The organism is Aquirufa sp. A-Brett2-15D, assembly GCF_054558735.1.
This window is the reverse complement of sequence record NZ_JBSKFT010000002.1, coordinates 1-56878: the sequence shown is the minus strand read 5'-3', so window position 1 is coordinate 56878 and position 56878 is coordinate 1. Positions and strand designations below refer to the sequence as shown.

The following is a 56878-nucleotide window of genomic DNA, read 5'->3' as shown; positions in this document are numbered from 1 at the left end:
ACCCAATAGCGAATATGGAATCTGGTTTAATCTTACCTGAATACCGTTTGCCTACTGAAGCGGAATGGGAATATGCAGCGAAAGCGATGATCGGTACGCAGCAAGAGGATGAAAATCAAGAGAATCAACGTATTTATCCGTGGGATGGGCCTTCGATGCGCCAGCCTTTTGGCAGAACGCGTGGACAAATGTTAGCTAATTATAAGCGTGGTCGGGGTGATTACTCCGGTTTAGCTGGTCGTTCAAACGATGGAGCGATGATCACAGCGGAGGTTTATGCCTATCCAGCGAATGATTTTGGTTTATATAACATGGCTGGAAACGTGAACGAATGGACGATGGATACCTACCGCCCATTAACCCTAGACGATGTGAGTGATTTAAATCCAGCGCGTCGCAGCGAAGCACAAGATCCGGCTAAATTTTATGATAAAGGAAATTCCCTAATTAACGATAATGCCAAAGTCTACAAAGGTGGATCTTGGGCAGATGGACCTTATTGGTTATCACCAGGAACACGTCGTTATTTAGACAAAGGAGACGCCTCTTCTACGATCGGTTTCCGTTGCGCGATGTTTGCTCCAGGCAAACCAACAAAACGATAATATAAATCTCATTTTAAAGCAGCCAGTGCTAGGAAAGATAAATTTCCTGTACTGGCTGCTTTTATTTTAGCCCCTGCCGCTAAAAAAGTAGCCCCTGTCGTCATCGTATCATCCACCAGTAAAATCCTCAATCCATCGAGTTCAGAAGGCCTCGCAACCTCAAATACCTCCTCTAAAGTCGCGTAGCGCTCCGCTCGATTCAATCCAATCAGCGAAGCCACTTGTTTTGTTCGTAGTAAATGCGTGACAGATAAAGGAATTCCTGACTCCTGCGCGATCCCTCTTGCAATACAGGCTGCCTGATTATAGCCGCGATCTTTCATTCTGGACGGATGAAGCGGCATGGGCAAAATCATATCATAGTCCTTACGAGAAAAGGATCTACCCACGCAGCAACCCAGGTATTCCCCTAATTTTTCCTGACCCTTGTATTTTATCTGATGTAATAAATGCTGGACCTTTCCCCCTTCTGCAAATAGGAAATAGGCATGCACTCGATCATATTCAATCAAGCCGTCCAGTTTATGAGAAATCCAATTAGGCTGATCTAGGAATAATCCGGGCTTCGGAAGCTCGAATCGACAGGCCGTACAAAGCCAAATTTCAGAGCGTATTAGTACCTGATCGCAGGCAAAACAACATTTGGGATAAAGTAATTGTAAAAAGCTGTTAATCATCTTGAAAAAACTTTTGTATTTAATTAAGTTTCAGTAATTTTGCACCCCTAAAAGAGAACCTAAAACGAAATCATCGAAAGATGTTGTCCAAGTTCTTGGTAATTAAAAAGAGTCTAAAAAAATAGTTCATAATTAACCTTTTAAAATGGCACGCGATTTAAAATTCACTAGAAACATCGGTATTGCTGCGCACATTGATGCGGGTAAAACCACCACTACGGAACGTATCCTGTATTATGCAGGGGTGTCCCACAAAATCGGTGAGGTACACGATGGTGCGGCAACCATGGACTGGATGGAGCAAGAGCAAGAGCGTGGTATCACGATCACGTCTGCTGCAACTACAGTAGATTGGAAATACCGCGATCAAGATTACCACATCAACATTATCGATACTCCGGGTCACGTTGACTTTACAGTAGAGGTAAACCGTTCTTTACGTGTATTAGATGGTCTAGTATTTTTATTCTCTGCCGTAGATGGTGTAGAGCCTCAATCGGAAACGAACTGGCGCTTAGCAGATAACTACAATGTAGCGCGTATCGGTTTCGTTAACAAAATGGACCGTTCAGGTGCTGATTTCTTAAACGTGTGTAAGCAGGTGAAAGAAATGTTAGGTAGCTATGCCGTGCCACTTCAATTGCCTATCGGTGCTGAAGAAGGATTCGAAGGTGTAGTTGACTTAGTTAACTTCCGTGGAATCATTTGGAACGAAGAAGATAAAGGAATGACGTTCACTGAGATCCCTATCCCAGATGATATGTTAGAAGAGGCGACAGAATACCGCGAAAAGTTATTAGAAGCGGTAGCTGAGTTTGACGATACTTTGATGGAAAAATACTTCGAAGATCCAGCTTCTATCACAGAAGACGAAATTTTAGCCGCTTTACGTGCAGCTACGATCTCGATGAAAATCGTTCCTATGCTTTGTGGTTCATCTTTCAAAAACAAAGGTGTTCAAACGATGTTAGATTACGTGATGGCTATTTTGCCATCTCCAATGGATAAAGAAGGTGTTAAAGGAATTCACCCAGATACGGGTGCTGAAATCTTACGTAAGCCAAGTGAGTCTGAGCCATTTGCGGCTTTGGCATTTAAAATTGCTACGGATCCTTACGTAGGTCGTTTATGTTTCATTCGTGCGTATTCAGGTAAATTAGATTCAGGTTCTTATGTTTTGAACAACCGTTCAGGAAATAAGGAGCGTATCTCACGTATCTTCCAAATGCACGCTAACAAGCAAAACGCGATTGATCGTCTAGGTGCTGGTGATATCGGCGCAGTAGTAGGTTTCAAAGACATTAAGACTGGTGATACACTATCTGATGAGAAACACCCAATCATTTTAGAAGCAATGGACTTCCCAGAGCCAGTTATCGGTTATGCTATCGAGCCTAAGAAAGCGGCTGATGCAGATAACTTCTCTAAAGCGATCACTAAATTGATCGAAGAAGATCCAACTCTTCAAGTAGAATCGAACGAAGAGACTGGTCAAACGATCATCAAAGGTATGGGTGAGCTTCACTTAGAGATCATCATCGACCGTATGCGTCGTGAGTTCAAAGTAGAAGTGAATCAAGGTGCTCCTCAAGTAGCTTACAAAGAGTCTTTAACTAAGACAACAGAACACCGCGAGGTTTACAAGAAACAATCAGGTGGTCGTGGTAAGTTTGCTGATATCGTATTTGAAATCGGACCAAGAGAAGATGACAAACCAGGTTTAGAATTCGTTAACAACATCGTGGGTGGTGTAATTCCTCGTGAATTTATCCCTGCAGTTCAAAAAGGTTTCGAAGAAGCAATGAAAAATGGTGCTTTAGCTGGATATCCAATGGATTCTATGAAAGTGCGTTTATTCCACGGATCTTTCCACGATGTCGATTCAGATTCTCTATCATTTGAATTAGCAGCCCGTATGGGTTATAAAGAATCAGCGAAACAAGCAGGTGCCAAGTTAATGGAGCCTATCATGGCTGTAGACGTTGTTACTCCGGACGAATATACTGGACCTATCACAGGTGACTTAAACCGTCGTCGTGGTATCATGAAAGGTATGGATTCTCGTCAAGGCGCTGTAATCTTAAAGGCAGATGTGCCTCTTTCTGAATTATTCGGTTACGTAACAGATTTACGTACGATGTCTTCAGGACGTGCAACTGCCTCATTAACGTTCTCTCACTACGAATTTGTTCCACAAAGTCTAGCTGAAGAAGTAGTAAAGAAGGCAAAAGGATTATAATATTCTTTGCAGATATAGAAAAGCCCGAGCGATTTGTTCGGGCTTTTTTTATGCCAAAACCTCTCATCCGTCCCACGCTCAATTCATCCTTGCTCACTATCTTTTGTCTAAAAAGAAGAATTGTTTCCTAGAATGGATGTATTTTTGAATCCTAAAATTGATTGCTATGACTAAAATTATCGAGACCCACGCTATTTCCAAACGTTACGTCATGGGCGAAGAAGTAATCGACGCTTTAAAGGACGTAACTATCACCGTAAATAAAGGGGAATATGTGGCTTTTATGGGTCCGTCTGGTTCTGGTAAATCAACCTTAATGAACATTGTAGGCTGCTTAGATACGCCTAGTACGGGAAAATACATCCTGAATGGACAAGATGTATCTGAGATGTCAGAAAATGAATTAGCCTCCGTTAGAAACAAGGAAATAGGTTTTGTTTTCCAAACCTTTAACCTACTTCCCCGCCAATCCGCTTTAGAAAACGTAGCCTTGCCTTTAATCTATGCCGGCTATTCGAAAAAAGAACGTACAGAGATTGCCATGAAAACCTTAAAAGGGGTGGGATTAGATAACCGCGCCTTGCATAAGCCGAACGAGCTGTCAGGTGGCCAAAGACAGCGTGTAGCCGTGGCGCGCGCCCTAGTCAATGAACCATCGATCTTATTAGCCGATGAGCCTACGGGTAATTTGGATACGAAGACATCTTATGAAATTATGGATCTATTCGATCAATTGCATAAAAAAGGCAATACCATCGTCATGGTTACCCACGAAGACGATATTGCCCAGTATGCCCACCGTATCATTCGGTTGCGCGATGGTGTCGTTGAATCCGACACGATTAACCACAACGTCAGAAAGATAGAAAAAATCTAAATCTTAATTCGATCTGTTCCGTAGGGTGCGCGTTGCTCTCTGCGTAACCACATGTTTGCCTCCGCGTCATTAACGAAGTGTTCCTTCTTAGGATCCCATTGCAATTTGCGTGGTATCTTCATCGAAACGTGCGTGATTAAACAGACCGAACAAGCGCGGTGCCCAATCTCGATAGGAGAAATAGGTTCTTTGCGTGATTCGATACAATCTAGCCAGTTGCCGTGTTGGTCTGCTGAGTTATATAGGTGAATCTCCTTTTCGCCAATCACCGATTCTAAAATTTTCGGATCAGAGGCATCAATCGCTTTCGCTCTCACCTTAGAGGTAGGGTCAGAAGGCGTAGCGGCATAATCTCCGCGAGAAACAAAAATCCACCCTTCGGTTCCTTCGTATCTAATTCCATTTTGATACCCACCAGAAGTATACATCGTAATGCCATTAGCATATTCTGCTTTGGACATAAAATCACCGTGCACATTCCACAAACCTGATTTAGGGAATTCCGCGACTGCTTCCACCGAGATAGGACCCGTATATTCGGTGTCCATGCCCCAAGCGGCAGAATCATAGTGATGTTGGCCCCAGCCGGTAATCATACCAGCACCAAATTGCTCCATGCGTAACCAGCCCGGTCGGTCATACCCTACTTGAGGATGGACTCCAATCTCCGTGTAAGGCATTTCAGGGGTGGAACCTAGCCACATATCATAATTGAATCCTTTCGGAATAGGCATAGCTGGAGCTGGAGGTCCGGAAGGATCGCCAGGTAAACCCACCTTCACGGTATGCAATTTTCCAATGCGTCCATTGCGCACTAATTCAGCGGCCTTGCGGAACTGAGAAGAGGAGCGTTGCTGGGTACCCACTTGTAAAATGCGGCCCGTTTTCTTGATGATTTCCGCTAATTGACGCCCCTCGTGAATGGTAAGGGAGGTGGGTTTTTGGAGGTAAATATCTTTGCCAGCTAAGGCCGCTTCCATCGCTGGTTGTGCATGCCAAAAATCCGGGGTACTGATCATCACTGCGTCAATGTCTTTGTTTAAAAGCATCTCTCGGTAATCATCGTACATTTTCACATCGATGTAATTCGCCTGACCCGTTTTCTTCGTATAATATTCTTCCACTAATTGCTTAGTCTCCTCGGTACGGTGGCGATCTAAATCACAAACCGCCATAATCCTGGCCTTTTCGAATTTCCAAGTACTTGGCAAATCATGCGTACGGGCGATCCGGCCGCAGCCTATTTGGGCAATATTAATCTTGTTACTCGGGGCATCTTTGCCCCCTAATACGTTCGCTGGAACAATGGTGGGAAAACCCCAAGTACCTACTGCTCCCAAAGCAAAGTTTTGAACAAATTTCCTTCTTTTCATTATTTCAGGGTTATTTTAGTGGCTTTCGCCTGTGCTTTCAATGCTAGTTCTGTGGCTAAGAAACAATGCTCCTGCGTCATCGCCGTATCTGTACGATTCACCACATCATCCACTACCTTTTGTCCATGAGTTAATTCGACATTTTTGCAATCCACGTACAAGGTTTCCTTATTATTCACCACGTATAAATGACTTCCTTGTCCATGTGGCGAGGCAATATCGGTATTCTTGCGAATTTCCATAAAGCCTTCCGTTCCTAAAATAGTCAGACGGCCATCGCCCCAGGTATTTAATCCATTCGGTGTAAACCAGTCAACCCGGATATAACCAGAGCCTCCATTTCCTTGCAGCATCAAATCTCCAAAATCCTCGAATTGCGGGTATTGTGGATAGGTATAATTCGCGACTTGAGAAGCGACCACCTTTGCGTCTTTGGATTGAGTAAAATGCAAGAATTGATCTACTTGGTGAGATCCGATATCGCAGATGATACCGCCATAATATTGTTTATCAAAGAACCAGGCTGGGCGGGCATTCAAACTGATTCGGTGAGGGCCGGTTCCAATGGTTTGAATCACTTTGCCAATCATTCCTGTGGCCACTAATTCACTCGCTTTCTCCGTCGCTTTGTTCTCGAAACGTTCGCTATAGGAGATGGAGTAGATCCGTTTGGTGGCTTTTTGGACTTTACGAACCTCAGCTAATTGTGCTAAACTCGTAATGCCTGGCTTATCTACCATATAATCCTTTCCGTGCTGCATCGCGCGAATGCCTAATGGCGCGCGCTCTACCGGGATGATGGAACTTACTATTAATTGAATCGAAGAATCCTCCAGAATTTCATTTTCAGAGGCAGCTTGCTTTACGCCTGGGAATTTAGCGGCAAAGTCTTTAGCTAAATCCGCTTCCTTTGCATAAAAAGCAACCATTTCCCCGCCACCTTTAATGATGGAGGACGACATACTATAAATATGGGCGTGGTTAATTCCGATAACTCCGAACTTGATACGAGGAGCGATGATACGTTCCTGCAGAGCGGGCGCAAATGACGAAGTGGCATCTTTAAAAGAAGAGGGCAAAAAGGCCATTCCTCCTAGCATACTAGCGTTGTGCAGGAATTCGCGGCGATTAGGCGCGTTAGATTTCATGTTTTTAGGTTTATTTCACCTACAAAAGTAAAAATCTATCTCAGACTACTGCCCTGAACGCATAAAAAAAAGCTGCTCATTTCTGAACAGCTTCCTTATTATATAAAAAATTTCAAACCTATTTTTTCCTTTCTTTAACACGAGCTGCTTTTCCTTGCTTACCACGCATGTAGTATAGACGTGCACGACGTACTTTACCACGACGTAATACTTCAATTTTGTCCACGTTTGGTGACAAGATTGGGAAAATACGCTCAACACCGATACCGTTAGAAATCTTACGTACGGTGAATGATTCACCAGCACCAGAGTTTTTACGTTGGATTACTAAACCTTGGAAAACCTGAACACGTTCTTTGTTACCTTCACGAATCTTCACGTGTACGTTAACCGTGTCACCAGCTGCGAATTCTGGATGCTCTCCTCTGCGTGCTGCGTTTTCTTGCTCTACGAATTTAATTAATTCACTCATCTGTAAATTGTATTTTGGATGATTATCAGCGCTTAGCGGCCCACTTGTGCATAAGATCGTCTGATTCGGGTTGCAAAGATAGGAAAAATATTTCTTTCCAAAAACAATTGCCTACTTTTTACCTTTAATTGATTGAACAAAATCAACTATGTCAGCACTAAGATCTTTCGCTGTGGCAATCATCTTGACGAAAGCACTACCAATAATTGCCCCAGACGCATGCTGAGAGGCTTTCGCAAAGCTAGCGTGATCCGAAATACCAAAACCAATTAAGCGGGGATTCTGTAAATTCATGGCCGCAATTCGTTCGAAATACACTTCTTGATCAGCCGATATACCGGTTTTTGCGCCAGTCGTACTCGCTGACGAAACCATATAAATGAATCCATTGGAAATCGAATCGATGTGACGAATACGCTCATCCGTCGTTTGCGGGGTAATTAAAAAGATATTAAACAGGCCGTTCGCTTCGAAAATTGCTTTGTACTCTCGCTCGTATTCCGCCATAGGCAAATCCGGAAGAATTAATCCATCAATACCTATCGCGGCACATTTGGCACAGAATGCCTCCACCCCATATTGTAAAACCGGATTGATATAGCCCATTAAAAGAACAGGAACTGTGATCGTTTTGCGCATATCGGCTAATTGCGTAAATAAATGTGCCACACTCATTCCTTGCTCTAAAGCCGCTTGATTTGATTGCTGAATCGTTTCCCCATCTGCTACTGGATCCGAATAAGGCATTCCGATTTCGATAATATCTACGCCTCCCGTTTGCAAAGCAGTTAAGACAGTCATCGTATCCTTGAAATGAGGAAAGCCCGCTGTGGTATAGACATTCAAAATAGGCTCAGACGCCTTGGAAAAAAGGGCAGAAATTCGATTCATCTTAGTCATTTAATTTTAAATGGTTTTGGTAGGTTGCTAAATCCTTATCTCCTCTACCTGAGAGGTTTACCACTACGATCTCATTCGGTTTAGCTTGTAATTTTTCGAATACGGCTAAAGCATGCGCCGTCTCTAAAGCCGGAATAATACCCTCTAACTGGGAGCATTCTACGGCAGCGACTAAAGCCTCCTCATCCGTGATACCAAAATATTTTCCGCGACCCGATTCGAATAAATGCGCGTGCATAGGCCCAATTCCTGGGTAATCTAATCCCGCCGAAATCGAATAGGGTTCGATCACTTGACCATCTTCCGTCTGCATTAACAAACTCTTACTCCCGTGTAATACACCCGATTTTCCTAAGGACGTAGTAGCGGCAGAATGACCTGAATTCACTCCTTTACCTGCTGCCTCAGCGGCAATTAATGCCGTGCGAGGTTCATCCAAGAAGTGGTAAAAAGCCCCTGCTGCATTCGATCCACCACCCACGCAAGCAATCACGTAATCGGGGTAATCTCTACCTTCTTTTTCTAGTAATTGGCTACGAATTTCCTCCGAAATCACGGATTGAAAGCGAGCCACCATGTCTGGATATGGATGTGGACCTACCACCGAACCGATGATATAATGCGTATCTACTGGGTGATTAATCCAATGGCGCATCGCCTCGTTCGTCGCATCTTTTAAGGTTTGTGAACCAGATTTTGCGGCCACCACTTGAGCGCCTAGCATCCGCATACGCGCCACGTTCGGGGCTTGTCTTTCGATGTCGATGGCACCCATGTACACGATACATTCCATGCCCATCAAGGCACAAACCGTTGCTGTCGCCACGCCGTGTTGACCGGCGCCCGTTTCTGCAACGATTTTATTTTTACCTAGGCGCTTAGCTACTAAGATTTGGCCTACCGTATTATTTACTTTATGTGCCCCCGTGTGACACAAATCTTCGCGTTTTAAATAGATATTCGTGTTGTATTTTGCAGACAAACGCTCCGCCTTAAATAAAGGCGTAGGTCGACCCACAAAATCCTTCAACAAGGCATCGTACTCCGCCTGAAAGACCGGATCCGCTATGATATCTAAATAACGGGAACGTAACTCTTCCACGTTCGGGTACAACATTTCAGGAATAAAGGCCCCGCCAAAATTTCCGTAATACCCCTGTTCATCTACTTGAAATGACATATCTATCGTTGTTTTACTAGTTCTTTTACCTTCTCGACATCCTTTAATCCAGGACTTACTTCGAGTTTACTATTAAAGTCCAAAGCATACAAGCCTGGAAAATTCTTCACCTTCTCCACATCTTCCACTTGCAATCCTCCCGCTAAAAAATAAGGGATATTAAGCTTATAATTCACTAAAAGCGACCAGTTAAACTGCTCCCCAGTTCCCCCGATTTGCGTTCCTTTTTTCGTATCAAATAGATAGAAATCCGGTGTGTCCTGTAGGTCTAAATCGGCTGCAGAACCCACACTAATCGCCTTAATCACTTGTAATCCAGCGGAACGCAAGGCGTCTATTTCTTTTTGACCTTCTTCACCATGCAATTGCACAACGGTAAATCCAGCTTTTTTCGATAAGGTAATGATCGTATCCGTAGATTCATTCACAAACACTCCCACCGCTTTCGTTTTCTGGGGTAAAGTAGGAATCACAAAATCCGCGCCTACATAACGGGGCGATTTAGGTGCCCAAATAAATCCCATAAAGTCAGGCCCACAAGCCGCCACTTCTTGAATGTTACTTAAGTCCCGCATGCCACATACTTTCCAGCGCATCATTCCTACCGTATAAATTTGCTTAAGGCTTTTCCCGGATTATCGGTCTTCATAAAGCTTTCGCCTATCAAGAAGCCGCGGTATCCGTAAGCTTTCAATTCAGTAATAATCTCAGGTCCAGAGATACAACTCTCGGATACCTTCACAAATTGACCAGGTATTTTATCTGCCAAAACCATCGAAGCTTCCACGTTTTGCTCAGAGAAATTCTTCAAGTTGCGGTTATTTACTCCGACCACAGAAATAAAATCCCCCAGCGAACGATCTAATTCTTCTTGATCGTGTACTTCGAGCAAGGTCTCCATACCTAAGGAACGCGCTAACGTGCCTAATGTTTTGATTTCAGCGGGACTTAATGCGGCCGCAATTAATAATATCACATCTGCACCCATCGATTTCGCCTCGATGATTTGGTATTCATCGATCATGAAATCCTTACGCAAAATGGGCGTATTCGGATTCGTACGTCTGGCTAAATCGAAATCAGCATAGGTTCCCCCAAAATACACTTCATCTGTCAAGACCGATAAACAAGCCGCTCCCGCCTCCACATAGCCTCTAGTCACCACATCCACTCCCAAGCGATCGTTAATGATGCCTTTCGAGGGTGATTGACGCTTAAATTCAGCAATGACTCCCGTGGAAGCTGGCTGAATCAAGGACATCGACAAGGAGTGACAAGCACGCGCGAAAAATCCTTGTTTTTCGAGCTGAGCGGTCGTGGTGCGCGCTTTGCAAGCGGCCACTTCCTGTCTTTTAGTGGATATAATTTGGTCTAATATGCTCATCTTAATCCATTATAAATTTCTTGAAGGCCTGGAACGCGCGACCGCTTTCTAGGGACTCCTTCGCTAAGGCTATTCCTTCCACTAAAGTTTCAGTCTTTCCTGCCACGAATAAACCCGCTCCAGCATTCGCTAAAACGGCTTGCGTCTGAGCTGGCGTGCCTTCGCGCTGTAATATTTTATATAACATATCTGCAGAAGCCTCCACGGTAGAACCGCCAAATAACGCTGATTGAGCTACCACCTCACAGCCAATATCGCTTGGATTGTAAATGGACTTACCGGAAGAAGTCGTTAAGCGGAAGGCAGAAGTGAGGGAAATTTCGTCATAGCCATCTTCGGCGTAAACAATCCCGTACTGTTTGCCAGAACCTTCGAAATAACCTTCGTACAAGGCAAAGGCCTCTGGTGAATAGACGCCAGAGATTTGCTTGGTGACTTTGGCGGGATTTAATAAAGGTCCCAGTAGGTTAAAGAAGGTCTTCATCCCTAATTCCTTGCGTATAGGACCTACAAAACGCATCGCTGGGTGGAAAAGTGGTGCGTGCAAGAAGCACATCCCAGAAGTTTCCATCTTACGCTTTAGAATTTTAGGATCATTATTAAATTTCAAACCTAAGAACTCTAAAACGGTGGATGATCCTACCGAAGAGGAAACACCGTGGTTCCCGTGTTTGGCGATTTTTTGGCCGGCACCTACAATGATGAAAGAAGACGTCGTCGAAATGTTAAAGGTATCTTTTCCATCCCCTCCTGTTCCGCACACATCCATGGCGTCGAACTCAGATAAATCGACTGTAACCGCTAAATCTAACATCGCCGAAACGAATCCTTTTAATTCATCTACTTGAATCGGATTGAACCAATAGGACGATAAAAATGCAGCGATTTGGCTGGGATTAATCTCCCCTTGCCCAATGCGCAGCATGATTTCTCTCGCTTCATTCTCCGTTAATGCCTCTCCCGCAACCCGACTATTTAATATATTCTTCATTTCTTATTTCATCCAATTTTTGATCATTTGCAATCCATGTTGCGTTAAAAACGCTTCCGGGTGGAATTGCACCCCGCGCACATCGTATTTCGAATGCGCCTCCGCTAAAACAAATCCTTTATCATCTTGCGCCGTGATTTTTAAATCGCTTGGCATGCTCGAAGGAATCACCGTCCACGAATGGTAACGGCATACTTCGAAGCGAGATGGAATATCTAAAAATAGGCGTTCGGTCGGATCTATCACCACACATTCGGTGGTCACTCCGTGCAAAACCTCGCCCATATTATTTAGCTGAGACCCAAAAGCCTCCGCAATCGCCTGATGACCCAGGCAGACGCCTAGAATTTTTTTGGTCGACTTATATTCCTTCAACAAATCCATCATAATCCCTGCTTCCGAAGGAATCCCAGGACCCGGCGACAACAGGATTTGATCGTATTTGCCTACTTCCTCTAGGGAAATTTTATCATTGCGAAACACGTCCACCTCTGCGCCTAATTCCTTTAACAGGTAGACCAAATTGTAAACAAATGAATCGTAATTATCTAGTACTAATACTTTCATGTCCTTAAGCTAAATTTTCTGCCACCTCTAATGCTTTACGCAAAGCGGCAAGTTTAAGTTGAATTTCTTGCATCTCACTTTCCACCACGGACTTAGCAACTACGCCCATGCCCGCTTGGAAAAACAAGGTGTCTCCCTTACTTAAAAACGTACGAATCGCGATGGCATGATTAAAATTGCCCTCGAAATCCATAAAACCGATCGCTCCACCGTAAATAGCTCTGTTAGTAGGCTCTAAACGGTTGATGATCGTCATTGCATTGTGTTTAGGCGCACCACTTAAGGTTCCCGCTGGGAACGTATCGGCCACCATTTGCAAAGGATTAACGCCCTTTTGCAAATGCCCCGTTACTTTAGAAACTAAGTGAATCACATGTGAAAAGAATTGTACCTCTTTAAAGGTCTCCACTTTCACATTATCTGCCGAACGACTTAAGTCATTACGCGCTAAATCCACTAACATCACGTGTTCTGCCGATTCTTTCGGATCTGCGATTAAAGCCTGCGCTAATTCTGCATCCCGCGCATCATCCCCTGAACGTCTAAACGTTCCGGCAATTGGATGAATCTCTGCAACCGATCCTTGAATCTTGATTTGTTTTTCTGGAGATGCCCCAAAAATCCGGTATTCCTCGTAGTCAAAATAGAATAAATAGGGTGATGGATTCACCGAACGAAGCGCCCGATAGACCTGAAAATCATCCCCTTGGAATTTTTGAGCGAAGCGTCTGGAGGGAACTATTTGGAAAACATCCCCTCGTAAACAGTGTTTAATACAGGTATTTACGATTTCGCGCGTTTGATCTTCCGTTAAATTACTCACCTCTTCCCCCTGACGAGCAAAGGACGCTGTCGCATAATGCGGCATGTCTAAAAGAAAGGTAATCGTGTCAAAGGAAGGCTCGGAGCCATCGTAGCTGTGCGCATAGAGGCTCATTTGGTTATTAAAATGATTCACCGCCACCACATAACGGTACACATAATACCGGATGGAAGGGATTTCTGATTCGGGATTTTTCGCCTGAATATCGATATCCTCGAAATAGGTGACCGCATCATAGGAGATATGGCCAAAAAGCCCGTTCGCCATCGGCGAATCGCCTTTTTCTTTGATAAAATCAAAACGATCCGCAAAGCTTTTTAAGGCTGCAACCGCATCGTGGCGATTTGCCAAGGTGAAATTCTCCTGCGTTCCGTCGGGGAAAGTTTGGGTGACTTTCGAATCCGTTAATTCGAAACGAGCAATCGGATCAAAGGCAATATGTGAAAAGCCATGCTCCTTACCATGGTAATCCGCCGATTCGAGGATAACCGAATTCTTATAGTTTTTTCGAATCTTCAAAAAGATCCCGATTGGCGTCAGTGTATCTGCCAAAAGTGTTTTCCGTGAAGTTCTTATTTTTATACTAGACATGTTTCAAAGGGCAAAATTAATAAAAAAAGGCTTACTGTGGAACAGCAAGCCTTTAGTAAACATATCATGTACACACAGCGAAACTGTTCAGGGATTATTATCCTTGCCACCAGTTTTTGTTGTATGTTGCTTTTGTCATTGTGTTGTTATTTGATACAAATGTAGAGTGAAATCCGTAAAATCAAAATTTTAACCGATCAAATCCCATAAATTTCCATATAAATCCTCGAATACGAGCACTTTACCATACTCTTCTTCGCTCGGACCCCGCACAATCGTAATGCCTTGCGCTATCAAATTCGCATGATCTTTATCAAAATCATCCGTATGCAAGAACAGAAACACGCGTCCTCCCGTTTGATTCCCCACCCTTGATTTTTGCTCGTCTGTCGCGGCTTTGGCTAAAAGCAATTGACAAGAACCTTCGCCAGACGGCTGCACTAGTACCCAACGCTTCACATCACTCAAAACCGTATCTTCTACTAGTGTAAAACCTAGTTTCTCCGTATACCAAGCGATGGCTTCGTCATAATCGGCTACTACGAGGGCGAGGTGCATTAAACGGTGGGTCATAGTCTTTAGTCCGAAGGGAACGAGTCCGAAGTCCGGAGGGGTTTAAGTCCGAAGGGAACGAGTCCGAAGTCCGGAGGGGTTTAGTTTAGTTTAGTTTATATTTTAGTTTTCGTCGCGGCCTACGAAGTTAAACGGTGAGATTAGCTTCAATTCTGCCTTAATTGTGTCAGAAACGGCTAGGCCGTCGATAAATGCGTGGAAAACCGACTGGTCGATTTTGCCGTGGTGACGTGTCAAATCTTTCAATGCCTCATAAGGCTTAGGGAAAGCTTCTCTGCGCAATACGGTTTGTATTGCCTCCGCGATCACCACCCAATTATCTTCTAAATCCTGCTGGATTTTGCTATTATTCAATTCTAATTTACCTAAGCCTCGTTGTAAGGAATTCAAAGAAATCAATACGTGTGCTAATGGCGTTCCCACATTACGTAAGACCGTCGAATCCGTTAAATCCCGTTGCAAACGAGAAATCGGAAGCTTTGCGGACAAGAATTCGAAGAACGCATTCGCCATGGCTAAATTTCCTTCTGCATTTTCAAAATCGATCGGGTTCACCTTGTGTGGCATCGCCGACGAACCGATTTCTCCTGCTTTGATCTTCTGCTTAAAATAGCCCATTGAAACATATTGCCAAATATCTCTTGACAAATCAATCAAGATGGTATCTAAACGCTTCAAGCCATCGAAATAGGCCGCTAAATTATCGTAATGCTCGATTTGAGTCGTGTATTGACTACGCTTGATGCCTAAATCTGCATGTAATTTTGCCGCAAATTGTGGCCAATTAATGACTGGAAAGGCTACCTGGTGTGCATTGAAATTACCCGTCGCTCCACCGAATTTACCGGTGAAGGGTACTTGTGCTAAAAGGTCTAACTGGCGATTTAAACGCTCTGCAAACACCTTAATTTCCTTACCTAAACGCGTAGGGGATGCTGGCTGACCGTGGGTATGCGCTAAAAGTGGAATCTCTTTCCATTCAGTTGCATAAGCCTCTAAAGTAGCTACAACTGCCTGATAAGCCGGCAAAATTACCTCGCGATGCGCCTCTGCTAACGAAAGAGGAATCGCTGTATTATTAATATCTTGAGACGTTAGGCCAAAGTGAATAAACTCCACAAATGGGCTCATATCGCCTGGAAGGGCTAACATTCGGTCTTTGATAAAATACTCTACCGCCTTCACATCGTGGTTTGTTACCTTCTCCGTATCCTTAATCCAGGTAGCATCCGCCTCCGTAAAGTTTGTATACATCGAACGCAATGTGGCATAATGTTCCTTAGGGAATCCTTTTAAGGGGGCCAAAGGAATCTCGCACAAAGCAATAAAGTATTCGATTTCAACGCGCACACGGTATTGAATCAGTCCAAATTCAGAAAAATAAGGAGCCAGTGCGGCGGTTTGTTTACGGTAGCGACCATCAACCGGTGATATGGCAGTCAATAAATTTAATTCCATGCTATCTTATCAAAGCACAAAGGTACAACAATTTAAAAATTATCCGTAATTTCAAGGATGCTAAGTCCACGCTACATTTCGTTTCTACTTGCTTTTGTCATCGCTGGGGTGGCAGCAGCCTTTATTTCCTTTTTGCCTACCTCCGATTCCGCGACTATTTTTGTCGGATTTATCAGTGTACTGATTTTTGGGTCGATTTTAATTTACTTCGCTTTGGACAACTTAGTTTTCAAAGAGGTAAACGTGTTATATGACCAAATCAAGCAAATCAAGAAGAAGAGCTTCCCTTTAATTTCTCGGAAGCAATTAATTCAAAAAGAGAATCCTATCGAGCTCTTAAAAAGTGAATTAACCGCCTACGTCTCCACCACAGAAGATGAAGTAAAGGAATTAAAAAAGGCAGCCGTTTATCGCCAAGAATTCCTTGCAGACGTATCTCACGAACTTAAAACACCCATATTCGCAGCACAAGGCTTCGTGCACACCTTACTAGACAACCCAGACGAAAGCCCAGAAATCAGACAGAAATTTTTAGAGAAAGCCGCTAAAAGTTTAGACGGCTTAGACGCCTTGGTTAAAGATCTGTTAACCGTATCTCAAATCGAAACCGGTGCCATCAAGATCGATAAGAAACGCATTAATTTGCGCCCCATGATAGAAGAAATTTTTGAACAGTTAGAGGGCAAGGCCAAAAAACGCGGGGTAAAATTACTCCTAAATTGTACAGATGTAGCCATTGATGTAAAAGCTGACGCGCAAAAGATAGAACAAGTTTTAGTTAATCTCGTGGACAACGGCATCAAATATGGCAACCAAGAGGGCAAAGTAACCGTCTTAATCGAAGACCGTAAAAAATCTTATTTAATTTCCGTCAAAGACAACGGTCCAGGGATCTCCGAAAAACACCTTCCTCGCCTCTTTGAGCGCTTCTACCGAGTTGACAAAAGCCGCACCAAACTGAGCGGCGGAACCGGCCTAGGGCTTTCTATCGTAAAACACATCGTTCAAGCCCATGGCAGCAAAATACAGGTGGAATCGAAGGTGGATAAGGGGACTGTTTTTAGTTTTAAGCTGGAAAAAGCTAGTTTAGAGAGAGGAGAATAAAGATTAAAGCATAGAGCACAAAGAATAAAGTTGGAATACAAAAAGGGACGCAGTGCGTCCCTTTTTGTATGAATTTAGTACTGAAGATTCAAATCTTGGATTTGAATGGTAAATGGTGAATGGTAAATGGTAAATGAAAATTAATTTACCACTTAACATTTTTTCCTAGAGGTTTAAAAGGACTTTTTGCGATTCTTTTCAGAGGTTTAGTAAAACAAATTCGGGAAAATATGGCGAAGCCCATTTTTCGAATTTGATTGACTAAACCGCCCCTTCAGTCAACCTCTCCGCATTCTCCGCTATCCTCAACTGCTCGATAAAATCAGCAATTTCCCCATCCATTACGACAGGCAGATTATATACGGTTAAGCCGATGCGGTGATCTGTTACGCGGCCTTGAGGGTAATTATAGGTTCTGATTTTGTCTGAACGGTCACCTGTACCCACCATCAACTTCCGATTGCCGGCGATTTCGGCGTTGCGCTTAGCTAATTCAATTTCATATAGACGAGAACGTAAAACGGTCATCGCTCGGTCAAAGTTTTTGATCTGAGAACGCTCATCTTGACATTGTACGACTAAACCGGAAGGAATGTGAGTGACACGTACGGCTGAATAAGTCGTGTTTACGGACTGGCCACCTGCTCCAGAAGAACAGAAGGTGTCTTTCCGAATATCATTCATATTGATTTGAACGTCGACCTCATCAGCTTCAGGCATCACCGCAACGGTAGCTGCGGAGGTGTGAATTCGGCCAGCTGATTCTGTTGCGGGAACGCGTTGAACACGGTGAACGCCGGATTCAAATTTCATTTTGGCATATACATCTTCGCCTTGAACAGACGCGATAATTTCTTTGTAACCGCCGGCAGTGCCGTCGGTGAAGTCCATAATTTGGAATGTCCAGCCCATCTTTTCTGCATAGCGCTGGTACATGCGGAAGATATCTCCTGCAAAAATGGAGGCTTCATCACCACCGGCTCCGGCACGAACTTCGAGGATACAGTCCTTCGAATCGTTCGGATCGCGGGGAATTAGCATCTCCTTCAAAACCTCTTGCATTTCTTTTTCCGCTGGAACTAATTCTTCTAATTCCGCTTTGGCCATATCGCGAAAATCCTCGTCTTTTTCCGTAGCGATCACCTGTTTCGCCTCCTCGATGGAGCCTAGCAAGTTTTGGTAGGCCATATACTGGTCCACGATCTTTTGCAAATCCTTGTATTCTTTACTCAAGGTCTTGAATCTCTTCAAGTCCGATACCACTTCTGGCATCGAGATTTGTTGTTCTACTTCTAAAAATCTTTCTCGGATGGCCTCTAGCTGCTCCAGCATAACATTTTGGTTTTAAAAAACGTTGCAAAGATAGTAATTAAATCCATTGCCCTTTGTGCTCGTTTAGAATACCTTTGCATATAATTCCAAAACGATGAAACACGCCCTACTCCTTTTCGCATTAATTGCCCTTCAAGCATGTGATTTTTCTAAACGTATCGATACTGCCGCAGCCGTTAAGGAAATGAAGGCAAGACAAGTGAAGCGCGTTTTACCTCAAGACATCGTCAATCAAGTGGACACGTGGGGACAAGAAATTCAATCTAAAGGTGCCACAAAACTCGATAGTGCGACGAAAGCATTGTCTATTTCTGTTCGAGTAGGAGCTCCAGCTAATTTGAAATTAACTTTTAAAGATGCGAAGATGGTGGAGATAATGGATGCATTAGATTATTCTTTGGGCCAAAAACAAGACATCCCTCCCTCTATCCAAAAAAATACCGCCGGCGATAGCCTATACTATTTTTATCCCTCCGAAGAAGGCAAAATTACCGTTTTAGGATTCGCTAAGAATGTCGTGGTCCAAAATATGGATAAACCTTTGATTAAATAAGGTTACGCTCCAGGATTTGATTGATTTGGAAATTGACTTCACGCAAATGTGGATCGGAAATTTCCTTCGAAAGCGGCTTGCCTGTAAAGAATGCCTGAACATGCTGTTGAACAAGCCCATGTAGTAAACTGGGTTCTAATTCAATGGATTGCAGCAATTCTTGGGCATGTGACCACAGGTTTTGGGTTAAAACTCCCGCCAAAAGCATCGCCTTATGAATCTTTTTACGTTCTTCGCCGCTCACTAAATACATGGCGTCTGTGATATCTTTTGCCAGCGCCACTAAGGTATTTTGAGTTTCTTCCACCAAAACCTCTAGACAAATCGGCATATTATCTAACTTGATTCTACGACCTGATTCAAGGTGTTGAACGGGGAAAAAGACCCCCATCTGGTTTGTACTTTCTCGAGCTGGATCGTATAATAAATTCGCTTCTGCGAGAGAAAATGTGCCTGAGACGAGAATAAGCGTTGCGTATTTTGGCAATAATAATTCCTTCAAAACTTCCGAATAAGCAGATTCTGGGACACACAAGAAAAATACGGTAGCAGCGGAGTCGGAGAAATCCAGGTCTTCCTGCACCTTAGCGTTGTATAAATAAGAAACAACGTCTTTTGCCTTCGAGGGCTCTCGACTAAATACTTCTTGAACTGAATTTCCGGCATTTTCTAGGGCCTTTGCGATGTGCCAGGTGACATTGCCGGCTCCGATAAACGATATTTTAAAACTCATGTGGTGGTCTCCAGTTTAGCACCCACAAAGGGTGCCCATTGTTGATCCAAAATTCCAGAAAAATTTCGCAAAAACATAACAAATGAAGGCCTAAATGGCTGGCGCGTCAAGACCATGCCCGCCTCTTCCGGAGTCATATGCCCCTTCTTCGAATTACAATACTTGCAAGCTGTGATCAAATTATCCCACGAGGTGCGCCCCTGACGTGATTTAGGCAAAACGTGGTCCATCGTCAAGAAGTCTTTTGACCCACAATATTGACAGGTAAAATTATCTCGTTTTAAAATATTTTGGCGATTCAACATCACTCCTTTAAAAGGAAAATAGACATATCGCTGCAAACGTATAACCGAGGGATAGGGGAAAGTTTTCGAAACAGAGTGTAATTTTTCAGTACTTGATTCCGCGACTAATTCTGCCTTGTTTAAGTAGACCAAAAGAAAGGCCTTAGGCATGGAACAAATCGTAAGCGCGCTGTAATCCTGATTTAAAACTAACACTTTCTGAGCCATAGACAAACTAGTTTAATTTGCTCAACAATTTAAAAAATAATCAGCTGAATTGGAAGGGTTTAGTATTGCTTTTTTGTTAACAATTTAAGGAATTAGGTCCTATTTTGTAGATTTGTATAAATTAAAAAACTGCCATGTCCACTTTATTGGAAAAAATCAAACAGCTCTCTGCTGAAATCACCCCTGACACCCTGGTCAATCGCCACCACATTCACGCGAATCCAGAGCTTTCTTATCAGGAATTTCAGACGCAAGCTTACGTTTTAGCACAACTAGAGCGGATGGGTATTCAGGCCAAAAAAATCGCCAACACCGGCCTCATTGCCGAAATCAAAGGTAAAAATCCAAGCAAAAAAGTCGTCGCCCTTCGCGCTGACATGGACGCTTTACCCATCCACGAAACAAATGAGGTTCCCTATAAATCCAAAAATCCTGGCGTCATGCACGCCTGCGGACATGATGTCCACACAGCTTCCCTTTTAGGAACAGCCCACATTTTACAACAGGTCCGCGAAGAATTCGAGGGCACCATCAAATTACTTTTCCAACCGGCAGAAGAAAAAGCGCCCGGCGGAGCCAGCATCATGATTAAAGAAGGTGCATTGCAAAACCCGACACCTGCGAGCATCTACGGCCAACACGTCGCCACCAATGTCCCCGTGGGCAAAATCGGTTTCCGCGAGGGTATGTACATGGCTAGCACGGATGAATTATATATTAAAGTAATCGGCAAAGGTGGTCACGGCGCCATGCCAGATGCCTGCATCGATCCGATCGTTATTGCCTCCCACATCATCGTGGCGATGCAACAAATTATTTCGAGAAATAAGAATCCAAAACTTCCTTCGGTATTGACATTTGGCAAAATTGAAGGTTTAGGAGCCACTAACGTGATTCCAAACGAAGTGAACATCGCCGGAACTTTCCGTGCCATGGACGAAACCTGGCGGGCAGAAGGTCTAGAAAAGATGAAAAAGCTGGCCGAAGGCATCGCAGATGCTATGGGTGGCCGTGCCGAATTCGAAGTTTTAAAAGGCTACCCATTCTTACAAAATAATCCAGAACTAACCCGCCGTTCTAAAGCCGCAGCCATTGAATATATGGGAGCTGAAAACGTGGTGGATTTAGATTTATGGATGGCAGGCGAAGACTTCGCTTTCTATACTCACCACGTGGACGCTTGCTTCTACCGTTTAGGTGTTCGCAATGAGGAAAGAGGAATTACGAGCGGGGTGCATACGCCTAATTTTGATATTGATGAGGCATCCCTATCAATAGGCCCTGGGTTAATGGCATGGTTAGCGATCTCAGAGTTAACTGTGTAATATTTTCAGCAGAGCCAATCGAAAAGGTTTCGGTTTTTAAGTTCAGTGAACCGAAATTGTTGCTACGCAAATAATTTCTTGTTCACTGAACTTAAAACCTCTCTATTTCGTATGTTAAAGGGTAAATCATTTACCATTTACCATTAAATTTACTTTCATTATAAAGGAAACTCTAAAGGATCCGGCCATCTGAATTCGTAATTCAATTCTTGGCAGATTTTATCGCCTGAAACTACTTTTCCGCCCAAACAAGTGACAGAATAATCCCAATAGCCTACAGGTAGACCGCGGCGTTCGATGTCGTTTTCTCCCACTTCGCCTTTTGTCGGGTGAATAGGGGCTACAATATTATAAATACCGGATTCAATTTTTTCAGCGGCCAAAGCAATGAGTGAGACCACATCATCTTTGTGCACATAATTAATGGGACAATTCGCTCCATCATTTCGCTTGCCAGAAAAATACTTCCCTACATAGCGATCGCCACCCATTAAGCCGGCTAATCGAAGGATGATAGTGGGAATTTTAGTGGAGGATACGATTGCTTCGGCTTTGGCCATTAAAGAATCGTCATTAATTCCAGATTTCTCATCTACTGTGTCTGACACGTTCGAATAAACGGAGGTAGATGAAAGAAAAATGAGCTTTTTAACCCCGCTAGAAGGCAAATTATCCACCCATTCCTGTAAAATAGCTACATAAGTTTCTTCTGAATTTTTCTTGCGACGCGGTGGAATCGCCCAAATTTGAACTTCCGCATCATTCATTGCTGACCAATTCTCAGCTGGCATTTCTGGCTCAGCTCTGAATTCCATCACGCTAATTTTAGGATGAGCAGCTTGCTGATGAACACTTGATGCCGAAACACGCACATCCATGTCCGCTAAAGCTAATTTAAATGCCAATGGTGCGCCTACCCAACCGCCCCCGTAAATACTTATCGTCTTTTTCATATAAATTTGCACCTTTGGAACAATTGAATTGCAAAGATAGTTAGAGACCTATGAATAAAATGTTTTTTGTGCCTTTTATCAGTATTGTGATTTTAGCTCTTGACTATTATGTGTGGATGGCGGTGAAAACTGCTTTTCGTAATTCACGTAAAAGCATACAAAGGACTGCCCAATATACTTTTTGGGGCTTCACAGCTTTCATCCTTTTAGGAATCGTTTCCTATAATGCGTTGCCTCTGAACGCTTGGAAAAATGAAATTCGAATCACTTTTATGGCGATCGTGATGATTTCCGTTATCACTAAACTGTTTATTATTATCTTCTTGTTAGTAGAAGACATCACCCGCTTTTTTCGATGGGGGACAAAAAAGATCCTTAAAAAAGACCCCAGTGCCATCTCTCGCCACGAATTTCTATCTCAAGCTGCTTTAGCGGTGGGAGCGGTACCGGCAGCGACCTTTGCTTTTGGCATTATTTCTGGAGCCCATGATTACACCGTGGAAAATATTCCTCTTAAAATCCCCCAGCTTCCTTCAGCATTTAAAGGACTAAAAATTGCACAGATTTCCGACATTCACACGGGCTCTTTTTTCAATAAAACGGCTGTGAAAGGGGGCGTGGAGATGCTGATGCGGGAGAAACCGGATGTCGTTTTCTTCACCGGCGATTTAGTAAATAATGAGTCCAAAGAGGTGCAAAATTACTTCGATGTGTTCAATAAGGTCAAAGCACCTTTAGGCGTATTTAGTACCTTGGGCAATCACGATTACGGTGATTATGTTCGTTGGAATAGCCCAGAAGCCAAAAAACAAAATTTGAAAGACTTAATGAAAGCGCACGAATTACTAGGCTGGGATCTATTAATGGATGAACATCGCTTCTTAGAAGAATCAGGAGAAAAATTAGCCATTATTGGGGTTCAAAACATCGGCTTAGGTCGCTTCCCTTGGTATGGCAACCTCGAGAAGGCGCATAAAGGAACAGAAGAAGCTTCTGCGAAACTCTTGCTATCTCACGACCCAAATCACTGGAATGCGGAGGTTACCAAAAAATACAAAGACATAGATGTGGCTTTTGCAGGCCATACGCATGGAACACAATTTGGCGTTAAAATAGCCGAAATGCGCTGGTCCCCTGCCCAATATGTATACAAGCAATGGGCTGGTTTATACCAAGAAGGCGAGCAGCAAATCTATGTGAACCGAGGCTATGGCTATTTAGGATATCCGGGTAGAGTGGGGATGCCGCCGGAAATCTCGGTTTTTACTTTATCATAAAGGAGAGTAGAGATGGTAAATGGTGAATGATGATTGTTCCCTCCGGACTTCGGACTCAATCCCTCCGGACTGACGACTGGCTTAGATTAGAGATAAGAGAGTATAGAGTAGAGATGGTAAATGGTAAATGGTGAATGATGAATGTTCCCTCCGGACTCAATCCCTCCGGACTGACGACTGCCCACTGCCCACTGACGACTGCCCACTATTTTTTTCTTCCAGAACTTTGCTCCTATATTAAAAAAAGCTAAATTTGCATCCCTATTAGTTGGTTTCGTGGCCGAGTGGCTAGGCAGAGGTCTGCAAAACCTTCTACAGCGGTTCGAATCCGCTCGAAACCTCCAAAAACCTTCCAATCTGGAAGGTTTTTTTATGTCCATGCCATGGATACAATTTTATCTAAAAATTGTTCTATTTTATTCCAAAGGCTTATTTTGAAAAATTCTAAATAATAAATTCAATTAAAAAAATACAAAAAATGAATGGAGATTTAATTGTTTCCTACAAAATCGAATTGTAATTTTGCGGACTGAATTAATATGAGAAAAACTATATTTATGTGTTGCAAAAAATCAACTCTCGTTAAGTTTCTATTTTCCTTCTTAATCTTACTGGCCACTACGACAGCAATGTTTGCACAAGATGCAGCGGAAGGTGAAACACTGTTTAAAAACAACTGCGCGGCTTGTCACGCGTCCACTGACGAAATATTGGTAGGTCCTGGTTTAAAGGGAATTAGCGAGCGTCGTCCGATCGAATGGATCGTTAAGTGGGTACACAATCCTCAAGCATTAATCGCTTCGGGTGACAAGTATGCAAATGACTTGTACAATAAGTTCAATAAGGCGGCAATGACTCCTTATCCGAACTTCTCTGAAGCGCAGATCAAAGGAATCGTCGCTTACATCGATGCTTCTAATGCAGCTCCAGCCGCTCCGGCAGCAGGTGCAGCGCCAGCAGCGGGTGCAGCAGCTCAGGCGGCTCCATCTTCAGGTGGCATGATGGAAATGCTTTTGGTAGGATTATTAATCATCATGGTTGTTGTACTAATCGCATTATTATCGATTGTTAACTCACTTAGTAAGTTAGCTAAAACAGATCAACAAGAAGGAGGCAAACCATTTTTCGAAAGAGTTGCAGAGAACGCAAAATCGTTAGCTGCTAATTCGGCAGTAAAGACGGGAATCTTAGTTTTGGCCCTATTATTAGGTGGTAAAGCTACAATCGATGCAGCTTACGGTATAGGTATCCATCAGGGATATGCTCCAGAGCAACCGATTCAATTCTCACATAAATTACACGCTGGTCAATACCAAATCAATTGTAATTATTGCCACACAGGTGTGTATGCTGGAAAAGGCGCGAACATTCCTTCGGCAAACATTTGTATGAACTGCCACAACGCGATCAAGCGTGAGTCCCCAGAAATTCAAAAAATCTACAAAGCCTTAGAAAAAGACGAGCCTATTCAATGGGTACGTGTTCACAACTTACCTGATTTGGCCTACTTTAATCACTCACAACACACAAACGTAGGTGGATTAGAGTGTACGAACTGCCACGGCGAAATTGAGAAAATGGAAGTAGTAGAGCAACGTTCTTCACTTACGATGGGCTGGTGTATCGATTGCCACCGTCAAACGGACGTGAATGCAAAAGGCAATGCTTACTATGATAAATTAGTGGAGGTTCACAATAAGGATAGCAAAACTCCTTTGAAAGTTCAAAACATCGGTGGCTTAGAATGCTCTAAGTGTCACTATTAATAGAAATTAAATAGATTCAATTTTAGTCTGAATAAGAAAGATTATATGGAAAATTCGAACAAGAGGTATTGGAAAGGGATTGAGGAGTTAACCAATGAGCCGTCGTTTGTCAAAAATATCCACAATGAGTTTGGCAATATGCCATCTGAATCGGATGCGAAAGGAGATTCTTTAGTAGATGGTGCGGGCACGCATCGTCGTGATTTTCTAAAGACGCTAGGTTTTGGGGTAGCTGCTGTTTCTTTAGCAGCTTGTGAGTCTCCAGTAAAAAATGCGATTCCTTACTTAAATAAGCCGGAAGATGTAGAGCCTACTATCGCAAACTGGTACGCGTCTACTTACACAGATGGTGGCGATTACGCTTCTATCCTTGTTAAGACTCGTGAAGGTCGTCCTATCAAAATCGAAGGAAATAAATCATCGTCCATTTCGAAGGGAGTACTTTCGGGTCGTGCGCATGCGTCTGTTTTAAGTCTATATGATAATGAGAAATTAAAAGGTCCTCAGGCTGCTGGTAAAGCAACTGATTGGAATCAATTAGATAAAGCATTTACAGCGAAATTAGCTGAGGTGGCTGCCAAAGGTGGTCAAATCCGCATCATTTCTAACAGCATTCTTTCTCCTACAACGAAGAAAGTGATCGCTGACTTCGCTGCGAAATACCCTACAACACAACATATTACTTATGACGCAAACCCGGCTTATGGTTTAACACAAGCACATGGTGGCGTTTTACCTAACATTGATTTCAGCCAAGCAAAGACCATTGTTTCTTTAGGAGCTGATTTCTTAGGTTCATGGATTGCTCCTACAGAGTTCGCTGCACAATGGGCGATTACCCGCCGTGTTAGTTCTGAAAAAGGAGGCAAAAAAGACATGTCTCGTCACTACCAATTTGAGACAATCTTATCAAATACAGGTGCTAATTCAGATTACCGTGCCTCTTACAAGCCATCTCAAGAAGGTTTAGTAGCAGTTGCGTTATACAATGCAGTAGCAAAACTAACAGGAGCAGCTAGCATCGCTGGAGCTTCCGTTAAAGTAGAGCACTTAGAAAAAGCAGCGAAAGATTTAGTAGCCTCTAAAGGTGCTTCGATCATCGTAGCTGGTTCGAATGACCCAGAAGTTCAAAAAATTGTTGCTGCTACAAACGCTTTAGTAGGCGCTTATGGCACAACCATCAATACAGGCTTAGCTGTTAATTACCGCCAAGGTAACGATATGGAGATGGCTAATTTCATTAAAGAAGCTAGCGCTGGTTCTGTTGCCGCTGTTATCTTCTACAATGCGAATCCCGTTTACAATCATCCTATGGGAGCGGCTCTTGCAGCAGCGCTTCCTAAAGTAGGTGTAAGCTTAGCGACAAATGATCGTGCAGATGAAACTGCTTCCTTATGTCAATTCATCGCACCAGATTCTCACTTCTTAGAGTCTTGGAATGATGCAGAACCTAAAGCTGGATTCTATTCATTAACTCAACCTACGATCTCTACGATCTTCAAAACACGTCAGGCGCAATCAAGTTTCTTAACTTGGGCAGGTTTGTCGGGTGATTTTGCCGGATACTTAGAGAACAACTGGGAGACAAACATTTTAAAAGGCGGTAAAGTAGCTTGGAACAATGCTTTACATGATGGTGTATTCGAACCAAATGTAGCCGCTGTTTCTTCTGCCAGTCCATCTGTAGATGTGAACGCTGCGGCAGCTGCTATCAGCAAAACGTATTCAGCTACTTCTACTAGTTTAGAGATTGCTGTTTACGAAAAAGTAGGTTTAGGTACAGGTTCTCAAGCTAACAACCCTTGGTTGCAAGAATTCCCTGAGCCAGTTTCGAAAGCATGTTGGGACAATTATGCAGCTATCTCGCAACCAACTGCCACTAAATTAAACTTAAAGCATGGTGATGTCGTAGAAGTAAGCGCGAAAGGATACAAAGTATCTCTTCCTGTCTTAGTTCAACCGGGCCAAGCTCAAGATACAGTATCGATTGCTATCGGTTACGGTCGCACGAAAGCAGGTAAGTCTGCTGACGGTGTGGGTGTGAACGCTTATCCTTTCATCTCAGAAATAAACGGAGCTTGTGTAGGTATCTGCACACAAGGAGTTTCCGTTAAGGCTACAGGTGAAACAAAAGAAATCGCTCAAACGCAAACGCACCAAACGGTGATGGCTCGTGAAGCAGTCGTTCAAGAAACGGTGTTAGCTGACTTTGCAAAAAATGCAAAAGCAGGAAGCTTCACTCCTCGCGTGAAAACGTCTGAGGGAGAAAAGGATGCGACTGATTTAACGCTTTGGAACGGTCACAAATACAATAACCACGCGTGGGGTATGGTGATCGACTTAAATACCTGTACCGGATGTTCGGCTTGTGTGATCTCCTGTTCAGCTGAAAATAACGTTCCTGTAGTAGGTCGCCAAGAGGTTATTAACCGTCGTGAAATGCACTGGATGCGTATCGACCGCTACTATTCATCTGATGCTGAAGTAGAAGATATGAAAGGTTTAGAGATTGCGTCTGATAATCCAGAGGTAATTTTCCAACCGATGTTATGTCAACACTGTAATAACGCTCCTTGCGAAACAGTTTGTCCCGTATTAGCTACGACTCACTCGACAGAAGGTTTGAACCAAATGACGTATAACCGTTGTATCGGTACACGTTATTGCGCAAATAACTGTCCATACAAAGTTCGTCGTTTCAACTGGTTCCGTTATTACCAAACAGATGACTTCGATTTCCACTTCAATAACGACTTAGGGCGTATGGTAATCAACCCAGACGTAACGGTTCGTTCACGTGGGGTAATGGAAAAATGCTCGATGTGTGTTCAACGTATTCAAGCTGGAAAGTTAGAAGCGAAGAAAGAGAAGCGTCGTCCAGTAGACGGAGAAATTCAAGTAGCTTGTGCTCAATCATGCCCTACGAATGCGATTACATTTGGAGATATGAATGATCCGGTATCTGAGATCTCGAAATTGTTACTAGTAGAGAAAGAGGGTCGTGCTTTCCACGTAATTGAAGAGATTAACGTGAAGCCTAATGTCTCTTATTTGAAGAAAGTTCGTAACAAGGATGCTAAAAAAGAAGCATAATTTTTTAATCGTAAAACAGTAAATAAAAATATGTCGCACGTTGTATCACCCATAAGAGAGAAACTAGTTACTGGTGGAAAATCTTATTCCGATGTTACCCACGATATCTGCAAGCAAGTAGAAGGAGAGCCTACGAAAGAATGGAAAATTGCATTCGGGATCTCTTGCCTTGTATTCATGTATGGTGCTTATTGCCTTTTCTACACATGGTGGCAGGGTATTGGTGTTTGGGGATTAAATAAAACCGTAGGTTGGGCTTGGGATATCACGAACTTCGTTTGGTGGGTTGGTATCGGTCACGCAGGTACCTTGATTTCAGCGGTATTATTATTATTTCGTCAAAAATGGAGAACTTCCATCAACCGCTCAGCGGAAGCGATGACCATCTTTGCTGTACTTTGTGCTGCATCGTTCATCTTAGCTCACATGGGACGTCCTTGGTTAGCTCACTGGGCTTTACCACTTCCTAATACGTATGGTTCTTTATGGGTTAACTTTAACTCTCCGTTAGTTTGGGACGTATTTGCCATTTCGACGTATTTATCGGTTTCTTTATTATTCTGGTATATGGGTCTTGTGCCAGATTTGGCAACGATTCGTGACCGTGCGACTACAGCGGGACGTAAGTTCTGGTATGGCTTTTTCAGCTTAGGCTGGACAGGTTCTTCTAAGACTTGGGCGCGTTATGAGTACATGTCCTTAATATTAGCCGGTATCTCTACGCCACTTGTACTTTCGGTTCACACGATTGTATCCATGGACTTTGCAACGTCTATAATTCCAGGGTGGCATACAACAATCTTCCCTCCCTATTTCGTGGCGGGTGCAATCTTCTCTGGTTTCGCGATGGTACAAACCTTACTGTTAATCACGCGTGTGGTTTTCAAACTAGAAGACTATATCACGATTGAGCATATTGAAATGATGAACATCGTTATCACGGTAACTGGTTCAGTAGTAGGTATCGCTTATTTAACTGAATTCTTTATCGCTTGGTATTCTGGCGTAGAATATGAAAGCTATGCCTTCCTGAACCGGGCTACTGGTCCATACTGGTGGGCTTACTGGATGATGATGACGTGTAACGTAATTTCTCCACAGTTATTCTGGTCTAAAGCGATTCGTACGAACTTAATGGTATCCTTTATTTTATCTATTGTAGTAAACGTAGGTATGTGGTTTGAGCGTTTCGTCATTATCGTTACCTCATTACACCGTGATTACCTTCCCTCTTCATGGGCGATGTTCTCACCTACGATGTATGATATTGGTGATTACATCTTCTCATTCGGTTTATTCTTTACTTTATTCTTCTTATTCGCGAAATATTTACCTGTGGTAAACATGGCGGAAGTGAAGGCGGTAATGAAGGGCGTTTCTACCGAGTTTACGATTAAACGCATTAAGCCTACTAAAAAATCAGAAGAGTAATTCTATTAAGCAAATTCGAAATTAAAACAATATGAGTTCGACAACTAACTACATTTTGGGAGTATACGACGATGAGGACGAGGTTTTACAAGCAGTAAGTGCTGTAAAGGCTAAAGGAATCAAAGTAGAAGATGTATATTCTCCATTTCCAATTCACGGATTAGACGTAGCCGTAGGTCATGAGCGTACACGTTTACCTATCGCGGCATTTATGTTCGGTACTTTAGGGATGATCTGTACTTTTGCATTAATCAGCTATACTATGGTATTTGACTGGCCTATGATTATCGGGGGTAAAGATTTCTTTGCTCTTCCTAACTGGATTCCAATTGCCTTTGAGGGAACGGTTTTATTCACGGCTTTTGGTCTAGTAACTACCTTCTGTATCTCGAATGATTTATGGCCGGGTAATAAGACTCTTCCATTAGATATTCGTACCACAGATGATAAGTTTGTGATGGCCATCAATTTGGACAAAAACAAAGCAAGTGCCGCTGATATCAAGAAAGCCTTGAAGGATTCAGGAGCAGTTGAAGTAAATGTTAAATAATTAAACGAATAATTCTCAAGAAGATATGTTCAATTCTATTCATAAATTCACTTTACTAGTCGGCCTAACAGCAGGTCTATTCTCCTGTGGAACGGACCCGAATGATACGGGTACGGAATACGCCCCTAATATGTATTATTCGGTAGGTTACGAGCCTTTGACGCAATTAGCAGGTGACACAAATAAAATCAATCCGCTAGGTTTGAACATGCGTATCCCCGTGGCTGGTACTATTTCTCGTAAAAATTATACGGGTGCTGATAGTATTCAACAAGCCTTTTTAGCGCAAGAATTAATAGCGAGAACAGTTCCTGTTGATAGTCTTTCTTATTCAGCTGCTTTGTTAGATAATCCATTATCAGCGACTCCAGAGAATATTGAAGCAGGTAAGGAACAATACGAGCGTTTCTGCCAACACTGCCACGGTGAAGGAGGAAAAGGAGACGGTTTAGTTGCTAAACAATATAAAGGAGTTCCTGTCTACTCAAGTGATGCATTAAAAGACGTGAACGACGGACATATTTACCACGTGATTACGCATGGTAAAGGACGGATGTGGCCTCATGGATCACAGATTTCCTCAGAGAACCGTTGGAAAATCGTACTTTATGTACATGAGTTACAAAAACAATAAGATTTAAATTAGTTCATTTAAAATAGAGAATAAAATGGCGGGACATTCACATTTTTCCCCAGCAAACGTAGAAGAGCATTTTGACTTCACATTAGAAGGCAAAAAAAGAATTTTATATGCTTTCATCGCAGGCCTTGTCGCTTTAATAATTGGTATTTACCTATTATCTAAAGGAGAAGCAGGTGGTCACGAAGTAGCGGAAGCAGGACATGAGGCCGTAAAAGCGGGACATGAAGCGGCAGCAGAACACGTTTCCGGTGGAGCAGTTTCTCACCAACCTGACGCGGAAGAGCATTACGATTGGACAAATCGGGTGTGGGCGAATGTTTGGTTAAATGCCGTCTTCTTTACGGGTATCGCAGTAGTCGGGATGTTCTTCGTTTCTTTACAGTACTTAACGAAGGCAGGTTGGTCATCTGTTATGAAACGTGTTCCTGAGGCGTTCCCTAAATTCTTATACATCTCCTTACCTATCTTGCTTTTAGTATTCTTGTTTAAAGGGGACGTGATTTTCCACTGGATGCACCACGGTGTAACGGAAGTAGGAAATGCGAACTATGATAAAATCATTGCAGGGAAGTCTGGCTATTTGAATAAAAACTTCTTCTTAATTCGTCTGATTGTATTTGGAGGATTATGGATCCTTCTTTGGAAAATGTTACGCAAAAAATCCATCGAAGAAGATTTAAATGGCGGAACTGAATATTTCCATCAATTAGTTAAAATTGGAACGGCGTTTATCGTCATCTTCGGTGCCTCTAGTTCCATCTTTGCTTGGGACTGGGTGATGTCGATCGATACACACTGGTTCTCTACCATGTTCGGTTGGTATATGTTCTCTTCATGGCATGTTACCACTTATGCAGTAATCGTGTTAGCCATCTTATTTTTGAAGGACAAAGGCTTAATGGGCTATGTAAACGAAAATCATTTACATGATTTAGGCAAGTTTATGTTTGCCTTCTCTATCTTCTGGACGTATGTTTGGTTCGAGCAATTCTTATTAATCTACTATGCAAACATACCAGAAGAGACCATTTATTTCTTAGAGCGTTGGGAAGGTTATAATAAACTTTACAAAACTTCAGAAATTTTAATGGTGATCCTAAACTTCTTGTTGCCTTTCTTAGTTCTTATGACACGTGATGCGAAGAGAACGCGTATTTTCTTAAAAATCGCCGCTTTCTTAATTATCGCTGGTCACTATATTGATTTCTACCAAATGATTATGCCAGGTGTTGTAGGTAAACATGGTGGTTATGGTTTAGTAGAATTTGGAATGGTTACGGTGTTTGCCTCTGTATTCATTTATGTGATTTCAGACGAATTAACTAAGGCTAGTTTAGTGGCTAAAAACCACCCATTCTTGCCAGAAGCTTTACACCACGATATTTAATTTTTGAACTTCTATTAAAATCAACATATATGTTTTACCTAATAGGTCTTTTATCAATTATCTTCTTTGCTCTTGCGATTTCCGTAATCAGTAAAAGTATTAAGTTGAATAAATCTTTAGTTGCAGATGAAAATACAGATGACGCTCTAGATTCAAATAATAATGCAAATGCTTACGGAATGATTATCTTCTGGGCATTAGGAACGATTGCGGGTGTTTGGTCATTTATGGTGGCAAAGCCAGATTTCTTACCCATTGCAGCTTCAGAACATGGAGCAAAGACTGATTCGATGTTTTGGATATCTATGGCGGTAGTAACGCTAGCGTTTTTTGTATCGAACTCCTTGTTGTTATACTTTGCTTTCAAATACCGTTACAATAAAAACAGAAAAGCTACATTCTACCCAGTTAACCACAAATTAGAATTGATTTGGACGGTTATACCTGCTATTGTCATGGCGATCCTTGTATTCACCGGTTGGAGAACATGGAGAGATATTACTTCTCAAGCACCCAGCGATGCTGTCGTGATTGAAATCACAGGACATCAATTCGGATGGTATGTGCGCTATGCGGGTAATGATGATAATCAATTAGGTAATTTCAATTATAAATTGATTGACGAAACGAACAATATTGGTATTGATTTTACCGATAAGAATTCTTTTGATGACTTTACGGCGACAGAACTTCACTTACCTAAAGGCAAGCCTGTTTTGTTAAAAATAAAAGCACAGGATGTATTACACTCGGTTTATTTACCATTCCACCGAGTGAAAATGGATGCGGTTCCTGGTATGCCTACTAAATTTTGGTTTACACCCACTATCTCTACGGATGAGATGCGGGCTAAATTAGGCAAGAAGGATTTCAACTTTAAGGTAAATTGTACTGAAGTTTGCGGCCGCGGTCACTTCGGAATGTCCATTACTGTTTTTGTAGATGAGCCGGAAGATTATAAAAAATGGTGCTCAGAACAAAAGCCGTTCTTAACAACTAATCCTACTTATTTAGCTAAAGTTCCAGATAACTTAAAAGCAAAAGCAAATAAATATATTCTAGCTGAACCAGTGGCCGTAGATAGCGCGACTGCACCAGCAGCAGAAGCCGTAAGTGTAAACTAATTTAACAAAGAAAAGAAGCAAATAAAATTCATATGTCAACTGCAACATCACACGCTGAAGAAGTTCACACCCACGATCACTCACACGATCATGAGCATGAGCACCATGAGCTAAACTTTTGGACGAAGTATATATTCTCAACAGATCACAAAACGATCGCGAAGCAATACTTGATTTCGGGTATCCTTTGGGCGTTTATAGGGGGTTCTTTTTCCATCATCTTCCGTTTGCAATTAGGTTTTCCTGATATGCAACTAGAATGGTTACGTCCTATTTTAGGAGCGTGGATCGACGAAGGTGGAAAGCTAGATAAGGAGTTTTATTTAGCCCTTGTGACTATGCACGGTACCATCATGGTATTCTTCGTGCTAACCGCAGGTCTTTCTGGAACCTTCTCTAACTTCTTAATCCCATTACAAATCGGTGCACGAGATATGGCCTCCGGATTCATTAACATGCTATCCTACTGGTTCTTCTTCCTTTCGTCGATGATCATGTTTGCGTCCTTGTTCTTGGAAACAGGTCCTGCATCTGGAGGTTGGGTTATTTATCCTCCACTTTCTGCCTTACCTCAGGCTATGCCAGGTTCGGGATTAGGAATGACACTTTGGTTAACCTCTATGGCATTCTTTATCGTATCTTCTTTAATGGGGGGTATTAACTACATCTGTACGATTATTAATTTGCGTACGCGTGGTATGACTTTCACTAAGATGCCTTTGACTATTTGGTCATTCTTCTTTACGGCTGTTTTAGGTTTATTATCATTCCCTGTATTATTATCAGCGGCATTATTATTAATCTTTGACCGCTCATTCGGTACCTCATTCTACTTATCTGAAATTTACATTCAAGGACAAGCACTTCCTAACATGGGTGGTTCTCCGATCTTGTACCAACACTTATTCTGGTTCCTAGGTCACCCAGAGGTTTACATCGTATTACTTCCGGCATTAGGTATGACCTCAGAAATCATTGCCACTAATTCACGCAAGCCTATCTTCGGATACCGTGCGATGATCGGTTCGATGATGGGAATCACGGTGCTTGCCTTCATTGTTTGGGCTCACCACATGTTCGTAACAGGTATGAATCCATTCTTAGGTTCGGTATTTATGTTCTTAACCTTGATCATTGCGGTACCATCTGCGGTGAAAGCGTTTAACTACATCACGACACTTTGGAAAGGTAATTTAGTCTTTACGCCAGCGATGTTGTTCTCGATCGGTCTTGTATCACTCTTCATTTCGGGTGGTGTTACAGGTATCATTCTTGGAAACTCGGCCTTAGATATTAACTTACACGATACCTATTTCGTAGTAGCTCACTTCCACCTAGTAATGGGTGCAGCGTCCTTCTTCGGATTGATGGCGGGTGTTTACCATTGGTTCCCTAAGATGTTTGGTCGTTTAATGAACAAAAATTTAGGTTATATCCACTTCTGGTTCACTTTCGTGGGAGTTTATTTAGTATTCTTCCCAATGCACTACATAGGTATTGCAGGTTTCCCACGTCGTTACTATTCATTCACGGCACTTGGAAATGATAGCGCTGCAGCTTTCACAGATATGAACGCATTTATCTCAATCGCAGCGATCATCACTTTCTCTGCGCAGGCGATCTTTGCTTGGAACTTCTTCTACTCTATCTTTAAAGGTAAATTAGCTCCGCAGAATCCTTGGAACTCGAATACACTAGAGTGGACTACTCCTATCAATCCAGAACACGGAAACTGGGTAGGTGAAATTCCAGCTGTATACCGTTGGCCTTATGATTATTCTAAGCCGGGTGCTGAGCAAGATTTTATTCCTCAAAACGTTCCATTCTCTGCAACTAAGAGCTCTAACCTTCCTGAGGAAGAGGCAGAAATTGCAAAAGAAAAAGATATCGATGGTTTATTAGGCGCACAAAACGAGAGTTACAACCGTTAATTAACCTGAACAAGCAAAGATGCATCCGAATGAATCTCATTTAGATGCATCTTTTTTTTACCCTAAAAATGGCCTTTAAAAATTTTGCAATCCTATCCATCCTGAGCATTTATTTGCTTATCCTAGCTGGCGGAATCGTTCGCAGCACCGGATCGGGAATGGGTTGTCCTGATTGGCCTAAATGCTTTGGGCGTTTTATCCCTCCCACGAAGGTCTCCGAATTACCTTTGCATTACGAGGTGATCTACCAAGATAAATTACACGGTGAAGTTTTATTCAATCCGACCAAAACTTGGATCGAATACATCAATCGCCTGATCGGTGCTTTGACAGGATTAATCGTGTTAATCACCACGGTCCTAGCCTGGAAAGAAGGCAGGAAAGTATTCTTACCTACTTTGGCAGGACTCTTACTAATTCTGGCGAATGCCGTTTTAGGAAAATACGTCGTGGATTCGTTTCTATTGCCAGGAGTGGTGACGGCGCACATGCTTTTATCGATCGGCGTTATCTATTTTTTAGTCAAGGCATTAAACAATCAAACTTCCTCAACGGTTATCTCACTAGAGAATCGTCATTGGATTGGAATAAACCTAGTGATCGTTTTTGTCCAAATCCTATTAGGCACGCAGGTCCGCGAGAATATGGATCATGTGATTAAAGCCTTAGGAGAAGGGGCTAAAGACCAATGGGTTGCCCAACTAGATCTAGTCTATATTGTCCACAGAACATTCTCTTGGTTTATTGTATTAGGTCACTTGATTCTTTGGAATAAAATCAAAAAGTCCACTTTGCAATCTTACCGTCATGGAGTGATGGTATTAGTTGGAATTTCCTTCGCCACCGGAATTATGATGGCCTACTTTGAATTACCCCTCGGAAGCCAAGCGGTTCACTTGTTAATCTCTTTAGTATTAATGGGCTGGCATATTAGCTCTTGGATCCAAACAAAAAACGCGTAAATGTCAAGCATAAAGCCCTATATCGCCCTATTAAAATCGAGACTATCTATGACGGTAGCCTTCTCGGGCACGTTTGGGTATTTATTAGCACCTATCGATCATAAACCGCTGGGTATATTTTTAATTTCACTAGCGGGTTTTGTCCTAACTGGGGCGGCGAATATCGTGAATCAATTGAAAGAAATTGAATTCGATAAGCTAATGAAAAGAACGGCACAGCGACCTTTGCCTACGGAAGCTTTAACTCCCGCCCAGGCGAGAAATTTTGGCTATGTGTTAGCCGTTATCGCCATTGGACTTTTGAGCTATTTCACCTGGAAGGCAGCATTAGTTGGTCTATTATCCTACATTTTATACGGCTATGTTTATACCCCTCTAAAACGTGTGGGGCCTATTTCCGTATTTGTAGGTGCATTCCCAGGAGCCTTTCCTCCCATGATTGGCTGGGTGGCTGCCACGGGACATTTTGGCTGGGAGCCCGGTATTTTATTTGCGATTCAATTTTTCTGGCAATTCCCTCACTTCTGGGCAATCGCTTGGGTGGCGGATGCAGATTACCGCAAGGCTGGATTTAAGATGTTACCAAATGATGGCAAGAAAGACATTAAAACGGCTTTCACCATTATGATTTATACGCTCTTTTTAGTGCCTTTGGGATTTGTGCCGTACTTACTGCACATCACGGGAATTCAATCTGCCATCATTACGGTAGTAGCAGGAATTCTATTTTTATGCCAAACCTTCTACCTCATGATGCGCCCCACAGACAAGGCTGCGAAGTGGATGATGTTTGGTTCCTTTTTCTATTTAATCATCATACAAATTGCCTTATTATTTGATAAAGTTTAAATCATGAAATCAACAGAGAACGTAATCGAACCGGCTGAAACCCGGTCGGTCAATCCGAAAGTTTTTACGATGTGGTTATTCATCGTTTCCATCGTTATGCTTTTTGCTGCCTTTACCTCTGCCTACTTGGTAAGAAAAGCAGAAGGAAACTGGGTAGAATTTGAAATGCCTAGTTTATTTAGCTATAGCACAGGTGTATTAATTTTGAGTAGTATTTCGATGCATTATTCCCTTTTAGCAGCAAAAAAAGACCAATTTAATGCGCTTCGAATGAGTATTTCTATTACTTTTGTACTCGGATTGCTCTTTTTAGTAATGCAATATTACGGTTGGTCCCAATTAGTGGAAATGAACGTATTTTTTGTTGGTAATCCATCCGGTTCTTTTGTGTATGTTTTATCAGGTTTGCACGGTTTGCACCTTATTTCGGGCCTAATCGTTCTAATTTTCGCCTTAGTGGCTGCCTTTAGATTGAAGATAAACGCAAAACAATTGACTCAGATTAAGATTTGCGCCACCTATTGGCATTTTTTAGATGCTTTGTGGCTTTATTTATTTATATTTTTATTGATTAACAATTAAGATTATACCTATGTCAGTAGCACACGCTGCCCCAGCGGTTCCAGAAAATTTATCATGGCAAGGTGGTTCTGAACCACTAAAAGCTAGTTATGGAAAATTGATGATGTGGTTTTTCCTTTTATCGGATACCTTCACATTCTCAGCCCTTTTGATCACGTACGGAATGATTCGTTTCAGCCAACCTGCATGGGAAGGCACTCCTAGCGATTTCTATTTCTCGACAACTCACTGGCCTATTCCAGAAAAAGTTTTTGAAGCAGTTCCTTTCTTACACGGAATGTCATTGCCCTTAGTATTCGTAGGTATTATGACCTTTATTTTGATTGCGTCATCGGTAACGATGGTGCTAGCTGTAGAAGCTGGACACCGGGGAGATCGCAAGGATGTAGAGAAATGGATGCTTTGGACAATTGTGGGTGGATTTACTTTCTTAGGATCTCAAGCATGGGAGTGGGGACACTTTATCCACGGACCAGAAGATTTAACCTTAGCGGCTAAGCAAATCATCGATGGCGTAAGTACGCCGATCGAAGGAGCTAATTTAGTTCGCAATCCCTACGGACCTCCGGCTTTTGCTGACTTGTTCTTCTTTATCACCGGTTTCCACGGAACTCACGTGTTCTCAGGAGTACTTTTAAACGTCTTGATTTTCTTCAACGCAGCTACAGGAGTGTATGAGCGTAGAGGTCATTATGAAATGGTAGAAAAAGTGGGCCTTTACTGGCACTTTGTCGATCTAGTTTGGGTATTTGTATTTACCTTCTTCTATTTAGTTTAATCTTATAACCGATTTATATATGGCTTCGCACGTAGCACACGGAACCTCAGAAAAAGAAATTGCTCCTCCTAATACAGGCGCGATTTGGAAAACATTTTGGATTCTTTTGGTATTAACCGCCATTGAATTCGTCATTGCCTTCACGATGGAAGCTAGCACTTTACGCGTAGCAATCTTCTGTGGAATGACTATTGTTAAAGCCTTCTATATCGTAGGAGAATTTATGCACTTAAAGCATGAAGTTAAATCTCTGATTTGGGCGGTATTGATCCCTACTGTATTCGTAGTTTGGTTATTAATAGCCTTGATCTACGAAGGAGGTCACTTATATTGATTTTAATTTCCTTTTTTGGTAATGAATAAAAAGACAGGCATATTATTTCTCGTATTAATATTGCCTGTCTTTGTTTATCTAGGCCTGAAGACTTTTGGCACAAATCATTTTAGTCTTCCCCGCTATATTCCGGCGATTGATTCGACGACTGGAGAAATCAAGATGGCGAAGCGCGTGAATCCTCGTTGGAATGAAGCGGAAATGGATACGGTTTTTCGAACAATTCCGTCCTTCTCCCTAACTGACGAAGCCGGAAAGACTTTTGGGTCTACTAACTTAAAAGGTAAAATCTACGTCACCTCTTTCTTTTTTACCCGCTGCGGCACGATTTGTCCCAAAATCACGTCTCAACTAAGCCGTGTTCAAGATGCTTTTCATTTAGATCCAGAAGTTCAATTGCTTTCTATTTCGGTCGACCCGAAATTCGATCAACCCGAAAAACTGGCCGCTTATGCGAAACGTTTTGATGCAAACAAGGGACAGTGGCATTTTTTGACAGGAGAAAAGAAGGTGATTTATCCTTTGGTTTTAGCAGGATTTCACGTTCCCTTAGCTGATGCCTCAGAATATGATGCAGCCATTAAGAATCCGGATGAAACATTTATCCACTCTGAGCGGTTAATATTAGTAGATAAAGAAGGTATAATCCGTGGATTTTATGACGGAACAGATAAAAAAGAAGTTGATCGACTTTTAGTCGAAATCAAAGTGTTGAAAAATATTTATTCAAATGATGGAAGCAACTAAGAAAAACGATCAATTGATCAATATCCTGTCAGCAGTGATTCCTGTTGCTGTGGCCGTTTTAATTGGCATTAAAATAAAAATTGACTTAGGCGCTTGGACGAAAGTATTGCCACATGTTATTGGTCTATTGAATTCCACCACCTCTTTAAGTTTAGTGATTGGTTTAATCGGCGTTAAATCCGGAAATATAGGTTTACACCGCAAAGCGATGGGAGCTGCCTTTGTCCAAGGAGCTGTATTTTTAGTTCTATATATTCTGTACCACATCTCTAACCCATCTACCCCTTTCGGCGGTGAGGGCTGGATCCGTCCGGTATATTATTTCTTATTGATCTCACACATCGTACTTTCTATCGGTGTGGTTCGCTTAGTTTTGAAAGCGATCTATTATGCCCTAACAAATAACATCGTGGCTCACAAGTCGATTGTTAAATGGGCCTACCCTATTTGGTTATATGTTTCTGTAACTGGCGTTATCGTCTATCTACTGATTTCCCCGTATTATGTGTAAGAAATTCGTTCTCTTGTCAGCCTTGATCCTGTTATCGCAAATCGATGCGGTGGCGCAATGTGCCATGTGTAGAACTACCATAGAAAGTAGTATTTCAACTGGCCGTACGAATATTGCGACTGGATTGAATACCGGTATTTTGTATTTATTGTCGGCTCCTTATTTAATTGTAGGAGCCATTGCCTTCTTGTGGTTTCGTCAAAGCAAGCAGGAGCAGCAAGATCGTTTAGCGAAACTTAAGTTACGCCAAAAAGTATCTCAACTTTTCAATTCAAAATCTTAATTAATCCCAGATAGGGTATTGTGTTAGTTTGATGGCCTTTCCAAAGAAGATTTGGGTAGCCTTTTCGAATGAATCTGTATAATCAGAAACAAAGAACTGCCGGGATGATTCTGACCCAGCGTGCAACATATCCTCCGCCTGCAGAATTCGCTTAATTTCATCTGCCACAATGATGGACGTATCAATCACCGGAATGCTCCCCTTATAATAGGCATCGATCTGCGGCTTTATTAATGGGTAGTGGGTACAACCTAAAATCAAACCTTCAATTCCTTGTAAAGCAGGCTGCGCTAAATATTCTTTAATGATTTGCTCAGAAATGGTGTGAGAAAAGAAGCCTTCCTCGATCATAGGAGCTAATAAAGGAGTGGCCAAAGACTTAATGTGGATATTCTTCCCCAAAGCTTCCGCCTTGTTCGCATATATCCCAGAGTTCACCGTTTGCTTCGTTCCGATTAAACCGAGTGTTTTGTTTTCCCAGTTTTGGTCCAAATAAGCAATCACCGGATCAATCACATTCACCACTTTCGCTTTTGTCCCTACATAGGCCTTCACTAAATCATATGCCGCTGCGGAAGCCGAATTGCAGGCAATTAAAATCAGTTTACAGTTTTTTTCTAGAAGTAGGTTGCAGATTTTTACAGAATATGCTTGAATCGCCGTCGCCGATTTATCTCCGTAAGGAAGATGCGCCGTATCCCCAAAATAGATGATATTCTCCTTCGGCATCAACTCCGTGATGGCATGCGCCAGAGTCAATCCACCTATTCCACTGTCAAAAATCCCGATGGGCGCTGAGTTTGGCATAATTTTAATTTAGACAAAGAACGGAATTTTGAAATTCTTTTCAAACTGACGCAACCATTTAGCGCTTTGTGCCATCTTTGCATTCGAATTAGCTATGAATAAACGTTTACCTTCCTTCTCATCCGAAACAGAACTGATAAATGACTGTCGAAATAACAATCGACATGCGCAGCATGCTCTATTTCAGCAGTTCGCAGGTAAAATGCTACACGTGGTGAAGCGATACATAACGAATACATCCGAAGCAGAAGATACTCTGATGGAAGGATTTGTGAAGGTTTTTAAAAAATTAGGGCAATACCAAGGGGGTGGAAGTTTTGAAGGCTGGATTCGCAGAATTATGGTCAACGAGGCCCTAATGTCGATTCGCAAAAACAAAGACCGATTTCCGGTGGACATTGATGTGGCTTTTGATGTAGCACATCCAGATGAGACTTTGATGCAATTAGGTTTGCAGGAGATTGAGGATTTAATTGCTTCCTTACCCAAAGGCTACCGGACCATTTTTAATTTATATGCCATTGAAGGGTATTCCCACGCGGAAATTGCCCTTTTACTAGATATTTCAGAGGGGACCTCTAAATCGCAATTGTCGCGAGCTAGGGCCCAATTACAAAATCAACTAACAGCTTTACATCGATGAAAAATTGGAATTCTGTTGAGGAAAAATGGAGAGAACAACTCCAAAACAAGTCAGACGACATCCCCGAGGGATTGTGGTCGCGTATAGAAGAACGACTAGACGAAAAACCCGCACGTCGCTTTCCTATTTATTGGGCGGCAGCAGCGATGCTATTAATCGCCATCGGTATTAGCTGGAATTATAATCCTGCAACAGAAGAAGACATTCAGGCGACTAAGGTGGAAAAATCTTCGGCACCCGTCGAAATGGCCGTAACAGAGCCTTCGCCGCTCGTTCTCGAAGTCGAAAACAGCTCACTTCCTACTTTAAAATCTTCTCCGGCAGAAGTAGCAATGGCTACATCCACAACACCGGAAGTAACTATAATAGAACAAGCACCAACTGAAATAGTTGTAGCCTCGGCTCCTAGTATTGAAAAGAAATCAGACGCGGAGGAAGTAATTATCGTCCGCTTGGACATCGATCCTATAGAAGAGGTGAAGCCGACTTTTACGAAACAAAAGCGCAGAAAGTCCCTCTTTGGCAAAATAGTAGGAGAAATTAGACAGGCGCTAGACGGCGAGCCTGTGAACTGGCAAAAACTAAAAGAGGGAAACCCGGCTTTGGAAAATAATATCCACAACGTGGCAAACACCTATATTAAAACAGAAGAAAATTTAAAACGCACTTTACAAATTCAATAATATGAAAAAGATCATCGCCATTATCTGCCTAGTAGTAAGTACCCTGAATCTTTATGCAAAAGAGAGACAAGATTCGCTGATTTTAAAAATTGACAAAAGAAATCAAACCTTAATCGGTGGGAAAGATTCCAAACGTACTTTAAAGGAAGAATTAGAAAGCGCCTTCGAGAAAAAGGGAATTGTCTTAACGGATAGTCTTTGGCAAAATATCAGACAAGCGATTAAAACGGATTCCGATGGAGATAGTAGTATTTCTGTTCGGATTGGGAATAGTTCGGTGAAAATTGGGATTTTTAAGTCGCCGCTGCGCGGCTCAGTGGGCAGTGGGCAGTTGACAGTGGACAGTCGGCAGTCGGTAAGAAAAGAAGAGGTGCGCGTCGGATTAGATGGTATACATGTAAAAGAAGGTAACGAAGAAACACACGTGACTTGGGACGGCGTTTATCACCGCGAGGGAAATGAGGTGACGAAAGTGATTTGGGGAAAAGATTCAACTAAATTAAAACGCCCTAATTTATACAGCAGAAAAGGCTTGAATTTCTATTTCGGATTGAATGCATTGACTGGTGGGGAGACTGAAGTCGCTGTTCCTTACCCAGGTGCGCCACCTTATGTGCCTAATTTCACTTTGAATCCGACGGGATCTCGTTATGCCAGTATTGAAATCGCACGCTTTTTGACACTTTCAGAAGGTAAAAAGAATGCCTTTCGATTAGGATACGGATTAGAAATCGATTGGTATAACTTTAGGTTTGACCATAACCGAATCGCTACAAAAGGTCCTAATGGCGTACAATTTGTTACGATTACTTCTTCCACAGGCAAAGAAGTGGCTATGAGCAAAAATAAGATGAGCGTTTCCTATTTGACTTTGCCCATTATGCCTCATTTTGCCTTTGATAAAAAATCAGCGATTCAAATGATTGCCATCGGTGGGTATGTATCCTATCGCATTGATACTTGGACAAAAGCCATAGAAGAGGAAAGTGGAAACTTACGCAAAGAAACAAGTAATTTATATATTAATCCCTTCAGATATGGTCTGAGGGCAGAATTTGCCCTACGTCATTTCCCAGATTTGTTTTTTAGCTATGACTTAAGCCCTATTTTTGAGCCGGGCAAAGGTCCAGAAATGCGCGGATTAGCCTTTGGAATCCGATTATTGTAAAAAATTATTAGAAATTTTTAAAGGAAGTATTTGTGGAAATGAAAAAATGAGCTAATTTTGCAAACTATTTCGGTGGAACGTTACACTGAAAGCGCAAATGAAGGGGATATACCAGAGCGGCCAAATGGGGCAGACTGTAAATCTGCTGGTGAATGCCTACGGTGGTTCGAATCCATCTGTCCCCACCATTTTTGTATTACCTGGAGTTCTATTTACAGGAGAATTCAGCAAGCGGGAGTAGCTCATTTGGTAGAGCGATAGCCTTCCAAGCTATAGGTGGCGGGTTCGAGCCCCGTCTCCCGCTCGAAAATTGAAAATGTTGCTAAGGGAGAAATCCCTCTTAGCGATATTTTTGTTTTTTAGTTAATCGAAAGAGATTAACGAGAGGCCGCAAGGTAATGCCTTTGTAGCTCAGTGGTAGAGCACTTCCTTGGTAAGGAAGAGGTCGGCAGTTCAATCCTGCTCAAAGGCTCCACTAATAAGCAAGGCCCATTGAACGAGTACATTTTGAAACTTTTTATATTATACTAAATTAAAAACTGAATAATCATGGCAAAAGAGAATTTTGACCGAAGTAAACCCCACGTTAACATTGGTACGATTGGCCACGTTGACCACGGTAAAACAACCTTGACAGCTGCTATCACTAAAGTTCTTTCTGAAAAAGGTCTTGCTGAGAAAAAAGATTTCTCTTCCATTGACTCCGCTCCAGAAGAAAAAGAACGTGGTATCACGATCAACACAGCACACGTAGAGTATTCTACACTTGCTCGTCACTATGCACACGTTGACTGTCCAGGTCACGCGGATTACGTGAAGAACATGGTAACTGGTGCTGCACAAATGGACGGTGCTATCTTAGTAGTTGCTGCTACAGATGGTCCAATGCCACAAACACGTGAGCACATCCTTTTGGCACGCCAAGTTGGTGTACCTCAATTGGTTGTTTTCATGAACAAAGTGGACATGGTAGACGATCCAGAATTATTAGAATTAGTTGAAATGGAGATTCGCGAGCTTCTTTCATTCTACGAATTCGATGGTGATAACATTCCAGTAATCCAAGGATCTGCTTTAGGTGGATTGAACGGAGATGCTAAATGGGTAGCTACTATCGATGCGTTAATGGATGCAGTTGATTCTTGGATTCCACTTCCTAAGCGTGATGTTGAAAAGGCATTCTTGATGCCAGTTGAAGATGTATTCTCGATCACAGGTCGTGGAACAGTAGCAACAGGTAAAATCGAGACTGGTGTTATTAACTCAGGAGAAGGTGTTGATATCTTAGGTATGGGAGCTGAAAACTTGAAATCAGTAGTAACTGGTGTTGAGATGTTCCGTAAGATCTTAGATCGTGGTGAAGCTGGTGATAACGTAGGTTTATTATTACGCGGTATTGAGAAAGCTGATATCCGTCGTGGTATGGTAATCTGTAAGCCAGGTTCAGTAAAGCCTCACACTAAGTTCAAGGCTGAGGTTTATATCTTGTCTAAAGAAGAAGGTGGACGTCATACTCCATTCTTTAATAAATACCGTCCACAATTCTACTTCCGTACGACAGACGTAACAGGTGAAATTACTTTACCTGCAGGAGTTGAAATGTGTATGCCTGGTGATAACTTAACAATTGATGTTACGTTATTGAACAAGGTAGCTATGGATAAAGGTTTACGTTTCGCGATTCGTGAAGGTGGCCGTACTGTAGGTGCTGGTCAGGTAACTGAAATCTTAGACTAATTTTTATTAGCCTATACGGAAAAGGGCGGTCAATGACCGCTCTTTTTTTTTGTAGCTTGCTTTGAAAATAAATATCTCTATGAAAAAACTATTGATCCTTCTTTTCTTTTGCGCATTCACCGTATCAGCGCAGGAATACTATGAAATAAGAACTTACCAGATGAAATTCCGCGGGAATGTAAATCTGTTAGAATCTTATTTATCCAAAGCCTTAATCCCGGCTCTCAATTCATATGGCGTTTCTAAAGTAGGTGTATTCAAAGATTACGGAAAACCAGAACCTGGTATCGTTGTAGTCGCAATCCCCTTTCCTACTTTAGCTTCCTATGCGGGATACAAAGAAGCTTTAGAGAAAAATGCAGTTTATCAGGACGCGGCAAAACCCTATTTCGATAACGTAGGAATGGATAAGCCGATGTTCGAGAAGATCTCGACGTATTTGGCCAAAAGCTTTACAGGACATCCTGCCTTAAAATTACCCGTAACTAATCCGGGTCGTATCTACGAATGGAGAACGTATGAAGCCTATAATGAAGACGCATTGAAACGCAAAATCGCGATGTTCAATGAGGAGGAATTAGGCATATTCAATACGGTAGGATTACACAATGTGTTTTTTGGCGAAGTGCTCGCTGGGGAGAATACCCCTTGCTTAAGCTACATGGTTTCCTTCGAAAATATGGCAGAGCGAGATGCTAACTGGGCTAAATTCAGTGCAAATCCAGATTGGAAACGTATCTCTACAGATGCAAAATACGCCAATAGCCACTCCAGAACCGTTCGTAAATTCTTAGAACCGACGAGCTATTCTCAATGGTAAACAAACAATAATAAGAATGCGATTTGTTAATTGTCAAAATTTGGCTAAATTTGCAATCCTTTCTACGGGCATAGTATAACGGTAGTATGCAGGTCTCCAAAACCTTTGGTCAGGGTTCGAATCCTTGTGCCCGTGCTAAGTAAATTAAATACCGAAATCGGTTAAATTATGAGCAAATCAACATCATTGATCAAAGAATCATGGACTGAAGTAACACAAAACGTTACATGGCCTAAATTCTCTGACTTACAGTCGAGTTCTGTGTTAGTTTTGGTGGCTTCTTTAATCTTCGCTCTTCTAGTAGGTGCGGTGGATTTAGTCTTCAAATCTGGATTGGATTTATTTTACACTTCATTTTAATAAATAGGTAAATCCCATGGCAGAGACTAAATGGTATGTTTTGAGAGCTATCTCAGGACAGGAAAAGAAGGTGAAAACCTATATGGAGAACGAATTAGCTCGTCAAGGCGTGCTTGATTCCGTTCCTCAAATTCTTATTCCTACAGAAAAGATATATGAAATCCGCAAGGGAAAGAAAGTGATTCGCGAGAAAAACTTATTCCCTGGATATATCATGGTAGAAGCTGACTTAGCTGGAGAGGTAAGTCACATCTTAACATCTACACCAGGTGTGATAGGTTTCTTACAAGCAAATAACGAAGAAATCGAAGTAACGAAATTAGAAGGTGGTAAATTGAAGAAGACGAAGGTGATCGTTAAGAAGCCTGTACCTATCAGCCAAAGTGAAGTAAATCGCATCTTAGGCAAAGTGGATGAGTCTGCCGCTTTAGAAGAATTTGCTTCGGTTACTTTCATCAAAGGAGAAACGGTGCACGTCATCGATGGACCATTTGCGACTTTCGAAGGTACGGTAGAAGAGATTCACGAAAACACGAAGAAATTATCCGTTATGGTTAAAATCTTTGGACGTAATACACCTCTAGAATTGAACTACTCTCAAGTAGAAAAATAAATTTCGCTCTATCGCGAAGCTTGAAAAGTCCTGAACATAAATTCAGGACTTTTTTTGCCTAACTATTTGTATTTAAGAATAAAAGCCCTAATTTTGCAGTCCGTTTAAAAAGCGGCAATCTCTGTTTTGAAAATTTCAAGAGGGGATTGGGCCAGAACGTTCTTGTTACGCGGAAAGGTCACCCGGAGGGGAATCAGATAAGGAAGCTTCCACCCTTATTGGCAGATAAACCTCTAATTCACTAAATAAACGATGTTTTAACATGGCAAAAGAAATAGCTGGCTACGTAAAGCTTCAATGCAAAGGTGGCCAAGCCAATCCTTCACCACCCATCGGTCCTGCTTTAGGTTCGAAAGGATTAAATATCATGGAGTTCTGTAAGCAATTCAATGCGAGAACTCAAGATAAGAACGGCGTAGTATTGCCGGTCCTAATTACTTATTACGCAGACAAATCGTTTGAATTCGTTGTAAAAACACCTCCTGCACCAATTTTATTATTGGAAGCAGCGAAAGTTAAATCTGGTTCAGCTCAACCTAACTTGAAAAAGGTAGGTTCAGTATCTTGGGATCAAGTGCGAGTAATCGCCGAGACTAAAATGCCAGACTTAAACTGTTTTACTATCGAAGCAGCAATGAGTATGATTGCTGGAACGGCTAGATCAATGGGAATTACTGTTTCTGGTGATAAACCGTTCTGATTTAACCATCAGAAATAAACATTTTAATTAAAAGGTAATGGCAAAACTTACGAAGAAAATAAAGGAAGCCCTTTCAAAATACGATGCAACGCAAGCGTATTCGCTTGAAAAAGCAGCGGAGATTTTGAAAGAAATTTCTTATACAAAATTCGATGCCTCAGTGGATATAGATGTCCGCTTAGGAGTAGATCCCCGCAAAGCAGACCAAATGGTTCGTGGCGTGGTTGCCCTACCTCACGGAACCGGGAAAGACGTACGTGTACTTGTACTATGTACGCCCGATAAAGCAGAGGAGGCAAAAGCAGCCGGTGCTGATCACGTTGGATTAGATGATTACATTGCAAAAATCGAGAGCGGTTGGACCGATATCGACGTAATCATTACTATGCCGACTGTGATGGCAAAATTAGGCCGTTTGGGACGTGTTTTAGGACCTCGCGGTCTGATGCCTAATCCAAAGTCAGGTACTGTAACTTTGGAAGTAGGAAAAGCAGTAAACGAAGTAAAAGCTGGTAAAATTGACTTTAAAGTTGATAAAACTGGTATCATCCATACCTCTATTGGTAAGGTGTCCTTCGGAGCTGATAAAATTGTAGATAACGCTTTAGAAGTAATCAACATGTTGATTAAGTTAAAGCCGTCTTCTGCAAAGGGAACTTATGTTAAATCGATCAACTTATCTTCAACGATGTCTCCGGGTATCATTATTGATAAGGGAACTGTAGCTGGATTGTAATCATGACAAGAGAAGAAAAAAATCAGATTATTGATGAGTTGAGCGAAAAGTTCGCGGCAACTCCGTACTTCTATATTGCAAGTACAGCCGGTTTAAATGTGGCCGAAGCAAATCAATTCCGTGGCTTATGTTATCAGAGAGGTGTTGAATACAAAGTATTCAAAAACACGTTAATCTCTAAGGCATTAGCTAAGACGGGAACGGATTATTCCTCTTTAGATGCAGAAGTTTTGACAGGAATGTCTGGTATCATTTTCGCAACTGAAAATGCTAAAATACCAGCAAAATTGATCAAAGACTTCCGTAAAGAAGCTGGAAAAAACAAAATTGCATTCAAGGCTGCGTCTATCGAAGGTGGTATTTATATTGGTGAAGATCAATTAGTTGCCCTTGAGAACATCAAGTCGAAAAACGAGATGATAGGCGAAGTTATTGGCTTATTACAATCGCCTGCTAAAAATGTTATTTCAGCATTATTAAGCGGTGAGAAAAAATTAGCTGGTATCGTGAAGACTTTGTCTGAGCGCCCTGAGTAATTATTAACAAGTTTTACCGGAGTGTAAACTCCAATAAATTATTAATTCATAACAATTAAATTTTCAAAAAATGGCAGATTTAAAAGCGTTCGCTGAACAATTAGTGAACTTAACTGTAAAAGAAGTAAATGAATTAGCTACTATCCTTAAGGATGAGTACGGTATCGAACCAGCTGCTGCTGGTGCTGTTATGGTTGCAGGTCCTGCAGCTGGTGGCGCTGACGGTGGTGAGGCTGCTGCTGAGAAATCATCTTTCGATGTAATCTTGAAGGCTTGTGGTCCTAACAAATTAGCAATCGTTAAATTAGTGAAAGACTTAACTGGTTTAGGTTTGAAAGAAGCTAAAGACGTAGTAGATGCTGCTCCTAAAGCAGTTAAAGAAGGTGTATCTAAGGACGAAGCTGAAGGTTTGAAGAAAACTTTAGAAGAAGCTGGTGCTGAAGTTGAATTGAAGTAATTCAACCTTACCTATCTAAGAAAAAAGGGAATGGCAACATTCCCTTTTTTTTGGTTAAAACCGTATCTTTGTCCTCTTATTTTTCCATTGATTTATGCACAACCTGATCAAAATGCTTCCTGATGCTATCGCAAATCAAATTGCGGCGGGCGAGGTAGTGCAGCGGCCAGCCTCTGTGGTAAAGGAATTGATGGAAAATTCCATTGATGCAGGCGCTAGTTTTGTCCAGTTGATTGTAAAAGAGGCCGGAAAAGTCAGTATTCAAGTGATCGATGATGGTGCAGGAATGTCACCTCAAGATGCGATTATGTGTTTTGAGCGACACGCCACGTCGAAGATCAATAAAGCGGAAGACCTGTTTGCTATTCGGACGATGGGATTTCGGGGTGAGGCTTTGGCCTCTATCGCCTCCGTATCTCAAGTTGAATTAAAAACAAAGCGGGAGGAGGATGAATTAGGCAGTTTATTGCGCATGGAAGCCTCGGTGCAGAAGGCGAATGAACAAGTCGCGACTCCTAAAGGAACTTCTATCCAGGTGAAGAACCTGTTTTATAATATTCCGGCTCGTAGAAATTTCCTGAAGTCGAATCCCGTGGAAATGCGTCATATTTTAGATGAATTCCAACGCATTGCCTTATCCAATCCCCACATCAAGTTTTCGCTGGTTCAAAACGAGCAAGAGACTTACGCGCTGCCAGTTGAAAAACTAGGAAAGCGAATTGTGGATTTGTTTGGCAAAACGTATAGAGAGCAATTAGCGGCCTGTGAGGAAAATACGAACTACGTGAGTATTAAAGGCTATGTAGGTCGCCCAGAATATTCGAAAAAGACGCGAGGAGAACAATTTTTCTTTGTCAATAACCGATTCATTAAAAGCTCTTATCTGCATCACGCGGTGATGAGCGCCTATGAACGCTTAGTGCCGGAGGGTACGTTTCCCTTTTATGTACTTTTCTTGACGCTAGATCCATCCCATATTGACATCAATGTGCATCCGACTAAAACGGAGATCAAGTTTGATGACGAGCGATCTATTTATGCGATTCTACAAGCGGCAATTCGCAAGACACTTAGCTTACACCATTTGATTCCGTCTTTGGATTTTGACGCGAATGTTAATTTCCGTAATCCATCCGGAGCGCCTAGTGCCACTTCTTCGTTCTCAGGGACGAATTCGCCTCGACCTGTTCAAGATGCATGGAAAAGACTTTACGAGGGCTTAAATGACAATATTGAGGCTTTTGAGAGCCAGTCAGTCGCAGATCCAGCCACTAATTTGTTTAATGAGACCTCGACGACTATTCAAAGTAAGGCAAATAACTGGACGGCGGATAGTTTAGCTCATACGAACTTCCAGGTTATTCAAATTCTGAATAAATATTTAGTCGTGACTCTTTCGGGGGGTATGCTGTTGATAGATCAGAAAAAAGCCTATCAACGTATTCTGTTTGATCAGTTTTCGGAGAACCTGGTGAAGAAAAATGGCGTGTCGCAGCAATTATTGTTTCCACAGATACTACGCATTAATCCAGCTGACTCCGTTCTTTTGGAAGAAATTTTAGTCGACATTACCGATTTAGGCTTTGCCCTAACGAAGGATTCAGAGGAAAATTACTGGATTCAAGGTGTTCCTGCGGGCATAGGCGAGGAAGATGGACAAAACTTATTAGAGGGTATATTAGAGCAAGTAAAGAATGAGGCATCGGATTTAGGCCAAAACCACTCCGAAAAAATCGCCCGCATCCTAGCGAATCGTGCCGCCATTCGCTTCCAATCGAAGAAACTAATTTCGGAGGAAATGTCGGCTTTAGTGGAGCAATTGTTTGCGAGTAGCAACCCCTCTTATTCTCCGAATGGAGAAATCATCAGCCGTTCTTTAAACGAAGCTGAAATAGGTCAATTAATTGGCTAATTCTTTTGCACGATCCTTCGCCGCAATGATCCCTTTTTGCAATCCTTCCGCAACTAAGTTTTCATGGAAAATCTGTAGAGCCGCTTCTGTTGTACCTCCCTTAGAGGCCACCGCTTGAATCAATTCATCTAAGGTCTTATCGCTGGTCTGCATCAAATGATAAGAACCTAACATCGTCTGCTTAACTAAAAGAGACGCCATGGCTGGCTCAAAACCCATTTGGACCCCGGCATCAATCATCGCTTTAATTAGATAAAAGAAATAAGCTGGGCCACTACCGCTTAAACCCGTCACTGCGTCTAATAAACTCTCCTCCTCTAAGAATACTGCACGTCCAGTAGAATTGATTAAATTCTCGACCTTGCGAATATCTGACATGCCTACTTCAGGAGCTGCCGCGAAAGCTGTCATTCCCATCCCTAAAAGCGCGGGGGTATTAGGCATGGCACGAACCACTAAATCATGCGATAAACTCGACTGAATATTCGCGATGGGAATACCCGCCATGATGGATAATACCATTTGGCTGGGTTGAATAAAACGAGCTAATTCTGTGGATACAGACGGATAATCCTGTGGCTTCACGGAAAGAATAATCAAATCAACCGTCGATATCTTTTCAGAAATCGTATCGACCACAATCCCAGCCTTTTGCTCCTGCAAAATATCCCCGCGTTCCTGATTCTTTTCAATTAAGATTAGCTCATCCTTAGCGACCAGATTATATTGAATGAAGGAATTAGCGAAAGCCATCCCCATATTTCCACAACCGATAATGGCAATTTTCATCTTATTTATCTTTAAATAATTGGGCCAAATATTGATCTAAAGCTGCCCCTCTCAAACCTTTAGCAATAACTTTACCCTCTCTATCTAACAGGAAAGTCTGCGGAATCGAATTCACCTGATACGCCTGAGCGCCAGCAGAACTCCAATATTTCAAATCTGACACATGTTTCCAAACTAATTGATCTGTCTCGATTGCCTTTAACCAAGCTGCCCGATCTTGATCTAAACTCACCCCATAAATCTCAAAACCCTTATCCTTATAAGCGGCATACGTTTTAACCACATTCGGGTTTTCTCTTCGACAAGGCCCACACCAGCTCGCCCAAAAATCAATCAACACATACTTCCCTCTCAGTGAACTCAATGCCAAATTAGGCCCCGCAGGCGTAGCTAAACTAATCTCAGGAGCTATAGCCCCTTCATAAACACCCTGCTGTAAGCGTTTTAGATTATTGACGAATTGAAGTACCTGTGGATGAGTCGGTCTCGCCTTTCCTAAACGATCCGCAATTTCAAGTAACGAAGCCAATTCCTTTTCAGCTGGCAAGAAATTAGTCGCCCAAAGCACCACTAAATGATCCCCCATTTGCGGAATCATCCCCTTTATCTTTGCCGTACTTGCCGCTTGAGCCTTTGTAAATTCTGACGAAATTCGTTTTTCTTGTTTCTGATCAATTTGAATCTCCTGATTCCATTTCCGAACTTTCACTTCCATTTCTTTCGAAATAGCCATCAACTCCAGCATGAATTTCACATTCGGATAATCTCCATTCATGGTGAAATTTCCTTTTCCCTCTTCATCATTCACTCCATCCGCCACTATATCAATCGTTTCTCCTCCCTCTAAAATAACCAACACTTTTTGCGGCTTAGGCGTATCGAAAAAATTCACTAAATAGAACGCTCCTTGATCCTTTACCTGTCCCTTAAAACTGACTTTATTCTGAGCAGATGGCGCAGCTGAATCAATTTTAACGATCTTCCCTAGTTCGTTAATATATTCTAAATAGACCATTTTCCCCGGTATAACCGTCTTAGCCTGGATACGTAACTCAAAGTTTTGAGCTTGCACCGCTGTCGCTAAAAATAAGATGAATCCGATTATTTTCATTTACACTTTCGCTAATTCCTCTGACATTAACTGATTCACACGCTTAGGATCTGCCGTCCCTTTCGATTTTTTCATTACTTCGCCGATAAACAAGGCGATTAATCCTTTTTTTCCTTTTTGGTATTCTTTAACCTTATCCGGATAAGCGGCAATGGCTTCCTGAACCCATAAAAGTATTTCATCCCCTGACTGTACATGTAACCAACCTTGTTCCTCTACAATTTGTAAAGCTGATTTTCCTGGGTTTTCGATGGCCAAAGGAAATAACTGATGAGCCGCTAAATTATGTGTTAAAGTACCCTTCTCCACTAATTCAACGATTTCTGCTAAAGCCTTTGGACTTAATTCAAAGTCCGTAATCGATTGATTCTTTTCATTCAAATGAGACTTTACTGGCCCCATTAACCAATTCGAAATGGATTTATAAGCTTTCGAATCTTGCGCGGCTTCCTCAAAATACATTGCCATCTCCCGCGTATCGGCTAAGAAATGGGCATCATAGGCAGGTAAAGAAAATTCCTTTATTAATTTTTGCTCTTGTTCCCAAGGCAATAATGGCATAGTTGATTTAATTTCAGTTAACCAGGACGCTGATATTTCCAAAGGAGCCAAATCAGGTTCCGGGAAATAACGGTAATCATTCATGGTCTCCTTAATCCGCATCGAATGCGTAGTTCCAGCATGTGCGTCAAAAGTTCTCGTTTCTTGAATCAGGGAGCCTCCTTCGTTGAGCACCTTTGTTTGGCGTACAATCTCATATTCAATTGCCCGCTGAATATTGCGAAGGGAATTCATATTCTTAATCTCCACCTTCGTCCCTAAAGTAGACGTCCCCACCGGCCGAATAGAAACATTCACATCCGCACGTAAAGAGCCCTCCTCCATATTTCCATCACAAATCCCTAAGTAACGAACCAATTTCCGCACCTCCGAAACCAAGGCAAAAGCCTCTTCAGACGAATGAATACTAGGCTCAGTCACCATCTCAATCAAGGGAGTGCCAGCACGATTATAATCTAAAAAACTAAATGGGTTATCGCCCTCATGCAAGGATTTCCCCGCATCTTCCTCTAAGTGAATGTGGTGAAATTCCATCTTCTTATCTCCCTCTTTCAAGTGGACTAAAATGGCCCCTCCGATACAAATAGGCGTTTTATCTTGAGTAATTTGATACCCCTTAGGGAGGTCAGGATAAAAATAATTTTTTCGGTCAAAATACTGTTTAGGCGCGATGGTAGAACCAATCGCCAAACCCATTTTAATAGCATATTCCACCACCTTTTTGTTCAATTTAGGCAGCGTTCCCGGATGGCCTAAGGAAATAGGGGAAATTAAGGTATTCGCCTCTTGTCCAAAAAGTACGGGATCACTCGCGAATATCTTCGAATTCGTCTGCAACTGCGCGTGAATTTCAAGGCCAATAACGGGTTGATAGGAAATGCTCACTGAAAATTATTTATAATCCTGAAAGGATATAAAGATACAAAAATCCCTCGTTTAAAGATATAAACTAGTGATTTTTGCAAGTACAGGCCACTTTGTGTTTATAATTAAACCAATACGCCAGTGTAATAAAAATCCCCAGCATGAGGCCAAAAATCCATTCAATCGATTTTAATCCAACAGCAATATCCACCAATTTTACCAGTATACTAAAACCTAAAAAATACAAAGGCATTGGCTTGCGGTGTTGAAGATAATCTTGCACTAATAAAAGCAAAGCCAAACCAAAGCTAATTACTACCAAGATCCATTCCGCCGTCAAACTAAAAGCGAAAGAACTGGCTAAATAAGGCGCAGCAAACAATATAAAAGGAAGAGTTAAGCAATGTATAGCACACAAAAGCGAGAAGAAAACCCCTAGCTTTTCGGTTGGTAATAATTGCTTATATTTTTTATTAGACATTTAACTAATTACTTTAATGTTACTAAAAACTCAATATCAACATCCGTTGAACCCGGCGCTTCCGTTCCGTCTTTTACTAATTTGCCGTTTACTGGAGGCTGGTGTTTAAGTAAAATGGCGAACTTTCCGTCACCCGGAGCATATTGTGTTTTTACCTCGGCTTGAAGGCCAATAGGTAATCCTTTTTTATCCAAATCCTTAATTGAAACCCCTAAAAGACCGATAGGATTAGACTTATACACGAACAAATGTTCATCCCCTTCCTCCTGAACTTCTTTAGTAATATCAAAAACCGGCTTTTTTGTTTCATCTAGTAACTCAATCGTCATTTGATAAGTAGAATTTTTATCCAACATAATAGGATCTATTGAATCAACTATACCATCGCCTTGAATATCGCGCCAATAAAAAGTCTTAACTGGACTCGCTGGATTAGTGACTGAAGTAAACTGGAGTTTAATAGTGGTAATTAACTCATTATCATCTGTAGGCTGAATTTCATCTTTAGAGCATGCCGACAGGAGTACTAAAAGACTAAAAAGGCTAATTACTTTTTTCATTTTTATGATTGCTTAATGTTACAATTAGTTTGCAATATAAACAGAATACAAATATGCAACATTGTTGCACAATAAACAAATAGATGAACAGTCAAATGCGGTAGACAAATAGGGAAAGGAGGGAGTCCGGAGGGAATGAGTCCGAAGGGAGGGAGTCCGGAGGGAATGAGTCCGGAGGGAGGGAGTCCGAAGGGAATGAGTCCGAAGGGAGGGAGTCCGTAGGGAATGAGTCCGGAGGGAATGAGTCCGAAGGGGGGGGAGTCCGGAGGGAATGAGTCCGGAGGGAATGAGTCCGAAGGGAGGGAGTCCGAAGGGAATGAGTCCGGAGGGAGGGAGTCCGGAGGGAATGAGTCCGAAGGGAGGGAGTCCGAAGGGAATGAGTCCGGAGGGAGGGAGTCCGGAGGGAATGAGTCCCGAGGGAGGGAGTCCGAAGGGAATGAGTCCGAAGGGAATGAGTCCGAAGTCACTAGCTTTATCTATACTCTCTGCTCTATACTCTCTAATCACCTATCTGTCCTCTTTTCCTTCGGACTAGTTCCCTTCGGACTAGTTTTTAGGCATAAAAAAACCGCTCTCCTAGGAGGCGGTCTTCTTAAATAACTTGGAGCTTACTTACTTTCCCGGGTTTGATCCCAGTATCATCAGCGGTGCGGGGCTTAACTTCTCTGTTCGAGATGGGAAGAGGTGAACACCCGTCCTATCGGCTCCATACTTTTTACAAG

The 56878-nt window shown here is 42.1% G+C and carries 59 protein-coding genes, 5 tRNA genes and 1 rRNA gene (1 of these 65 cut by a window edge); 41 read left to right on the top strand and 24 right to left on the bottom strand.

From position 1 onward, the window contains the following. Positions 1-605 carry the 3' portion of a gliding motility lipoprotein GldJ gene (gene gldJ, locus ACST14_RS05435; protein WP_459461384.1) on the top strand. It extends 595 nt beyond the left edge of the window, so 605 of the gene's 1200 nt are visible here — the last part of the coding sequence; the start codon falls outside the window, past its left edge; its stop codon occupies positions 603-605. A gap of 8 nt (positions 606-613) precedes the next feature. On the opposite strand, the gene ACST14_RS05430 is transcribed toward gldJ, so the two are convergent. Next, positions 614-1282, bottom strand: a complete 669-nt coding sequence (locus ACST14_RS05430) for a ComF family protein (RefSeq protein ID WP_459461383.1) — start codon at positions 1280-1282, stop codon at positions 614-616. Positions 1283-1427: 145 nt separating this feature from the next. Between ACST14_RS05430 and fusA the strand changes: the two genes are divergently transcribed. Together fusA and ACST14_RS05420 are read left to right on the top strand one after the other, a co-directional pair. Beyond that, positions 1428-3521 (top strand): elongation factor G, encoded by a 2094-nt coding sequence (gene fusA, locus ACST14_RS05425; protein WP_459461381.1) that lies wholly within the window; start codon positions 1428-1430, stop codon positions 3519-3521. A gap of 166 nt (positions 3522-3687) precedes the next feature. Next, positions 3688-4398, top strand: a complete 711-nt coding sequence (locus ACST14_RS05420) for an ABC transporter ATP-binding protein (protein ID WP_459461379.1) — start codon at positions 3688-3690, stop codon at positions 4396-4398. Here the strand turns inward: ACST14_RS05420 and ACST14_RS05415 are convergent. From ACST14_RS05415 to purB, 12 genes are all read right to left on the bottom strand, one after another. Then, positions 4395-5771 carry a Gfo/Idh/MocA family protein gene (locus tag ACST14_RS05415; RefSeq protein ID WP_459461377.1) on the bottom strand — a complete coding sequence of 459 codons (1377 nt, stop codon included), beginning with the start codon at positions 5769-5771 and terminating at the stop codon, positions 4395-4397. The genes ACST14_RS05420 and ACST14_RS05415 overlap by 4 nt on opposite strands. Further along, positions 5771-6919, bottom strand: a complete 1149-nt coding sequence (locus ACST14_RS05410) for a Gfo/Idh/MocA family protein (RefSeq protein WP_459461375.1) — start codon at positions 6917-6919, stop codon at positions 5771-5773. The genes ACST14_RS05415 and ACST14_RS05410 overlap by 1 nt, the downstream gene beginning before the upstream one ends. Positions 6920-7037: 118 nt before the next feature. Continuing rightward, positions 7038-7391: a 50S ribosomal protein L19 gene (rplS, locus tag ACST14_RS05405; RefSeq protein ID WP_459461372.1), complete on the bottom strand. Its 354-nt coding sequence runs from the start codon at positions 7389-7391 to the stop codon at positions 7038-7040. A 111-nt stretch (positions 7392-7502) separates the two neighbouring features. After that, positions 7503-8282: a tryptophan synthase subunit alpha gene (gene trpA / locus ACST14_RS05400; protein WP_459461370.1), complete on the bottom strand. Its 780-nt coding sequence runs from the start codon at positions 8280-8282 to the stop codon at positions 7503-7505. A 1-nt stretch (position 8283) separates the two neighbouring features. After that, on the bottom strand, positions 8284-9471 hold the full coding sequence (gene trpB / locus ACST14_RS05395; RefSeq protein WP_459461368.1) for a tryptophan synthase subunit beta: 1188 nt from the start codon (positions 9469-9471) through the stop codon (positions 8284-8286). Between the two features lie 2 nt (positions 9472-9473). Further along, positions 9474-10070, bottom strand: a complete 597-nt coding sequence (locus ACST14_RS05390; RefSeq protein ID WP_459461366.1) for a phosphoribosylanthranilate isomerase — start codon at positions 10068-10070, stop codon at positions 9474-9476. Positions 10071-10072: 2 nt separating this feature from the next. Further along, positions 10073-10855 carry an indole-3-glycerol phosphate synthase TrpC gene (locus tag ACST14_RS05385; RefSeq protein WP_459461364.1) on the bottom strand — a complete coding sequence of 261 codons (783 nt, stop codon included), beginning with the start codon at positions 10853-10855 and terminating at the stop codon, positions 10073-10075. A gap of 1 nt (position 10856) precedes the next feature. Then, on the bottom strand, positions 10857-11846 hold the full coding sequence (gene trpD, locus ACST14_RS05380; protein WP_459461362.1) for an anthranilate phosphoribosyltransferase: 990 nt from the start codon (positions 11844-11846) through the stop codon (positions 10857-10859). A gap of 3 nt (positions 11847-11849) precedes the next feature. Beyond that, positions 11850-12413 (bottom strand): anthranilate synthase component II, encoded by a 564-nt coding sequence (locus tag ACST14_RS05375; RefSeq protein WP_459461360.1) that lies wholly within the window; start codon positions 12411-12413, stop codon positions 11850-11852. A gap of 4 nt (positions 12414-12417) precedes the next feature. Beyond that, positions 12418-13827, bottom strand: coding sequence for an anthranilate synthase component I family protein (locus tag ACST14_RS05370; protein WP_459461358.1), 1410 nt, complete (start codon positions 13825-13827; stop codon positions 12418-12420). 189 nt (positions 13828-14016) lie between these two features. Then, positions 14017-14400 carry a VOC family protein gene (locus tag ACST14_RS05365; RefSeq protein WP_459461356.1) on the bottom strand — a complete coding sequence of 128 codons (384 nt, stop codon included), beginning with the start codon at positions 14398-14400 and terminating at the stop codon, positions 14017-14019. Between the two features lie 102 nt (positions 14401-14502). After that, positions 14503-15858, bottom strand: a complete 1356-nt coding sequence (gene purB / locus ACST14_RS05360; protein ID WP_459461354.1) for an adenylosuccinate lyase — start codon at positions 15856-15858, stop codon at positions 14503-14505. Between the two features lie 57 nt (positions 15859-15915). Between purB and ACST14_RS05355 the strand changes: the two genes are divergently transcribed. Beyond that, a complete protein-coding gene (locus ACST14_RS05355) occupies positions 15916-16962 on the top strand; it encodes a sensor histidine kinase (protein ID WP_459461352.1) in 1047 nt (348 codons plus the stop codon). 261 nt (positions 16963-17223) lie between these two features. On the opposite strand, the gene prfA is transcribed toward ACST14_RS05355, so the two are convergent. Further along, positions 17224-18294, bottom strand: a complete 1071-nt coding sequence (gene prfA, locus ACST14_RS05350; protein ID WP_459461350.1) for a peptide chain release factor 1 — start codon at positions 18292-18294, stop codon at positions 17224-17226. Positions 18295-18388: 94 nt separating this feature from the next. Between prfA and ACST14_RS05345 the strand changes: the two genes are divergently transcribed. Then, a complete protein-coding gene (locus ACST14_RS05345; RefSeq protein ID WP_459461348.1) occupies positions 18389-18847 on the top strand; it encodes a hypothetical protein in 459 nt (152 codons plus the stop codon). On the opposite strand, the gene ACST14_RS05340 is transcribed toward ACST14_RS05345, so the two are convergent. Both ACST14_RS05340 and ACST14_RS05335 read right to left on the bottom strand, forming a co-directional pair. Further along, a complete protein-coding gene (locus ACST14_RS05340; RefSeq protein WP_459461346.1) occupies positions 18840-19580 on the bottom strand; it encodes a DUF2520 domain-containing protein in 741 nt (246 codons plus the stop codon). The genes ACST14_RS05345 and ACST14_RS05340 overlap by 8 nt on opposite strands. Then, complete coding sequence (locus ACST14_RS05335) at positions 19577-20092, bottom strand: HNH endonuclease (protein ID WP_459461344.1); 516 nt, start codon at positions 20090-20092, stop codon at positions 19577-19579. The genes ACST14_RS05340 and ACST14_RS05335 overlap by 4 nt, the downstream gene beginning before the upstream one ends. Before the next feature lie 134 nt (positions 20093-20226). Between ACST14_RS05335 and ACST14_RS05330 the strand changes: the two genes are divergently transcribed. Beyond that, the gene (locus ACST14_RS05330) at positions 20227-21417 is read left to right on the top strand and encodes a M20 metallopeptidase family protein (protein WP_459461342.1); all 1191 of its coding nucleotides are present in this window, start codon (positions 20227-20229) and stop codon (positions 21415-21417) included. A 158-nt stretch (positions 21418-21575) separates the two neighbouring features. Here the strand turns inward: ACST14_RS05330 and ACST14_RS05325 are convergent, their stop codons facing one another. After that, on the bottom strand, positions 21576-22370 hold the full coding sequence (locus ACST14_RS05325) for a Rossmann-fold NAD(P)-binding domain-containing protein (RefSeq protein WP_459461340.1): 795 nt from the start codon (positions 22368-22370) through the stop codon (positions 21576-21578). A gap of 50 nt (positions 22371-22420) precedes the next feature. Between ACST14_RS05325 and ACST14_RS05320 the strand changes: the two genes are divergently transcribed. The 18 genes from ACST14_RS05320 (at position 22421) to ACST14_RS05235 (ending at position 40618) form a co-directional block, all read left to right on the top strand. Beyond that, positions 22421-23647 (top strand): metallophosphoesterase, encoded by a 1227-nt coding sequence (locus ACST14_RS05320; RefSeq protein ID WP_459461338.1) that lies wholly within the window; start codon positions 22421-22423, stop codon positions 23645-23647. A gap of 270 nt (positions 23648-23917) precedes the next feature. Then, a tRNA-Cys gene (locus ACST14_RS05315) sits at positions 23918-23991 on the top strand. Positions 23992-24186: 195 nt separating this feature from the next. Beyond that, positions 24187-25413, top strand: coding sequence for a cytochrome c3 family protein (locus tag ACST14_RS05310; protein ID WP_459461336.1), 1227 nt, complete (start codon positions 24187-24189; stop codon positions 25411-25413). Positions 25414-25458: 45 nt separating this feature from the next. After that, a complete protein-coding gene (locus ACST14_RS05305) occupies positions 25459-28506 on the top strand; it encodes a TAT-variant-translocated molybdopterin oxidoreductase (RefSeq protein ID WP_459461334.1) in 3048 nt (1015 codons plus the stop codon). Positions 28507-28536: 30 nt separating this feature from the next. After that, positions 28537-29937: an NrfD/PsrC family molybdoenzyme membrane anchor subunit gene (nrfD, locus tag ACST14_RS05300; RefSeq protein WP_459461332.1), complete on the top strand. Its 1401-nt coding sequence runs from the start codon at positions 28537-28539 to the stop codon at positions 29935-29937. Positions 29938-29968: 31 nt separating this feature from the next. Then, positions 29969-30487 carry a DUF3341 domain-containing protein gene (locus ACST14_RS05295; RefSeq protein ID WP_459461330.1) on the top strand — a complete coding sequence of 173 codons (519 nt, stop codon included), beginning with the start codon at positions 29969-29971 and terminating at the stop codon, positions 30485-30487. A 25-nt stretch (positions 30488-30512) separates the two neighbouring features. Continuing rightward, positions 30513-31121 (top strand): c-type cytochrome, encoded by a 609-nt coding sequence (locus ACST14_RS05290; RefSeq protein WP_459461328.1) that lies wholly within the window; start codon positions 30513-30515, stop codon positions 31119-31121. 34 nt (positions 31122-31155) lie between these two features. Further along, the gene (locus ACST14_RS05285; protein ID WP_459461326.1) at positions 31156-32517 is read left to right on the top strand and encodes a quinol:cytochrome C oxidoreductase; all 1362 of its coding nucleotides are present in this window, start codon (positions 31156-31158) and stop codon (positions 32515-32517) included. 29 nt (positions 32518-32546) lie between these two features. After that, positions 32547-33641: a cytochrome c oxidase subunit II gene (locus tag ACST14_RS05280; RefSeq protein ID WP_459461324.1), complete on the top strand. Its 1095-nt coding sequence runs from the start codon at positions 32547-32549 to the stop codon at positions 33639-33641. Positions 33642-33673: 32 nt separating this feature from the next. Further along, positions 33674-35572, top strand: coding sequence for a cytochrome c oxidase subunit I (locus ACST14_RS05275; RefSeq protein ID WP_459461322.1), 1899 nt, complete (start codon positions 33674-33676; stop codon positions 35570-35572). A 68-nt stretch (positions 35573-35640) separates the two neighbouring features. Then, the gene (locus ACST14_RS05270) at positions 35641-36534 is read left to right on the top strand and encodes a COX15/CtaA family protein (protein WP_459461320.1); all 894 of its coding nucleotides are present in this window, start codon (positions 35641-35643) and stop codon (positions 36532-36534) included. Beyond that, positions 36535-37383: a heme o synthase gene (gene cyoE, locus ACST14_RS05265; protein ID WP_459461318.1), complete on the top strand. Its 849-nt coding sequence runs from the start codon at positions 36535-36537 to the stop codon at positions 37381-37383. Between the two features lie 3 nt (positions 37384-37386). Beyond that, on the top strand, positions 37387-37965 hold the full coding sequence (locus ACST14_RS05260; RefSeq protein WP_459461316.1) for a cytochrome c oxidase subunit 3: 579 nt from the start codon (positions 37387-37389) through the stop codon (positions 37963-37965). Between the two features lie 10 nt (positions 37966-37975). Further along, entirely contained in the window at positions 37976-38743 is a 768-nt protein-coding gene (locus ACST14_RS05255) for a cytochrome c oxidase subunit 3 (protein ID WP_459461314.1), read from the top strand. Positions 38744-38762: 19 nt separating this feature from the next. After that, complete coding sequence (locus tag ACST14_RS05250) at positions 38763-39077, top strand: cytochrome C oxidase subunit IV family protein (RefSeq protein WP_459461312.1); 315 nt, start codon at positions 38763-38765, stop codon at positions 39075-39077. A gap of 21 nt (positions 39078-39098) precedes the next feature. Further along, positions 39099-39824 carry an SCO family protein gene (locus ACST14_RS05245; protein ID WP_459461310.1) on the top strand — a complete coding sequence of 242 codons (726 nt, stop codon included), beginning with the start codon at positions 39099-39101 and terminating at the stop codon, positions 39822-39824. Continuing rightward, positions 39811-40335 carry a DUF420 domain-containing protein gene (locus tag ACST14_RS05240; RefSeq protein ID WP_459462407.1) on the top strand — a complete coding sequence of 175 codons (525 nt, stop codon included), beginning with the start codon at positions 39811-39813 and terminating at the stop codon, positions 40333-40335. The genes ACST14_RS05245 and ACST14_RS05240 overlap by 14 nt, the downstream gene beginning before the upstream one ends. After that, positions 40328-40618, top strand: a complete 291-nt coding sequence (locus ACST14_RS05235; RefSeq protein WP_459461308.1) for a hypothetical protein — start codon at positions 40328-40330, stop codon at positions 40616-40618. The genes ACST14_RS05240 and ACST14_RS05235 overlap by 8 nt, the downstream gene beginning before the upstream one ends. On the opposite strand, the gene murI is transcribed toward ACST14_RS05235, so the two are convergent. Next, positions 40619-41425 (bottom strand): glutamate racemase, encoded by an 807-nt coding sequence (murI, locus tag ACST14_RS05230; protein ID WP_459461306.1) that lies wholly within the window; start codon positions 41423-41425, stop codon positions 40619-40621. It abuts the gene before it with no gap. Positions 41426-41519: 94 nt separating this feature from the next. On the opposite strand from murI, the gene ACST14_RS05225 reads away from it, so the two are divergent. From ACST14_RS05225 to mutL, 16 genes are all read left to right on the top strand, one after another. Next, a complete protein-coding gene (locus ACST14_RS05225; protein WP_459461304.1) occupies positions 41520-42068 on the top strand; it encodes an RNA polymerase sigma factor in 549 nt (182 codons plus the stop codon). After that, complete coding sequence (locus tag ACST14_RS05220) at positions 42065-42751, top strand: hypothetical protein (RefSeq protein WP_459461302.1); 687 nt, start codon at positions 42065-42067, stop codon at positions 42749-42751. Before ACST14_RS05225 ends, ACST14_RS05220 begins: the two co-directional genes overlap by 4 nt. 1 nt (position 42752) lies before the next feature. Further along, positions 42753-43919, top strand: a complete 1167-nt coding sequence (locus ACST14_RS05215; protein WP_459461300.1) for an outer membrane beta-barrel protein — start codon at positions 42753-42755, stop codon at positions 43917-43919. 102 nt (positions 43920-44021) lie between these two features. Beyond that, positions 44022-44107: transfer RNA gene (locus tag ACST14_RS05210), tRNA-Tyr, on the top strand. Between the two features lie 43 nt (positions 44108-44150). Continuing rightward, positions 44151-44223, top strand: a tRNA-Gly gene (locus tag ACST14_RS05205). Positions 44224-44319: 96 nt separating this feature from the next. Continuing rightward, positions 44320-44394: transfer RNA gene (locus ACST14_RS05200), tRNA-Thr, on the top strand. 74 nt (positions 44395-44468) lie between these two features. Next, complete coding sequence (gene tuf, locus ACST14_RS05195) at positions 44469-45656, top strand: elongation factor Tu (RefSeq protein WP_459461298.1); 1188 nt, start codon at positions 44469-44471, stop codon at positions 45654-45656. Positions 45657-45735: 79 nt separating this feature from the next. Continuing rightward, positions 45736-46476 carry an NIPSNAP family protein gene (locus ACST14_RS05190; protein ID WP_459461296.1) on the top strand — a complete coding sequence of 247 codons (741 nt, stop codon included), beginning with the start codon at positions 45736-45738 and terminating at the stop codon, positions 46474-46476. Between the two features lie 64 nt (positions 46477-46540). Then, a tRNA-Trp gene (locus tag ACST14_RS05185) sits at positions 46541-46611 on the top strand. 33 nt (positions 46612-46644) lie between these two features. After that, positions 46645-46836, top strand: a complete 192-nt coding sequence (gene secE / locus ACST14_RS05180; protein WP_459461294.1) for a preprotein translocase subunit SecE — start codon at positions 46645-46647, stop codon at positions 46834-46836. 16 nt (positions 46837-46852) lie between these two features. Continuing rightward, on the top strand, positions 46853-47449 hold the full coding sequence (gene nusG / locus ACST14_RS05175) for a transcription termination/antitermination protein NusG (protein WP_459461292.1): 597 nt from the start codon (positions 46853-46855) through the stop codon (positions 47447-47449). 262 nt (positions 47450-47711) lie between these two features. Beyond that, on the top strand, positions 47712-48149 hold the full coding sequence (gene rplK / locus ACST14_RS05170) for a 50S ribosomal protein L11 (protein WP_459461290.1): 438 nt from the start codon (positions 47712-47714) through the stop codon (positions 48147-48149). Positions 48150-48186: 37 nt separating this feature from the next. Then, positions 48187-48885, top strand: coding sequence for a 50S ribosomal protein L1 (gene rplA, locus ACST14_RS05165; protein WP_459461288.1), 699 nt, complete (start codon positions 48187-48189; stop codon positions 48883-48885). Between the two features lie 2 nt (positions 48886-48887). Next, entirely contained in the window at positions 48888-49421 is a 534-nt protein-coding gene (gene rplJ / locus ACST14_RS05160) for a 50S ribosomal protein L10 (RefSeq protein ID WP_459461286.1), read from the top strand. 70 nt (positions 49422-49491) lie between these two features. Beyond that, a complete protein-coding gene (rplL, locus tag ACST14_RS05155; RefSeq protein WP_459461284.1) occupies positions 49492-49878 on the top strand; it encodes a 50S ribosomal protein L7/L12 in 387 nt (128 codons plus the stop codon). Positions 49879-49972: 94 nt separating this feature from the next. Next, positions 49973-51790, top strand: coding sequence for a DNA mismatch repair endonuclease MutL (mutL, locus tag ACST14_RS05150; protein WP_459461282.1), 1818 nt, complete (start codon positions 49973-49975; stop codon positions 51788-51790). On the opposite strand, the gene proC is transcribed toward mutL, so the two are convergent. The 5 genes from proC to ACST14_RS05125 all read right to left on the bottom strand — a co-directional run bounded on the left by proC (position 51779) and on the right by ACST14_RS05125 (position 56156). After that, entirely contained in the window at positions 51779-52579 is an 801-nt protein-coding gene (gene proC, locus ACST14_RS05145) for a pyrroline-5-carboxylate reductase (RefSeq protein WP_459461280.1), read from the bottom strand. The two genes, mutL and proC, sit on opposite strands and share 12 nt — an antisense overlap. Position 52580: 1 nt before the next feature. Further along, the gene (locus ACST14_RS05140) at positions 52581-53690 is read right to left on the bottom strand and encodes a TlpA family protein disulfide reductase (RefSeq protein ID WP_459461278.1); all 1110 of its coding nucleotides are present in this window, start codon (positions 53688-53690) and stop codon (positions 52581-52583) included. Continuing rightward, positions 53691-55136, bottom strand: coding sequence for an Asp-tRNA(Asn)/Glu-tRNA(Gln) amidotransferase subunit GatB (gene gatB / locus ACST14_RS05135; protein WP_459461276.1), 1446 nt, complete (start codon positions 55134-55136; stop codon positions 53691-53693). Positions 55137-55200: 64 nt separating this feature from the next. After that, positions 55201-55596, bottom strand: a complete 396-nt coding sequence (locus ACST14_RS05130; protein ID WP_459461274.1) for a MerC domain-containing protein — start codon at positions 55594-55596, stop codon at positions 55201-55203. An 8-nt stretch (positions 55597-55604) separates the two neighbouring features. After that, complete coding sequence (locus tag ACST14_RS05125) at positions 55605-56156, bottom strand: lipoprotein (protein WP_459461272.1); 552 nt, start codon at positions 56154-56156, stop codon at positions 55605-55607. Between the two features lie 286 nt (positions 56157-56442). Here ACST14_RS05125 and ACST14_RS05120 point away from each other — a divergent pair, with 286 nt between their 5' ends. Next, positions 56443-56691, top strand: a complete 249-nt coding sequence (locus ACST14_RS05120; RefSeq protein WP_459461271.1) for a hypothetical protein — start codon at positions 56443-56445, stop codon at positions 56689-56691. Between the two features lie 64 nt (positions 56692-56755). Here the strand turns inward: ACST14_RS05120 and rrf are convergent. Beyond that, positions 56756-56867 (bottom strand): 5S ribosomal RNA (rrf, locus tag ACST14_RS05115). Positions 56868-56878: the final 11 nt, after the last annotated feature.

Bases quoted from the DNA above. Each gene is read 5' to 3' on its own strand.
- ACST14_RS05430 (WP_459461383.1), bottom strand. From the start codon at position 1,282: ATGATTAACAGCTTTTTACAATTACTTTATCCCAAATGTTGTTTTGCC.
- fusA (WP_459461381.1), top strand. From the start codon at position 1,428: ATGGCACGCGATTTAAAATTCACTAGAAACATCGGTATTGCTGCGCAC.
- ACST14_RS05420 (WP_459461379.1), top strand. From the start codon at position 3,688: ATGACTAAAATTATCGAGACCCACGCTATTTCCAAACGTTACGTCATG.
- ACST14_RS05415 (WP_459461377.1), bottom strand. From the start codon at position 5,771: ATGAAAAGAAGGAAATTTGTTCAAAACTTTGCTTTGGGAGCAGTAGGT.
- ACST14_RS05410 (WP_459461375.1), bottom strand. From the start codon at position 6,919: ATGAAATCTAACGCGCCTAATCGCCGCGAATTCCTGCACAACGCTAGT.
- rplS (WP_459461372.1), bottom strand. From the start codon at position 7,391: ATGAGTGAATTAATTAAATTCGTAGAGCAAGAAAACGCAGCACGCAGA.
- trpA (WP_459461370.1), bottom strand. From the start codon at position 8,282: ATGAATCGAATTTCTGCCCTTTTTTCCAAGGCGTCTGAGCCTATTTTG.
- trpB (WP_459461368.1), bottom strand. From the start codon at position 9,471: ATGTCATTTCAAGTAGATGAACAGGGGTATTACGGAAATTTTGGCGGG.
- ACST14_RS05390 (WP_459461366.1), bottom strand. From the start codon at position 10,070: ATGATGCGCTGGAAAGTATGTGGCATGCGGGACTTAAGTAACATTCAA.
- ACST14_RS05385 (WP_459461364.1), bottom strand. From the start codon at position 10,855: ATGAGCATATTAGACCAAATTATATCCACTAAAAGACAGGAAGTGGCC.
- trpD (WP_459461362.1), bottom strand. From the start codon at position 11,846: ATGAAGAATATATTAAATAGTCGGGTTGCGGGAGAGGCATTAACGGAG.
- ACST14_RS05375 (WP_459461360.1), bottom strand. From the start codon at position 12,413: ATGAAAGTATTAGTACTAGATAATTACGATTCATTTGTTTACAATTTG.
- ACST14_RS05370 (WP_459461358.1), bottom strand. From the start codon at position 13,827: ATGTCTAGTATAAAAATAAGAACTTCACGGAAAACACTTTTGGCAGAT.
- ACST14_RS05365 (WP_459461356.1), bottom strand. From the start codon at position 14,400: ATGACCCACCGTTTAATGCACCTCGCCCTCGTAGTAGCCGATTATGAC.
- purB (WP_459461354.1), bottom strand. From the start codon at position 15,858: ATGGAATTAAATTTATTGACTGCCATATCACCGGTTGATGGTCGCTAC.
- ACST14_RS05355 (WP_459461352.1), top strand. From the start codon at position 15,916: ATGCTAAGTCCACGCTACATTTCGTTTCTACTTGCTTTTGTCATCGCT.
- prfA (WP_459461350.1), bottom strand. From the start codon at position 18,294: ATGCTGGAGCAGCTAGAGGCCATCCGAGAAAGATTTTTAGAAGTAGAA.
- ACST14_RS05345 (WP_459461348.1), top strand. From the start codon at position 18,389: ATGAAACACGCCCTACTCCTTTTCGCATTAATTGCCCTTCAAGCATGT.
- ACST14_RS05340 (WP_459461346.1), bottom strand. From the start codon at position 19,580: ATGAGTTTTAAAATATCGTTTATCGGAGCCGGCAATGTCACCTGGCAC.
- ACST14_RS05335 (WP_459461344.1), bottom strand. From the start codon at position 20,092: ATGGCTCAGAAAGTGTTAGTTTTAAATCAGGATTACAGCGCGCTTACG.
- ACST14_RS05330 (WP_459461342.1), top strand. From the start codon at position 20,227: ATGTCCACTTTATTGGAAAAAATCAAACAGCTCTCTGCTGAAATCACC.
- ACST14_RS05325 (WP_459461340.1), bottom strand. From the start codon at position 22,370: ATGAAAAAGACGATAAGTATTTACGGGGGCGGTTGGGTAGGCGCACCA.
- ACST14_RS05320 (WP_459461338.1), top strand. From the start codon at position 22,421: ATGAATAAAATGTTTTTTGTGCCTTTTATCAGTATTGTGATTTTAGCT.
- ACST14_RS05310 (WP_459461336.1), top strand. From the start codon at position 24,187: ATGAGAAAAACTATATTTATGTGTTGCAAAAAATCAACTCTCGTTAAG.
- ACST14_RS05305 (WP_459461334.1), top strand. From the start codon at position 25,459: ATGGAAAATTCGAACAAGAGGTATTGGAAAGGGATTGAGGAGTTAACC.
- nrfD (WP_459461332.1), top strand. From the start codon at position 28,537: ATGTCGCACGTTGTATCACCCATAAGAGAGAAACTAGTTACTGGTGGA.
- ACST14_RS05295 (WP_459461330.1), top strand. From the start codon at position 29,969: ATGAGTTCGACAACTAACTACATTTTGGGAGTATACGACGATGAGGAC.
- ACST14_RS05290 (WP_459461328.1), top strand. From the start codon at position 30,513: ATGTTCAATTCTATTCATAAATTCACTTTACTAGTCGGCCTAACAGCA.
- ACST14_RS05285 (WP_459461326.1), top strand. From the start codon at position 31,156: ATGGCGGGACATTCACATTTTTCCCCAGCAAACGTAGAAGAGCATTTT.
- ACST14_RS05280 (WP_459461324.1), top strand. From the start codon at position 32,547: ATGTTTTACCTAATAGGTCTTTTATCAATTATCTTCTTTGCTCTTGCG.
- ACST14_RS05275 (WP_459461322.1), top strand. From the start codon at position 33,674: ATGTCAACTGCAACATCACACGCTGAAGAAGTTCACACCCACGATCAC.
- ACST14_RS05270 (WP_459461320.1), top strand. From the start codon at position 35,641: ATGGCCTTTAAAAATTTTGCAATCCTATCCATCCTGAGCATTTATTTG.
- cyoE (WP_459461318.1), top strand. From the start codon at position 36,535: ATGTCAAGCATAAAGCCCTATATCGCCCTATTAAAATCGAGACTATCT.
- ACST14_RS05260 (WP_459461316.1), top strand. From the start codon at position 37,387: ATGAAATCAACAGAGAACGTAATCGAACCGGCTGAAACCCGGTCGGTC.
- ACST14_RS05255 (WP_459461314.1), top strand. From the start codon at position 37,976: ATGTCAGTAGCACACGCTGCCCCAGCGGTTCCAGAAAATTTATCATGG.
- ACST14_RS05250 (WP_459461312.1), top strand. From the start codon at position 38,763: ATGGCTTCGCACGTAGCACACGGAACCTCAGAAAAAGAAATTGCTCCT.
- ACST14_RS05245 (WP_459461310.1), top strand. From the start codon at position 39,099: ATGAATAAAAAGACAGGCATATTATTTCTCGTATTAATATTGCCTGTC.
- ACST14_RS05240 (WP_459462407.1), top strand. From the start codon at position 39,811: ATGGAAGCAACTAAGAAAAACGATCAATTGATCAATATCCTGTCAGCA.
- ACST14_RS05235 (WP_459461308.1), top strand. From the start codon at position 40,328: ATGTGTAAGAAATTCGTTCTCTTGTCAGCCTTGATCCTGTTATCGCAA.
- murI (WP_459461306.1), bottom strand. From the start codon at position 41,425: ATGCCAAACTCAGCGCCCATCGGGATTTTTGACAGTGGAATAGGTGGA.
- ACST14_RS05225 (WP_459461304.1), top strand. From the start codon at position 41,520: ATGAATAAACGTTTACCTTCCTTCTCATCCGAAACAGAACTGATAAAT.
- ACST14_RS05220 (WP_459461302.1), top strand. From the start codon at position 42,065: ATGAAAAATTGGAATTCTGTTGAGGAAAAATGGAGAGAACAACTCCAA.
- ACST14_RS05215 (WP_459461300.1), top strand. From the start codon at position 42,753: ATGAAAAAGATCATCGCCATTATCTGCCTAGTAGTAAGTACCCTGAAT.
- tuf (WP_459461298.1), top strand. From the start codon at position 44,469: ATGGCAAAAGAGAATTTTGACCGAAGTAAACCCCACGTTAACATTGGT.
- ACST14_RS05190 (WP_459461296.1), top strand. From the start codon at position 45,736: ATGAAAAAACTATTGATCCTTCTTTTCTTTTGCGCATTCACCGTATCA.
- secE (WP_459461294.1), top strand. From the start codon at position 46,645: ATGAGCAAATCAACATCATTGATCAAAGAATCATGGACTGAAGTAACA.
- nusG (WP_459461292.1), top strand. From the start codon at position 46,853: ATGGCAGAGACTAAATGGTATGTTTTGAGAGCTATCTCAGGACAGGAA.
- rplK (WP_459461290.1), top strand. From the start codon at position 47,712: ATGGCAAAAGAAATAGCTGGCTACGTAAAGCTTCAATGCAAAGGTGGC.
- rplA (WP_459461288.1), top strand. From the start codon at position 48,187: ATGGCAAAACTTACGAAGAAAATAAAGGAAGCCCTTTCAAAATACGAT.
- rplJ (WP_459461286.1), top strand. From the start codon at position 48,888: ATGACAAGAGAAGAAAAAAATCAGATTATTGATGAGTTGAGCGAAAAG.
- rplL (WP_459461284.1), top strand. From the start codon at position 49,492: ATGGCAGATTTAAAAGCGTTCGCTGAACAATTAGTGAACTTAACTGTA.
- mutL (WP_459461282.1), top strand. From the start codon at position 49,973: ATGCACAACCTGATCAAAATGCTTCCTGATGCTATCGCAAATCAAATT.
- proC (WP_459461280.1), bottom strand. From the start codon at position 52,579: ATGAAAATTGCCATTATCGGTTGTGGAAATATGGGGATGGCTTTCGCT.
- ACST14_RS05140 (WP_459461278.1), bottom strand. From the start codon at position 53,690: ATGAAAATAATCGGATTCATCTTATTTTTAGCGACAGCGGTGCAAGCT.
- ACST14_RS05130 (WP_459461274.1), bottom strand. From the start codon at position 55,596: ATGTCTAATAAAAAATATAAGCAATTATTACCAACCGAAAAGCTAGGG.
- ACST14_RS05125 (WP_459461272.1), bottom strand. From the start codon at position 56,156: ATGAAAAAAGTAATTAGCCTTTTTAGTCTTTTAGTACTCCTGTCGGCA.
- ACST14_RS05120 (WP_459461271.1), top strand. From the start codon at position 56,443: ATGAGTCCGAAGGGAGGGAGTCCGAAGGGAATGAGTCCGGAGGGAGGG.